Raw genomic sequence first — 57115 nt, 5'->3', positions numbered from 1 at the left:
ACCCCACCTCCACCCCGAATCCGAACACTGAGGAACAACGGATGATCGCAACGCTCCTGGCCCTGCAGGCCACGGTCACCGAGGCACTGCCGGCCGACGTCAGCAACGCCGCGACACAGACCCTTGCCCAGGCCACCACCGGCGGCGGCATCAACTACCTCGAACTGATGGCCAAGGCCAGCCTGCCGGTGAAGATCATCGTGCTGCTGCTGCTGGTAGGCTCGTTCGTCAGCTGGGTGATCATTTTCCGCAAGGCCCGCGTGTTCAAGCAGGCCACCCGCGAAGCCGACGAGTTCGAGAACCGCTTCTGGTCCGGCGCCGACCTGGGCAAGCTGTACAGCTCGGCCACCGATCGCAGCCGCAACGTCGGCGGCCTGGAGGCGATCTTCGAAGCCGGTTTCCGCGAGTACACCCGCCTGCGCGACAAACGCCGGCTGGACGGCCGTGCGCAGCTGGAAGGCGCGCAGCGTGCCATGCGCACCACCTACACCCGCGAAGTGGACCAGCTCGAGCGCAACCTGGAACTGCTGGCCAACATCGGCTCGACCGCCCCGTACGTGGGCCTGGTCGGTACCGTGTTCGGCATCATGGTGACCATGCACGACATGATCAGCAGTGGCGCGCAGGCCGGCATCGCCGCCGTTGCGCCGGGCATCTCCGAAGCGCTCTTTGCCACCGCCATCGGCCTGTTCGTGGCGATTCCGGCGGTGTGGGCCTACAACCGCTTCACCACCCGCGTGGAGCGCATGTCGGTGCGGTTCGAGACCTTCGCCGAAGAGTTCAGCTCCATCCTGCAGCGCCAGAGCGCTGGCGACGAGTAAGCGCCTGACCCGGGAGTCCAAGCCATGTCCGCTGCCATCGGTCGCCGCAAGCGCCGCAAGCTGAAATCGGAAATCAACGTCGTTCCCTACATCGACGTCATGCTGGTGCTGCTGATCATCTTCATGGTCACCGCGCCGCTGCTCACCCTGAGCTTCGACGTCGACCTGCCGCAGTCCAACGCCAAGGCGCTGGAAAGCAAGCAGGACCCGGTGATCGTCTCGGTGCGCCAGGACGGCCAGCTCAGCCTGAAGCTGCCCGACGCCAAGGAACCGGCCGCGGTGTCGGCCGAGGAACTGGAAGGCCGCCTGGCCGGCATCGCCGCCCAGGACAAGGGCGTGCGCGTGATCGTCGCCGCTGACCGTGCCGTGGCCTATGAAAAGGTCATCGCCGCGATGGATGTGATCAAGCGCGCCAAGGTAGACAAGGTAGGCCTGGCCACCGATGCACGCTGACGCCCTGCCACCTCCGCATCAGCGCGAACCCGGCTGGGGCCTGCCCCTGGCGCTGGCGGTGCTGGTGCATCTGCTGGTCGCGCTGATCTTCATCGGCGCCTGGCTGTGGTCGCCCGAGCGCAACACCGATGCCGCTGCCGGCGACCCGTCGGTCGAGGCCAGCCTGGCGCTGTCCGCGTCCGAAGCGTCCGCCGCGCGCCAGGCGCTGCGCCAGTCGGAGAAGCTGGAAGACCTGCCGCCGCCGGTCGCCGAACCGATCCCGGTGCCGGAAGACACCGTGCCGCCCCCGCAGCCGATTCCCGAGCCGCGCCCGCAGGACGCGCCGACACCGCAGCAGCAACAGGCGCAGGAGCGTGTCGCGCAGCCGGATACCAAGGACCAGGAAGCAGCCAACGCGCTGGCCATCTCGCAGGAGAAGGCCAAGCAGGAGCAGGAAGCCAAGCGCCGCCAGGAGCAGATCGACCTGACCGAACGCAAGCGCCAGGAAGAAGCGGAGCAGAAGCTGCGCCTGGCCAAGCAGCAGGAAGAAGACGCCAAGAAGAAGCTGGCCGACCAGGCGCGTCAGGCTGCGGACAAGGCCGAGGCCGAGAAGCAGAAGAAGATCGCCGAGATCCGTGCGAAGCGTGAGCAGGCCGAGAAGGAAGCCAAGCTGGCCGAGCAGAAACTGCGCCAGGTGGCTGCCGCGCGCAATGCCGCCGGTACGGCCGCTGCCGGTGCCAGTGGTGCGTCCCAGCCGGCGGCCGGTGGCGGTGGCAACAGCGATGACCTGACCGCCAAGTACGCTGCGGCCATCCAGGCCAAGGTGCGCGACACCTGGACGCGTCCGGACAGCGTGCCCCTGGGGCAGAAGTGCCAGGTGACGATCACCCAGATTCCGGGTGGCCAGGTGCTGCAGGCCAAGGTTGGCGCCAACTGCCCCTATGACGAGGCCGGCAAGCGCTCGATCGAGGCCGCCGTGCTCAATGCCCAGCCGCTGCCGTACCGGGGCTTCGAGTCGGTGTTCAACCGCACGCTCAACCTGACCTTCACTGCGCAGGATTGATCGAGCGGGGCAGGGCGGCCGTCCGGTCGCCGCTGGCCCCGGCCACCGTCAAGGTGGCCGCGACGTTAACGGTGCGTGAGAGCACGGGCTGGAACTGACCCGGAATTCACGTACCCTTGGTTCATGATTGCGAAGCGGTTCACTTCCGCTTTGCTATCCCTCGTTCCGGTTTCCCCCTATTGAGCGCTCCATGAAAAAGATGCCTCGCTGGCTTGCCGTGTTTGCGGCCCTGTTGCTGCCTTTCGCTGCCGTCGCGCAGCAGAAGGGGCTGGATATCGACATCATCGGCGGCAATGCCTCCGCGCTGCCGATCACCATCGTGCCGATGCCCTACCAGGGTTCGGCGGCTGCGCCGCAGACCGACGTCGCCGGCGTGGTCCGCGCCGACCTCGAGCGCTCCGGCCAGTTCCGCACGCTGCCGGAAGCGCAGATCGTCGAAAAGCCGGTCCGCGGCGGTGACATCCAGTTCGCCACCTGGCGCGCGCTGAAGCAGAACTACATCGTGGTCGGCCGCGTGCTCGACGCCGGTGCCGGCGCCTACCGCGTCGAGTACGAACTGTTCGACGTGCCCAAGGGCGAGCGCCTGCTGGGCCTGGCGATGACCGCGCGCGGCAATGCCATGCGCGACGTCGCCCACCAGATGGCCGATGCCATCTACGAGAAGATCACCGGTGTGCGCGGCGCCTTCTGGACCCGCATCGCCTACGTGACCGCCAGCGGCAAGGGCGACGCCATGCGCTACGCGCTGATGGTGGCCGACTCCGATGGCTACAACCCGCAGACCATCGTGCGTTCGGCCGAGCCGCTGCTGTCGCCGTCGTGGAGCCCGGATGGCGGCAAGCTGGCCTACGTCAGCTTCGAGCGTGGCAACTCGGCGATCTACATCCAGAACATCGCCACCGGCGCACGCGAGCTGGTCACCAGCTTCCGCGGCATCAACAGCGCCCCGGCGTTCTCGCCGGACGGCCGCAAGCTGGCCCTGACCCTGTCGCGTTCGGGTAATCCGGAAATCTACGTGATGGACCTGGGCAGCAAGCAGCTGACCCAGCTGACCAACCACTTCGCCATCGACACCGAGCCGACCTGGGCACCGGACGGCAGCGCGGTGTACTTCACCTCCGACCGCGGCGGCCGTCCGCAGGTCTACAAGGTCGGTGCGGGCGGCGGCAGCGCCGAGCGCGTGACCTTCCAGGGCAACTACAACGCCAAGCCCACCGTGTCCTACGATGGCAAGAAGATTGCCGTCGCCCAGGGCTCGGGCAACAGCTACAAGATCGCGATGATGGACAGCTCGCTGGGTTCGCCCCGCTGGAGCACGCTGTCCCCGGGTTCGCTGGATGAATCTCCGAGCTTTGCGCCCAACGCAAGCATGGTGTTGTACGCCGCCCGCGAAGGTGGCCGTGGTGTGTTGTATGCCGTTTCGGCCGATGCGCGGGTTCGCCAGCGCCTGGTTCTGGCCGATGGTGATGTGCGCGAACCGGCATGGTCCCCATACCGTACCCAGCGCTAAAAGAGTGTTAATATTTTCGCTGTCTTGAACCCCTCATCGGCCTAGGAGCCACAAAGGTATCGCCATGAACAAGTCCACCCGCGTTCTGCTTGTTTCCCTGCTGTCTGTGGCCGTCCTGGCCGGTTGCTCGAAGAAGGTGAAGGAAGAGCCGGCAGCCCCGGTTGACACCGGCACCTCGACCACCACCCCGACCGGCCCGTCGACCTCCGGCCTGTACGGCCCGGGCGACCTGGACACCGACGCTTGCCTGCGCCAGCGCGTTGTCTACTTCGACCTGGACAAGGAAGACGTGAAGCCGGAATTCCAGGCCATCATGGCGTGCCACGCCAAGTACCTGCGTGACCGTCCGTCCTCGCGCATCACCCTGCAGGGCCACACCGACGAGCGCGGTTCGCGCGCGTACAACCAGGCCCTGGGCGAGCGTCGTGGCAACGGCGTCAACTCGGCCCTGCAGGCCAACGGTGGCTCGGCTTCGCAGCTGACCGTCGTGTCCTACGGTGAAGAGCGTCCGGTCTGCACCGAGTCGAACGAGTCCTGCTGGTCGCAGAACCGTCGCGTCGAAATCGTCTACACCGCGCAGTAATCCATGCGCATTGGCATCAAACTGATGCTGGTCGTTGCGGCAGCCCTCGTGGCTGCCGCACCGGCGCATGCACAGCGACAGAGTCTGGCCGACCGTGTCGGCGCGCTCGAGCAGCAGATGTACAACAACAGTGCCAACCAGGACCTGTTGAACCAGATCAATCAGCTGCGGCAGCAGGTCACCAGCCTGCAGGCCTCGATCGAGCAGTTGCAGCACGACAACGCCCAGCTCAAGCAGTCCGCCCAGGACCAGTACCTGGACCTGGACAGCCGCCTGAACCGGTTGGAAGGGGGCAACGCCGCCCCAGCCCTGCCGCCTGTTCCGGCGACTGCGCCGAAGGCCACTCCGGCCCCGGCAACCCCCGCAGCGGCGGCCACTTCCGAGCGGCCGCCTTCGGTCCATGGTGATGCCGGCAGCCTGGCCGCCACCGGCGACGAGCGCACCTCGTACAACGTGGCCTTCGAATCGCTGAAGGCCGGCAAGTACGACGATTCGGCGCAGCTGTTCCTGAGCTTCCTGCAGCTGTACCCGAACGGCGTCTATGCGCCGAACGCGCTGTACTGGCTGGGCGAGAGCTATTACGCGACCCGTAATTTCCCGATGGCCGAGACCCAGTTCCGTGAACTGCTCTCGCGCTATCCGACCCACGACAAGGCCGCTGGCGGCCTGCTCAAGGTCGGCCTCTCGCAGTATGGCGAGGGCAAGGTCGACCAGGCCCAGCAGACGCTGGAGACCGTCGTGGCGCAATACCCCGGCTCGGACGCCGCGCGCACCGCGCAGGACCGCCTGCAGTCGATCCGGCTGGGCAAGCAGATCCGCTGATCCGGCGTACAATACGTTCCCTGTAGAGCCGAGCCCCCGCTCGGCTGTTTGCGTTTCCGGCTGCCGTAACGCCGGCCGGGCTGCGTTCTCCCGGCTGGGCCATGCCGCCCGGTCGCTGCTGTAGAGCCGGGCCATGCTCGGCTGCTTTCGTTACCGGCCACGGTAGCCCCCCGCCACGTGCCCCACCAAGACGTACCCGCCATGACCGCCGTTATCCCGTCCAATGTCGTCGCCACCCCCAGCGACATCGTGCAGTCGCCGCTGCCACGCCTGAAGATCACCGAGATCTTCACCTCGCTGCAGGGCGAAGCCGATACCGCCGGCTGGCCGACCGTGTTCGTGCGCCTGACCGGCTGCCCACTGCGTTGCCAGTATTGCGACACCGCCTATGCCTTCCACGGCGGCACCTGGTGGGACATCGACGACATCGTGGCCGAGGTGCTGGCCCAGGGCGTGCGCCATGTCTGCGTGACCGGTGGCGAGCCGCTGGCGCAGAAGCGCTGCCTGGTGCTGCTGCAGAAGCTGTGCGATGCCGGCATGGACGTCTCGCTGGAAACCTCCGGCGCGCTGGACGTCAGTGCAGTGGATCCGCGCGTATCGCGCGTGGTCGACATCAAGACCCCGGGTTCGGCCGAAGTGGCGCGCAACCGCTGGGACAACCTGCCGCTGCTGACCGCGCGCGACCAGATCAAGTTCGTCATCTGCAGCCGCGAGGATTACGACTGGGCCAAGGCTCTGCTGGCCGAGCACGAGCTGGTCAAGCGTTGCACCGTGTTCTTCTCGCCCAGCAAGGGCGAGATCACCGCGCGCCAGCTGGCCGACTGGATCGTAGAAGACCGGCTGCCGGTGCGCTTCCAGATGCAGTTGCATAAAATCCTGTGGAACGACGAGCCGGGCCGATGAGCCCGGGCAGCGTTCCCTGATGTAGCTCCGGCGCGGGACAGCGTGCTGGCTTTCCCCTCCCAACCGGATGTTTTACCCATGAAGAAGGCAGTCGTGCTTCTCTCCGGCGGCATGGATTCAGCCGCCGTCATCGCCATGGCCCAGGAACAGGGCTTCGCCGTGCATGCCCTGAGCGTGCGCTATGGCCAGCGCCATACCTCCGAACTGGATGCCGCCGCGCGCGTGGCCAAGGCCCAGGGCGTGGTCGCGCACAAGACCGTGGACGTGGACCTGCGCAGCATCGGCGGCTCGGCGCTGACCGACGACATCGACGTGCCCGAGGCCGGCGGTACCGGCATCCCGGTCACCTACGTGCCGGCGCGCAACACCATCATGCTGTCGCTGGCCCTGGGCTGGGCCGAAGTGCTCGGCGCCAACGATATCTTCTGCGGCGTCAACGCCGTGGACTACTCCGGCTACCCGGACTGCCGCCCCGAGTTCGTGGCCGCGTTCCAGGCACTGGCCAACCTGGCCACCAAGTCGGGCGTGGAAGGTGCGGGCATCCAGGTGCACGCGCCGCTGCAGTTCCTCAGCAAGGGCCAGATCGTCAGCGAAGGCGTGCGCCTGGGCGTGGACTTCGGCCTGACCGTTTCCTGCTACAACGCCGACGCCAACGGCGCCGCCTGCGGCCACTGTGACGCCTGCCGCCTGCGCGCGCAGGGCTTCGCCGAAGCCGGCGTGGCCGACCCGACGCTGTACGCCTGAGATGATGGGGGCGATGCCCCCAATGGTGGGTGCCAACCTTGGTTGGCACGCTCCCTCGGTGGGTGCGAACCGTTGGTTCGCACTCCCTGACCCGCCGGGCACAGCCCAGAGTTACCGCTGCCGCAACCACCCCGACGCTTCAATAAACGCCCGCACCGCCCCCGCATCGGCGTAGTCCAACTCGATCATCCGCGCGATCGCCGCCTTCTCATCCGCCTGCTGCTGCATGTACTCCTGCGCGATGCGATACCCGGCGTAATAGCCCACATCACTCACCCCGAACGGGTTGCGGGCGCTGTTGTACAGCCAGTTATCCAGGGTATCGCCGTCCATCTCGGCGATGAAGCGCGTGCGGATGGCCGCTTCATGCGCTGCACTGTAGCCATAGAAGAGCAGTGCCGGCCGGCGCCCGCTGATGCGTTCGGCCACGTACTCCGCCACACCTTCGCGCACCGCGTACTGGGCCAGGCTGCCCGTGGTCTCGCGCTGCTGGGTATGCACGTACTCGTGCAGGTTGTTCTGCGCGTTGTTCGCCCCCGGGCGGCTGTCGTAGAAGATCCGCAGGCGGCTGCGCATCGGCTCTGGAAGCTCGCTCACATCCACGCGCTCATTACCCAGCGCCAACTCCGCACCAATCAGCACCTTGTCGCCCAACGTGGTGCCGCCGGTGCGCAACACACCGACCGCGTAGGTGATGGTGGCCGGGCGCAGGGCAGGGTAGAGCGCTCGGAACGCGGCGTCGGGCTCGGCGCGCACCGCGTCAAAGGTGGCCCAGAAGCGGGCGATATCGTCGGTGACGACCTGGGACGGAGCAGCCAAGGCTGCGCAGGGCAGCAGGGCGGCAAGCAGGCTGACGATCAGGCGCATCCATGGCTCCGGGGAAGGATCACAGCTGGGATGCGACGGTGGCCCCAAGGGTTTAAGCCCGCTGCCCGGATCGGGGTAATGCCGGCCGCTGGCCGGCAACCTCGGCACACCAGGGTTTCACGCGACCGGCCAAAGTAGGGTAGAATGCCCACCCCGCCGAAAGGCCGGGGCAGTGCCATGGGCCGTTAGCTCAGTCGGTAGAGCAGAAGACTTTTAATCTTTTGGTCGAAGGTTCGAATCCTTCACGGCCCACCATTGCACTCAATGATCTGCGTCATTCCCAAGGCACCGGCTTCCGGTGCTTTTTGCGTTGGGTGTCTGCATTTCACCCGCATCAACAGTATGCGCTGGCCGTTCCAGGCACCTGCGCGTGGTTGCCTGGTGGTGGCGCCGGACGCTGCGGTGAGGGAGACAGCGTGGTTCGCCGGTGTGGCTGGACTCGATCGCCATCATCATCTCGACAAGCCGTGTGGTCGGTTGCCGCGAGTGGCTCAACGGCAGGCCCTGGCAGCACAAGTCCAGAGCATGGGCCAACCCATCCGGTCTTTGCGGCCAACGCCATCGACGATGCGGGCGTGCTTCCAATGGCCTGCCCCTGTAGCAGCGGAATCCGTGGCTGTCCTGCATCAAGGAGGCCGAACCGGGTCAGCGCTCCATCACGCCCATCACCCAGATGTTGCCACTGAACAACGCGAGGCCAGTTGGACCTCCTCCGCCGTCGACCCGCACCGGTCCCGACACCACCTTGGTGTAGGTGAAGGCCATACGCTCGTTCGGAGTGGAGGCGAACGCCGCGCCATCGAGGAACGCCACACTGAAGCTGTTCCTCACCGCCAGGCGGACGGCGGGTACATAGGGCACCACCTTGCCGTCGCGTGTCCACGGGCTGAGCTGCAGGCCGGTGCCGGGCAGTTCATCTGCCCTGATCAGCAGCGTGGAGCCTACGAACTTCGGCGCTTCCACGTCCCGGGGCCCGGTGACGAGGCTGTCGACCTGGTGATGCCAGCCGTTGTCCCACCACACCTGTCCAGTGACCGACTGGGTAATCGACAGGCGGATGACCACGGCGTCGGGGTCGACCGACGAGCCAACCGACACCCCCAGCTGCGATGCCATCGTTTCGTCTGGCGCGGTGATGAAGGACACCACCCGGCCGAAGGCGGGGGAGAACTGCAGGATCAGGTCGGTACCCTTCGCCACGACGGTGGGGGCAAACCCTACCGGCTTGTGCCGGGCATCTTCCACGAAGGTCCACTTGCTGCGGTCGTGCGGATCCTGACGGATGGTGCCGGCGACGGTAACCAGCTCTGCGGCAGCCGGTGCGGAGAGGAAAAGGCAGAAAATCAGTACGATCAGGCGCACGCAAGGGCTCCGTGGCAATCGCACATTGTAGACAGCGCGGACCGGCTTGGAGCAGTTCAAGGCAGATGGCCGAACGGGATCGAGGCGAATGAACTGCAGGCCCTCCTGCTACTTCCCGATGTAGCTTGCGACCAGCCTGGTAGATGCGCCGTTTCTGAATTCAACCCCAGCCCGGTCTATCGTGTACCGCGCGCCAGGCAGCTCACTCTGGAACGATGCCACTCTTTCGGCTCCCTGCTCAGATCGACTGACAAACACGTAGGGAAGCTTCGAAGCGGAAGCCCGGCAATCGGCGGCCTTGTTGGTCGTCTTGAGCTGGATGCTGTCCTGCCCAGCGGTGCTCACCAGTTGGCCACAGATCACAGCCTGCGATGGCCCCAGAACCAGCAGTGCTTCACGGCCAACGCGGGCCATGAACGTATCCGTTGACTCTCCCTTGTCTGCAGTAGCGGTCCAAAGGTTCATCGTCATGCCACGTCTGCTGGCGTACTCGACGCCCCCACTCAGATGGACCCATCGGTAGGCCTCCGCTGCGGGAACTGGAGGTCCCTGCTTCTGCACCGGCGGCTGAGCGAGCACCGGTAGTGCCAGCAGGGAAAGCGCAACCGGCAGTGCGAGCGTGCATCTACCGTGGCTTGGCATTCTTGGCCCTCGCCGCCTCGCGTTCCGCCGCCACCTGCGCGGCAACGGCTGCTGCGTTCGCAGCGGCGTTCGCAGCCCGCTCCGCCGCGGCACGATCCGCATCGAACCGCGCCTGTCGTTGGGTGCTGTAGGTGCGCTCCAGTTCCAGCGAAGCATTGAAACTGTCGGGATGCTTCACGGCACAGGCCTCCTGCACCAGTTGCACGGCACGATCAGACAGCCCGGGCTGGATGTTGCCGAGCAGGCAGTCGGCGTACGGTACGGGCGCGGCCGGGCCGGCGGCCAGCGCGGCGATGAGCAGGGCATTCAACATGCAAACCTCCTTGTAGGTTTCGAAGGGACTGGCGATCCGTCCGGCCCAAGTATGAACCGGTCCGGGGTGCAACGGCGGCTACGCCAGGCGGATATCCCGGCACACCAGTTCCGCCAGCCCGCGGCAGGCGAAGAACAACCCATCGATTACCCCTTCATCCAGATGGCGGTCGGGCGTGGCCATCGACCGGCAGCGTTCGGCGGCGTGCAGCATTTCCGCCACGGTCAGCATGCCGACGGCGGCACGCTCGGCGCGTGCCATCGCCTGATCACGGCCGGGCGGCAGATCGGTTTCCGGCCAGGGCAGGCCGTCGGCGCCGTCGCCATCGCGGATGCGCTTGAGGCACCCCCAGAACGTGCTGAGATCCGGCGCGGGGCTGTCATCGTCATTGACGCTGTCGAGGGTGCAGTAGGGCGCTTGGGGCGGACGTCGGGTCATCTCGGATTCCTCGGCTCTTGGGCAGTAGCACCACCGTGCAGGACGGGTGGCGGACGGTGCATGGCTGCAAGCCCGGAGACATCACGCAGTAACCGGCGGGTCCGAAAACCCCCACGCACCGCCCGCCATGAAGGCCGACGGATCACCCGCCGGCACGGTCCGGAGACGGTGCCGACGGGTGAGCGCAAACAACAGCGTGAATGTCATTACGGGCTTGCAGGCCCGGTGCCACCCGTTGTCGGTGGCGCTGCATATTGGTTACGCCCGCGCGCGGATTTCAATATGAAATGTGGGGAAAAATTTCTGCCAACCGCAGCGCGACACTGTTGTCACAGAGGTTCCGAATGCAGCGAGCGACAGGACGCGACGTATCCGTTCTTGTGGCCTGGGGAATCGCGTTGTGGAATGGCGCAAACCGCACCGGATAACGCATTTGCTGTGAACCGGCGCGTGTAAAGCTGGCTGCACTTCCATGCTCCGTAGCAGTGGCGCGAGCGCGTCACGCGGCAAAATTACGGTGCGAACGCGACATATCCGTGCAGGCTCCCTGTAGAGCCGAGCCATGCTCGGCCGCGGTTCGCGTGGGGTGCTGAGCCGAGCGTGGGCTCGGCTCTACAGTGATCCATCCACGCAGGGCGTGGATCTACGCATCTGGCACGGGTGTTGAGCGTGCCGAAGCCGCCGATCCCTCTGGCGGAGCGCTATGCTCGGCCATCTTTCCCAGGATGGGCCGCCCATGCGCCTGATCGTGCTGTCGCTGTTGTTGTCCGCCGTCTCCGCCACGCCGCTGATGGCCGCCGAACCGGCGCCGTCCGCACAGGCCGCCGCCGCAACCCCGTTGGTCATTGGCGAGACCTTCACCGTACAGTCGAAGGCGCTGGGCGAAACGCGCCGCATCAACGTCTACCGCCCGCAGCCGTGGGGCCTGGACCCGAAGACGCCGCTGCCGGTGCTCTACATGCCCGACGGCGGTATCGGCGAGGACTTCCTGCATGTGGCCGGGCTGGTGCAGGTACTGAGCGGCAACGGCAGCATGCGTCCGTTCCTGCTGGTCGGCATCGAGAACACCGAACGCCGCCGCGACATGACCGGCCCCAGCAAGGATCCGCAGGACCAGAAGATCGCGCCGCGCATCGGTGGCTCGGCGGCTTACCGCACGTTCCTGCGCGATGAACTGATGCCGCAGGTGCGCCAGCGCTACCCGACCACCGACGAGCGCGCGCTGATCGGCGAGTCGCTGGCTGGCCTGTTCGTGGTCGAGACGCTGCTGCAGGAACCGACGCTGTTCAACAGCTACATCGCGCTGGACCCCAGCCTGTGGTGGAACCGGGGAACGATGCTGGCGGGTGCAGCCAAGCAGCTGCCGGCAGTGACGCGTGCGCAGCCGCGCGTGTTCCTGGCCAGCAGCGGGCAGCCGGAGCTGGCAGCCTCTGCCGCGCAGCTGGCAACGCTGCTGGAGCAGCCCTCGCCGTCGCCGCTGGTGAAGTACCTGCCACTGCCGGAGGAAACCCACGCCACGATCTATCATCCGGCCGCATTGCAGGCGCTGCGCACGCTGTTCCCGGCACCGCCGCCGGTCTCGCCCTGACCGCACTGGCACCGCGTCGCACGCCATGCAAGGATGCGGCAGCGGCGCCATCCGGTACGCCGCCCGCAATGGGAGCTTGTGGATGCAGCGTGTGCGTGGATGGAGTGTGGCGGCCTGCCTGGCCGTGAGTGGCTGTGCGATGTCGGTGGCACCGCCGGCAACGCAGAGTGAAGCGAAGGAAAGCGCGGCCACCGCTGCGCCGGGTGTGGTGCTGCCGGATACCGAAGCGCTGCGCGTGCACGATCCGGTCGGCCGCGATTATCCGGTCTGGGTGGCGTTGCCGGCCGATTACGCCGCGCATCCGGAGAAGCACTACCCGGTGCTGTACGTGACCGACGCGCTGTACAGCTTCCCGCTGGTGCGCAGCGTGCGCAACATGGTGGGGCAGAAGGGCGTCAACATCGAGGATTTCATCCTGGTCGGGCTGCCGCCGCAGGAAGGCCTGACCTCGAAGCAGAGCCGCTCGCGGGACTACACGCCCAGCGATCCGGCGCGCACCGATCCGCGTGACTACAGTGATGACGTCAGCTATGGCGGTGCCGCGCATTACCGCGATTTCCTCGCCGAGCGCGTGCTGCCGATGATCGATGCGCGCTACCGTACCGATCCGGCACGGCGCGCCTATGCGGGCCATTCCTACGGCGGCCTGTTCGGCGCTTACGTGCTGACCACGCGCCCGGACATGTTCCGTACCTATATCCTGTCCAGCCCGTCGCTGTGGTTCGACAACCACCTTGTGCCGCGCCTGCAGGCCGAGGCCAAGGCGCCGACTCAGCCGACCACGGTGGTGCTGTCGGTGGGCAGCTTTGAAACGGTCAAGCCGGAACCGCGTTATTTCACCCGCAACGATATGCTGCGCCATAACGCCGAATTCGCAGAGCAGCTGCGCAACAGCGGGCGATCGTTGAAGGTGGAGAACATGGTGATCGATGACGAAGATCACTTCACGGTCTACCCGGACATGATCACCCGCGCACTGCTGAAGGTGTTCCCGGGTACCGGGCCGTACAGCAGCGGTTGATCGGCGGTTGCAGCCACGCCGATGAGACGCGGATTCAGTAGATTCACGCCATGCGTGGATGAATGCCTCAGGCCGCCTGTGCGTCCGGTCCGGTCAGCACGCCCACATCGGCGTGCCTGAAGCACAGGCGGATAGCATCCAGCAGTTCGCTCATGTTGTAGGGCTTGGGCAGGAAATGGATGCCGTCGCGCAGCTGTGGCAGCACGCGGTGCTGATCCATGCCCGAAGTGACCAGGATCGGCAGGTACGGATAAAGGTCGCGCACCTGGTTGGCGGCTTCAATTCCGCTCACGCGGCCCAGGTTGACGTCGGTGAACAGCAGGTCGAAACGCTCACCGGCGGCCAGCAGGCCCAACGCGGCTTCGGCCGAGCTGACGCCCACCACGTGGCAGGCCTGGCTTTCCAGCGCCAGCCGGCTCAGTTCGCGGGTTTCCTCCGCGTCCTCGATCAGCAGGACGCGGGGTTCAACGTGGCGCTTGGACAGCAACATGACGCGACAACTCCGGACAGCAACAGTGAAAAGGCGCGCAAGTATGCGCAAGCCGGTAGTGATACCGGCGTGCACGGCAGGCTAAGTGGGCGTTACAGGCGCGTCGGGCGCCGACGACGCCTGTGCCAGGCCAGTGCGGCCACCGCCAGCAGGGCCGTGCCGATGCGCAGGCTGGTGGCCTGCCAGCCCAATGCGATGGCGTCGTCGAGGCTGAACACATTCCAGGCCAGGTTCATCGAAACGTGCAGCACCAGTCCGCACCACAGGATGTCGCCGTCGAGGTGGTCGAGCCAAGCGAAGATGAAGCCACCGAAGGCGATCACCGCACCGATGAACAGCGCGGTGCCACCGCCCTCGAAACCGCCGAAGCCGAGCCAGTGCACCCAGCCGAACAGCAACGCCTGCGGCAGTGCGAGCAGGGGCCAGGGTCCGCGCACGATCTTCACCAGCAGGATGAAACCCAGGCCGCGGAACAGCACCTCTTCGGCCACGGGGAACAGTACCGCGAGCATCGCTGCGTCCAGGACGGTCAGCGCCGCGTTCGGTGTGCCCAGCAGGGCCAGGCCGAGCCAGCAGGGCAGGCTGGCCAGCAGCACGCACAGGGGTCCGCTCCAGCCGTTGCCATACAGCCCGAGACTGGCGAACAGGCCCATGCCGCGGGGGCGCAGCAGCGCGGCCAGCAACAGCGCTACAAGCACGGCCAGTGCATTGTCGAGCAGGCTGCCGCCATACGGGATGGGCAGCGCAGGAATCGGCGCACCGATGGACGCGGCGATATCGCGCAGGTTCAGGCCAAGGCCAACGCCCAGCAGCACCAGCAACAGGCGCACCGGGTTGGGCAGGCGGGACAGCATGGTCATGCGCGCACTCCCTGCGGGACAAGGCCGCAGTGTCGGGCCGGCCGCTTCCGCCGGCACGCGCCGGAAGTCCCTGTGCCATCGGTCATGTGTTGCCGCACAGTCATCGCGGGGCAGGTACAGTCGATGCCAGACCGAGAGGAGCAATGCCCATGCTGTGCCCCGTATGCACGACCCAGACCCTGCAGATGGCCGAACGCCATGGCATCGAGATCGATTACTGCCCGGGTTGCCGTGGCGTGTGGCTGGACCGTGGCGAGCTGGACAAGATCATCGAGCGCGCCGGAGCGGCGGCGCCGCCACCTGCGCCTGTGCAGCAGCAGCCGGCGTCCACGCCGCCGCCGGTGATGCACCGTGACACGCGCCATCTCGGCCAGCGCTACGAAGACAATCGTGGCCAGCAGCATGGGCACGGCTACAAGAAAAAGAAGAAGGACAGCTTCCTGTCCGAACTGTTCGATTTCTGAGCAGTTCGCTCTTTGTAGAGTCGAGCTTGCTCGACTGCTCCGCTCTTCGTAGAGTCGAGCTTGCTCGACTGGCTGTTCCGACAGTAGTCGAGCAAGCTCGACTCTACAGGGCCGTGATCACGGCCGGCGCAGGATGAACTCGCGGTCGTGGGTCTCGCCGACGATAAATTCATACTCGCCCACCTTGCTGCAGCCATAGCGTGCGTAGAAGCGCTGCGCGCCGAAGTTCTCTTCCCACACGCCCACCCACAGGGTGCGGCGCTGGGGGTGGTCCAGCCACGCCATGAACGAGTCCATCAGGCGCGCGCCATGACCGCCGTTCTGGTAGTCGGCCAGGATGTAGAAACGCTTCAGTTCAATGTCGCCCTCGCGTGCCTCGGCATGCGGCAGGGTGTTGGCACCCGCTGCCAGATAGCCGACCACGTTGTCGCCATCCATCAGCAGCCAGACCGCACTGCGTGGGTCGGACAGCTCGGCGCGCTGCGGTTCGCTGCTGTAGTGCGCCTGCAGGAAATCGCGCAGTTCCTGCGGCGGGTACGAGTCACCCCAGGTCTCGTTGTAGGTGGTGATGGCGATGGCCGACAGCGCTTCGACATCGGACAGGGTGGCGCGGCGGATCTGCAACGACATGGTGGGGCCTGCATTGGAACGTGGCGCAGTGTAGCCGGCCCCGGCGCCTGCCGGGGCTGGCGGTTGCTCACACTCCGCTGCTCAGAACCACATGCGCACGCCGGCCACCCAGCGCGTGTCGCGCGCGTGGTCACCGGCGTAATCGGCGGTGTCGCCAAACGTGCGTTCGTGGCTGATGCCGATGTACGGCGCGAAGCGGCGGTTGAACTCGTAGCGCAGGCGCAGGCCGGCTTCCACCTTGTTCAGGCCGCGGCCGATGCCGTACTCCGGTTCGTCCTTGGCCGCCACGGTGGCTTCCAGCAACGGCTGCAGGATCAGGCGATTGGTCAGCAGCACGTCGTACTCGACTTCGGCCTTGGCCAGTACCTGGCCGCCGGAACCCATGTACAGCGTGGCCGAGCTTTCGAACTTGTAAGGGGCCAGGCCCTGGATGCCGAGCGCGGCCCAGGTACGCGAATCGGCCGGCCGGAAGTCCTGGCGCACGCCGATCAGCACGTCCCACCAGGGCGACACACTGCGGCCGTATAGGGCTTCCAGCGATGACGACTCGGTGCGGCCACGGCTGCGTTCGCCATCGGTGCGCAGCCACAGGCGGTTGATGTTGCCGCCGATCCAACCGGTCGCCTCCCAGGCCTGGCCGTTGCTGCTCTTGCCATCCCAGTGTTCAAGACGGTCGATCAGCAGCAGGCTGTTGATCTCCGGCGCATGTTCCATCGCGCCATGTGCGATCGGCGGGAAGGCGGCGGCGCGGTCGGCGTCGGTCGGGACCGGGATCGGCTCGCGTGGCTCGGTCGGTGCAGGCGATCCGTGGCCCATCGCGGCGTGGTCCATCGAGGAATGATCCATCGAGGAATGATCCATCGAGGAATGATCCATCGAGGAATGATCCATCGTCGCCGGCTGCGTCGTACCGTGATCCATCTTCGAGTGATCTATCTTCGAATGATCGACCTGCTCGGCTGGCGTTGTCGTGGCTTTCGCAGGCGCGTCCATCGCGGCCATGTCATGGCCGGCATGCGACTGCGCGAACACCGGAAGTGCAGTCGCCAGGCCCAGGGCCAGCAGGCTGGGGGAAAGCAGTGTGCGGCTCATTCTTCGATCCTCACTTCGCGCATCATGCCTGCTTCCATGTGGTACAGCAGGTGGCAGTGGTAAGCCCAGCGACCGAGTGCGTCGGCGCGCACGCGATAGCTGCGGCGGGTGCCCGGCGGCATGTCGATGGTGTGCTTGCGCACCTGGAATTGGCCCTGTGCGTCTTCCAGGTCGCTCCACACGCCGTGCAGGTGGATCGGGTGCTGCATCATGGTGTCGTTGACCAGCACGATGCGCATGCGTTCGCCGTAGTTCAGCCGCAGCGGCTCGGCGCTGGCGAACGGGATGCCATCGAACGACCAGGAGAATTTCTCCATGTGGCCGGTCAGGTGCAGCTCGATCTCGCGGCCCGGTTCACGCCCATCCGGGTCCTCGAACAGGCTGCGCATCGCTCCGTAGGTCAACACCTGGCGGCCGTTGTCGCGCAGGCCGATACCCGGGTCGTCCAGTTTGGGTTCGGTGGCTGAGCTCTGCATGTCCACCAGCGGGTTGTTGCGTTCGCTGGCCGGGTGCTTCGGTGCCTTGCTGGCGGCATCGCTGCCACCGCCATGTGCGCCGTGGCCCATGCTGGCACCGCAGCCGCCTTCCATGCTTTTCATCGCGGCCATGTCGTGGCCAGCGTGGCCGCCCATGTCATGCCCTGCCATGTCGTGCCCCATGTCGGACATCGTCAGCAACGGGCGCGGGTCGCGCGCCGGAATCGGTGCCTGCAGGCCATGGCGCACCGCCAGCGTGCCGGCGGCAAAGCCGGTGCGGCCCATGTCCTGGCAGAAAAGGGTGAACGCATCCTGGCCAGTGGGCTCCACCAGTACGTCATAGGTCTCGGCCGGTGCGATGCGGAACTCGTCGATGCTGACCGGATGGATGTACTGGCCGTCGGCGGCGACCACGGTCATCTTCAGCCCGGGGATGCGCACGTCGAAGTAGGTCATCGAGGCGCCGTTGATGAAGCGCAGCAGTACCTTCTCGCCGCTGCGGAACAGCCCGGTCCAGTTGCCGGCCGGCGCGGTACCGTTCATCAGGTAGGTGTAGGTGTGCGCGTTGATGTCGGAGATGTCGGTCGGGGTCATTCGCATCCGCCCCCACATGCCACGGTCGGACAGTGCGGCCGACCAGCCGTCGCGTTTCACGTCGCGCAGGAAGTCCGGCAGCGTGCGCTTGTAGTAGTTGTCGTGCTCGGCGAGCTTCTTCATGCGCCGGAACAACGCACCCGGGTCCATGTCGGTCCAGTCCGACAGCAGGATCACGTGCTCGCGGTCGTGGTGGTACGGTGCCGGCTCGGCCGGGTCGATGATCAGCGCGCCGTACAGGCCGGCCTGCTCCTGGAACATCGAGTGGCTGTGGTACCAGTAGGTGCCCGACTGTTTGAGGTCGAAATGATAGTGGTAGGTCTCGCCGGGACCGATGCCGTTGAAGCTCAGGCCGGGCACGCCGTCCATGTTGGCCGGCAGCAGGATGCCGTGCCAGTGGATCGAGGTCGGGTGGCGCTGCAGCGTGTTGCGCACGAACAGGTCCACGCTCTGGCCTTCGCGCCAGCGCAGGATCGGTGCCGGCAGCGATCCGTTGACGGTGATCGCCGGGCGGGTGCGGCCGGTGAAGTTGGCCAGCGATTCGCCGATGGACAGCTCGACGCGGGTGTCGCTGAGCACGGCGGGGGCGCCGGCCAGGCGCGGCGTGGACGTGGCGGCGGCGAGCGCGCGCTGCGGCACGCCGACGGCGGCAATGCCGGCGACGACGCCACCGGCGGCCAGGCCCTGCACGAACAGGCGGCGCGACGGCATGGGCACAGCGCCCGGGCCGGGGGGAATGCGGGTATTCATGGTGGTGACTCCAGACACGGATAGATGCCGGCAAACAGCCGGCTCTGGTGCGCAGCGCGCACGGTACGCGTGGAATCAGCCGATGGGAGGACGCGAGATCGGCGGCAGTGGCGGCGCCGGGCGGCCATTGGCCGGCATCGGTTGCGGTGCCAGCGACAATGCCGGGCCGGCCAGGTACGGCAGGGGTTGCACCACCAGCAACGGGTGCTGCGCGCAGCTGCGCACGCAGTCCTTGATCTGGCAATGGGCGTCGTGGGCGGGGGCCTTGGCCTGCGGAGCCTGTTCGGCCTGCATGCCGGCGTGGTGGTGGCAGTCGGCCTCGCCGTCTTCGGCGGCCACGGCATGGGCCATCCGGCCCATTTCCTCGTGACCACTGGCCATGGCCGCGTTCAGCCCGTTGAGCAACAGGCTGAGCATGAGCACGACACGGAGCAGGGTCGAGGCCAGGGACATGGACGCCAATTTAGCCGCAAGCGGGCGCGGATGCACTTCCGGCTGAACAGCCGGTTCAAGGTTGGAGCAGCACCAGGGTGGGATTTGTAGCGTCGAGCTTGCTCGACTGCTCCTGGCGTGGAATCAACAGCAGTCGAGCAAGCTCGACTCTACAAACGGGATCGCCATTACCCTTCCTCGCGCACGATCTCCACCAGGCGCGGGCCGTAGCGGCTGAGCTTGGTGCCGCCGATGCCGCCGACCCGGGCCAGTTCATCCAGGCTGGTCGGGCGCTGCTCGGCGATGTTGCGCAGGGTGCTGTCGTGGAAGATCACGAAGGCCGGCACGTTCTGTTCACGCGCCAGTTCGGCGCGCAGGCCGCGCAGGGCGTTGAACAGGGCAAGGTCCTGCGGCAGCACCGACAGGCCGGTGCGCTGCGCGCTGCGTTCGCGGCCGCTGCTGGTGCTGGCGGCATCGCGGCGCATGCTGATCTGGCGGCGGCCGGTCAGTACGGCGCGGCTGGCATCGGTCAGGCGCAGGCCGCCGTGGCCTTCGCTGTCCACTTCCAGCAGGCTGGCGGCCACCAACTGGCGGAACACGCTGCGCCAGGTGCGCGCATCCAGGTCGCGGCCGATCGCATAGGTGCTCAGCTTGTCGTGGCCCTGCTGCTTGACCTTCTCGTTCTCGCTGCCGCGCAGGATGTCGATCAGGTGGCCGACACCAAAGCGCTGGCCGCTGCGGTAGACGCAGCTCAACGCCTTCTGCGCGGGGACGGTGGCATCCCAGGCGGCCGGCGGGGTCAGGCAGTTGTCGCAGTTGCCGCAGGGCTGCGGGTAGGTCTCGCCGAAACCGGCCAGCAGCACCTGGCGGCGGCACTGCATGGATTCACAGTAGCCCAGCAGGTGGTCAAGCTTGGAGCGCTCCAGTTGCTTGCGCTCCTCGCTGGCCTCGGACTGCTCGATCATCTGCTTGAGCAGCACCACGTCGCCCAGGCCATAGCACAGCCAGGCCTCGGCGGCCTCGCCATCGCGGCCGGCGCGGCCGGTTTCCTGGTAATAGCCTTCCATCGACTTGGGCAGGTCGGTATGCGCCACGAAGCGCACGTCCGGCTTGTCGATGCCCATGCCGAAAGCGATGGTCGCGCACATCACGATGCCGTCTTCGCGCAGGAAGCGGCGCTGGTTGTTGGCACGCACCTCCGGCGGCAGGCCGGCGTGGTAGGGCAGCGCATTGAAGCCCTGGCCGCAGAGGAATTCGGCGGTCTCTTCAACCTTGCGCCGTGACATGCAGTAGACGATGCCGGCCTCGCTGCGATGGCCGCGCAGGAAATCGGTCAGCTGCTTGCGGGCGTTGTCCTTCTGCACCACGGTGTAGCGGATGTTGGGGCGGTCGAACGAGCTGACGAAGTGGCGGGCCTCGGCCAGGTCCAGGCGCTCGGCGATCTCGCGCTGGGTGGGCGGGTCGGCGGTGGCGGTCAGCGCGATGCGCGGAATGTCCGGCCAGCGCTCGTGCAGGACGGTGAGCTGGCGGTATTCGGGGCGGAAATCGTGGCCCCACTGCGACACGCAGTGCGCTTCGTCGATGGCGAACAGCGCGATGTGGCTGCGCGACAGCAGCGACAGGAAGCGGCCGGTCAGCAGGCGCTCGGGCGCGACATAGAGCATGTCCAGCTCGCCGGCCAGCAGTTCGCGCTCGACGCGACCGGCGGTTTCGGCGTCCAGGGTCGAATTCAGGTACTCGGCGCGCACGCCCAGCTGGCGCAGGGCCTCGACCTGGTCCTGCATCAGCGCGATGAGCGGCGAGATGACGATGCCGCAACCGTCACGCAGCAGGGCCGGCACCTGGTAGCACAGCGACTTGCCGCCGCCGGTGGGCATCAGCACCAGGGCATCGTGACCGGCAGCCACGTGCTCCACGATGTCCTGCTGCGGACCACGGAAATCGTCGTAACCAAAGACGCGTTGGAGCAGGTCGTGCGCGGGACGGGAAGCCATCCGGGTAGTTTACCCCGGCGGGGGGGGCTCGGCAGGGCTGCGCCCTGCACCTGCTCCAGGCCAGATCAACGTCAAAGGCAACAGCTGGCTCTGGGGTGTCTGCTGGTTGGGCGGGGCGGTGTGGGCTTGCAGGACACGCCGTAAACCCGTCCCTGGGGGCTCGATGGCGCCATCCATGGCGCCAACGGTCCTGCAAGCCCACACCGCCCCACGCCCGACAGTTCCCCGCGCCTGTTGGTAGGTGTCGACCTTGGTCGACACATCTTTCAGATATCGACAAACGAAATGGGGTCAGAGCCGTTTTCCTGCGGAAAACGGCTCTGACCCCAGGCTTTGCCGACAGATCGCGGAGAACTGTCGAAGGCGGGGTGGGTCCGGTGGCAGGGGTGTCCGCGGCATGGATGCCGCGGCCAAGCCCCCATGGACGGGTTTATGGCGTCCCCTGCCACCGGACCCACCCCGCCTACCCATAGGAAGCCAGCTTTTGCTGTTGCTGTTGCCGGCCAGCGGCCGGCACTACCGCGGGTGCAGGGCGCAGCCCTGCCGAGCCCCCCAAACCCTTACTGGAGCAGGGAACGCAGCATCCAGGCGTACTTCTCGTGGGTCTGCAGGCGCTGGGTCATCAGATCCTCGGTCGGGGCATCGTCACCCTTGGCCGCCACGTCCAGCACTTCACGTGCCGTACGGCAGACCGCTTCGTTGGCGACCACCAACTGGCGTACCATTTCACGCCAGTCCGCACTGTCGGTCAGGCCCGGTTCCTCGGCGATCGAGGTCAGCGCAGCAAATTCCCGGTAGGAGCCCGGGGCATTGAAGCCCAGCGCGCGGATGCGCTCGGCCACGTCGTCCAGTGCCGCCCACTGCTCGGTGTACTGCGTCTCGAACATGGTGTGCAGCGAGTTGAACATCGACCCGGTCACGTTCCAGTGGAAGTTGTGCGTCTTCAGGTAGAGCGTGAACGCATCGGCCTGGAAGCGCGACAGACCGTCGGCGATCTTCTTGCGGTCGCCCTGGGTGATCCCGATATCGATGTTCGGTGCCGACGGTGCCGCCGCTGCAAGCTTCTGCTTGCCGGTCTTGGCCTTGGTCGTGCTCTTGGTCTTCGCCATGGGGTTCCTCCTTGTGGAATCGTTGGCCTTCACAATAAACCGGTCGTGATGACTGGTCGCTTTCAAAGTTTTGAACGAACCGATTGATGAACTCTATCGATAAAAATCCATCGCCCCGCCTGCGCCAGCAGCGTGCCGCCATCGACGGCGCCATGAGCCGCGACCGGGGCCGTCTGCTGGGAATGCTCTCGCGTTGCCAGGCCAAGCCACAGGATGCGGCGTTGGCCGCCACCTTCGAGCAGGCCTTGCAGGCATCGGTGCAGCGCCGGCAGATGCGGGCGCAACAGCAGCCATCCATTACTCTGGACCCGCAGCTGCCGATTGCGCGTGAAGCCGACGCGATCATCGAGCTGATCCGCGACCACCAGGTGGTGGTGATTGCCGGCGAAACCGGTTCGGGCAAGACCACCCAGCTGCCGAAACTGTGCCTGGCCGCGGGCCGTGGCCAGGCCGGCATGATCGGTTGCACCCAGCCGCGGCGGATTGCCGCACGTGCGGTGGCCAGCCGCGTGGCGCAGGAACTGCAGAGCGAACTGGGCCAGCTGGTCGGCTACCAGGTGCGCTTCAACGACAAGGTCAGCGAAGACAGCCGCATCAAGTTCATGACCGACGGCATCCTGCTGGCGGAGATCGCCAGTGACCGCTGGCTGTCGAACTACGACACGATCATCGTTGACGAAGCGCACGAACGCAGCCTCAACATCGACTTCCTGCTGGGCTACCTGAAGCAACTGCTGCGCAAGCGCCCGGACCTGAAGCTGATCGTCACCTCGGCCACCATCGACACCGGACGATTCGCCGAGCATTTCGACAATGCGCCGGTGATCAGCGTCGAGGGCCGCACCTTCCCGGTGGAAGTGCGTTACCGCGCGCTGGAAGGCGAGGGCGAAGAGCAGGGCGAGCGCACCGTCAACGATGCCATCGTGTCGGCCATCGACGAGATCACCCGCCTGGATGCGCGCGGCGACGTGCTGATCTTCCTGCCGGGCGAACGTGAGATCCGCGACGCGCACCAGTCGCTGGAGCGCCGCAAGTACCGCAATACCGAAGTGCTGCCGCTGTACGCGCGGCTGTCCAACCAGGACCAGGACCGGGTGTTCAACCCCGGCCCGAACCGGCGCATCGTGCTGGCCACGAATGTGGCCGAAACCTCGCTGACGGTGCCGCGCATCCGCTACGTGGTCGACCCCGGTTTCGCCCGCGTCAAGCGTTACAGCCCACGCAACAAGCTGGACCGCCTGCACATCGAGCCGATCTCGCAGGCCAGCGCCAACCAGCGTAAGGGTCGCTGCGGCCGTATCGCCGAAGGCATCTGCTATCGCCTGTATGCCGAGGCTGATTTCCAGGCGCGGCCGGAGTTCACCGATCCGGAAATCCGCCGCTCCAGCCTGGCCGGGGTGATCCTGCGCATGCTGCAGCTGGGCCTGGGCCGCATCGAGGACTTCCCGTTCCTGGAGGCGCCGGATGAACGTGCGGTGGCCGATGGCTGGCAGCAGCTGACCGAACTGGGCGCGATCGATGCCGAGCGGCGCATGACTACCATCGGCAAGCAGATGGCACGCCTGCCGGTGGACGTGAAGCTGGCGCGCATGCTGGTGGCCGCGCAGGCCGCCGGCTGCCTGCGGCCGATGCTGGTGATCGCCTCGTTCCTGGGCATCCAGGACCCGCGCGAGCGCCCGCCCGAAGCCCGTGGCGCGGCCGACAGCGCGCATGCGCAGTTCGCCGATGGCCGCTCCGAATTCGTCGGCGTGCTGCGCCTGTGGGATGCCTACCGGCAGGCCCACGAAGACCTGACCCAATCCAAGCTGCGCGACTGGTGCGGCCGCCATTTCCTCGGCTTCCTGCGCATGCGCGAGTGGCGCGAGCTGCACCGCCAGCTGCGGCTGCTCTGTGAGGAACTGGGCTGGAAGGAAGAGGCTGCCGATGCGTCGATGGCACCGTTGCTGGCCGGCAGCAGCACGCCGGCGCCGGCGCGTGACGACGCGGCGGCGGTGAAGGCCACCCGTGGCCAGCTGCACCGCGCCGCGCGCCTGGCCCGCGAAGGCAAGTCCGAAACCGCGCCGGCACCCGTGGCCGTGCGCGCACAGAGGGAACAGGCGCCGGCCGGCGGTGGTTTCAGCGAGCGCGTGCGCGCGGCCGCCTACCAGACCCTGCACCGCGCACTGGTGGCGGGCCTGCCGACGCAGATCGGCCACCGCACCGAGAAGGGCGATTTCCAGGCCCCACGCCAGCGCCGGTTCCTGCCGTTCCCGGGCTCGGCGCTGTCCAAGCGGCCGCCGCCGTGGCTGCTGGCGGCCAACCTGCTGGACACGCAGAAGGTGTGGGGCATGACCCTGGCCGCAATCGAGCCGGACTGGGTGATCGCCGAACTGCCGCACCTGCTGCTGCGCAAGCACTTCGATCCGCACTGGTCGCGCGCGCAGGGCCAGGTGCTGGCGTCCGAGCAGATCAGCCTGTTCGGCCTGGTGCTGGCGCCGAAGAAGCCGGTGCACTACGGCCGCATCGAGCCGGGCGAGGCGCACGACATCTTCGTGCGGCAGGCGCTGGTGACCGGCGAGATCAACACCCGTGCCAGCTTCGTGGCCGACAACCAGAAGGTGCTGGAGGTCGCGCGCGAGGAAGAGGCCAAGCTGCGCCGCGCCGGCATCGTTGCCGACGAGGACTGGCAGGCGCGCTGGTACCTGGACCGGGTGCCGCCGCAGATCCATTCGGCGGCGGGTCTGGATACCTGGTGGAAGGGACTGGCGCCGGAGCAGCGCAAGACGCTGCACTGGTCGCTGGTCGACCTGCTGCCCGGCGAAGGCAGTGAACAGGAGCGCTACCCGAAGTACCTGGCGCTGGGCCAGGCGCGGTTGCCGCTGCATTACCGCTTCGAACCGGGCGCCGACGATGACGGCGTGACCCTGGACGTACCGCTGCACCTGCTCAACGCGCTGGATCCGGTGCAGCTGGGCTGGCTGGCGCCGGGCTTCGTGGTGGACAAGGCCTCGGCGCTGATCCGCAGCCTGCCCAAGGCGATGCGCCGCAACTATGTGCCGGCGCCGGACTTCGGCCGCGCGTTCTTCGAGGCGTTCCCGCAGCCCAGCGCCGATGCCATCACCGGTGAGCTGGCACGCTTCCTGTCACGCGCGACCGGTGCCACGGTGACCGCGCTCGATTTCGAGCCCGGTGCGATCGAACCGCACCTGCACATGAACCTGCGCCTGCGCGACGAGCACGGCAAGGTGCTGGCCACGTCGCGTGACCTCGATGCGCTGCGCGCGAAATTCGGTGGTCGTGCCGGCGATGCCTTCGCGGCGCGTGCCGGGCGCGAGATGGCGGCCGATGGCCTGCGTACGTTCCCGGCGACGCCGATTCCGCTGCAGGTTCCCGGCGAAGCGGGTGTGCCGGCCTATCCGGCATTGCTCGATGAAGGCGACAGCGTGGCGCTGCGCATCTTCGCCGACCGACAGCAGGCGCAGGAAGCCCATCCGCTGGGCGTGCGCCGCCTGCTGGAGATCGCCCTGGCCGAGAAGGTCAAGCAGGCACGCAAGCAGCTGCCGGTGGGCGCCAAGACCGGCCTGCTGTATGCCGCGATCGAATCGCAGGAACGCCTGCGCGGCGATCTGGTCGATGCAGCGATGAACGCGGTGCTGGCTGACGGCCTGGAGGACATCCGCGATGCGGCAGCCTTCGAGCAGCGTCGCGACCACGCGGCCAAGGCGCTGTTCGGCGAGGCGATGTCGCGGCTGAAACTGGCCGAGTCCATCCTGGCGCTGGTGGCCGAGCTGAAGCCGATGCTGGAGGCGCCATTGATGGGCTGGGCGCGCGGCAACCTGGATGACATGGAAGCGCAGCTGGTGGGCCTGATCCACCCTGGCTTCCTGCGCGACACGCCGGCCGACGCGCTGGCGCAGTATCCGCGCTACCTGAAGGCGATGATCCTGCGCACCGAGCGGGCCAAGCGCGATCCACCGCGCGACCAGGCACGCATGCTGGAGCTGCATCCGTTCCTGGACGCACTGCGCGATGCTGAGGCACAGGGCCTGCGTGAACGCCCGCAATGGCAGGCACTGCGCTGGGACCTGGAGGAACTGCGGGTGTCACTGTTCGCGCAGGAGCTGGGCGCGCGCACCGGCATCTCGGCGAAGAAGCTGGCGCAGCGGGTAACCGCACTGCGCCAGGCGTGAGTCCGATCCTGTAGAGCCGAGCCGGTGCTCGGCTCTACCTCCAGGACGCGCCGTTACTTGGTGCGGCGGACCTTGGGCTGGGTGTTCACACCGTCAACCTTCATGTACCAGACGCCCATCACCCCGGGCTTGATGCTCACCTGGGGTGACGACTTGCGCACGCCGGCCAGGGTCGTGGCATCGGTCTGTTCCCATTCCTGGCCGTTGTCCAGCACGTAGATGCGGCCCTTGCCGAAGCCACGGAACTCGCCCTGCAGCACGCCGGTGATTGGCTCGTTGCTGCCGAAATCGAAGAAGCCCCGGTTCTTCACGATCACTTCCTGGCGTCCTTCCTCGCGTGCCTCCTCGCGGACGGCGGCCACGGCCTGGGTGGTGGCCGCCTCGACCTTGCCCTGCAGCCAGCGGTTGAGCGTGGCCAGTTCCGCCGCATCCAGCTTGTCCAGCCCGGCGGCCTTGAACTCGGCGGGCGACATCTGCTGCTGCAGGTCGCCTTCCACCACGCGCTGGGCCAGCGCAGGCGCCGATACGGCCAGCAACAGCGCGGCGCAAGCGAGCACTCGTGGACGGAAGTGTGGAACGATCGAGGGCATGGCGGGACTCTCCTGGGTTTGCCCGCGAGTGTAGCGGCATGTCCTCATGCCAGGCGATGGTGGCCGCGGCGATTGTCCCTGAACGGCGCCGGCGCTAGTGTAGGGGCCTCTGTCTTGCCTGCTCGATGCTGTGAACCGCGCTTCCGTCCCCGGCCTGGATGCCTTGTTGAACCGTCCCTCGGCAGCGGTGCTGCCCGCTCCGCTGCGCCAGGCCCTGCGCGGGCACTGGGATGCCCCGGAGTGCGACCACCAGATGCGCGCCAGCTGGTCGGTGCTGGGTGACACCCTTGATGCGCTGTCGATGCTTTCAGCCGACGAAGGCGCAGTGGTCGCGGCCCTGCTGTTCGACCTTCCCGGGTTGCGTGCCCACCTGGACGCGTTGCCGCTGGGCAACCACAAGGCAGCGGTGATCGGCCTGCTCGACGGCCAGGACGCTGCTGACCCGGTATGGGCGCTGCATGCCGGTCGCGAGGCCGGGCGCAACAGTGAAGGGCTGCGCCGCCTGCTGCTGGCGATCATCCGCGACCTGCGCGTGGTGCCGATCCTGCTGGCCCGGCAACTGGCGCGGATGCGCGCGGCCGACAAGCTGGATGACGAACAGCGCCGCGCGCTGGCCCAGCTCACCCGCGACATCCATGCACCGCTGGCCAACCGGCTGGGCATCTGGCAGCTGAAGTGGGAGCTGGAGGACCTGGCCTTCCGCCACCTGGAACCGGAAACCTACCGGCGCATCGCCCGTGAGGTGGACGAGACCCGCATCGCGCGCGAGCGCTACGTCGAGAACGTCAAGAAGGTGCTGTCGCGCGAACTGGTCGCGCAGGGCATCAAGGCCGAGGTCAGTGGCCGCCCGAAGCACATCTACAGCATCTGGCGGAAGATGCAGAAGAAGCGGCTGGCGTTCGACCAGCTGTACGACATCCGCGCGGTGCGGGTGATGGTCGACGATGTCGCCGCCTGCTATGCCGCGCTGGGCGTGGTGCATGCACTGTGGGCGCCGGTGCCGAGCGAATTCGATGATTACATCGCCCGTCCCAAGGCCAACGACTACCGCTCGCTGCATACCGCCGTGGTCGGCCCGGAAGGGCGCACCATCGAAGTGCAGATCCGCACCCACGAGATGCATTCGCAGGCCGAACTGGGCGTGGCCGCGCACTGGAAGTACAAGGAAGGCGGCAAGGGCGCGGAGAAGGCCTTCGACCGCAAGATCACCTGGATGCGGCAGCTGCTGGAGCAGGCGCAGGACGGGCAGGGCAACGAACTGGCCGGGGCGCTCGACGCCGAGCTGACCGAGGACCGGGTCTATGCGCTGAGCCCGAAGGACGAGGTGCTGGACCTGCCGCAGGGTGCAACGCCGCTCGATTTCGCCTACCAGGTGCACACCATGGTCGGGCACCGTTGCCGTGGCGCCAAGGTCAATGGCCGCATCGTGCCGCTGACCTACCGCCTGCGCAGCGGCGACCGCGTCGAGATCCTGACCGGCAAGGAGGCCGACCCGCGCCGTGACTGGCTGATGCCGGCCAACGGCTTCCTGGCCAGCAACCGCTCCCGCGAGAAGGTGCGCAGCTGGTTCCACAAGCTGGACCGTGCGCGCAACGTGCAGGCCGGTCGCGAACTGCTCGATCGCGAGCTGAAGCGGCTGGGCCTGCAGCATTCGGATCTGGCAGTGGCGGCGAAGAAATTCCACGCCGACAGTGTCGATGACCTCTACATCCAGGTGGCGCTGGGCGATACCGGGCCGAACCAGGTCAGCCGCGCCCTGCTGGAAGCCGAGCGCGCGGCCAGCCAGCCAGCAGCCGCGCCGGCGTTGCCGCGCCCGACCGCGCGCCGGGAGAACCTGGGCAAGTCCAAGTTCACCGTGCAGGGCGTGGGCAATCTGCTGGTGCAGCTGGCACGCTGCTGCCAGCCGGTGGCGGGCGAGCCGATCGTCGGCTACCTGACCCGTAGCCGTGGTGTCACCGTGCATCGGGCAGACTGCGCGGCGCTGGCCCGCCTGGCTGCCACCAGCCCGCAGCGGATCCTGCCGGTGGAATGGGGCCAGGCCGGTGGCGGCTACGAAGTGGACGTGGTGGTCACGGCGGTCGATCGCCGCTGGCTGCTGAAGGACATCACCAACCTGATCGCCCAGGAAGACGCCTACGTGCTCGACATCCACAGTGACAATGTGCGCAACAGTGGCCGTGCCCATCTGCGCCTGCGGTTGAAGGTGAGCGACTACGGCCAGCTGTCGACCCTGCTGGGCAAGCTGGACGCGCTGCCGGGCGTGAGCGAGGCACGTCGCCTCGGCTGAGCTTCACGCTGCCCCGGCTACCCTGCACGCATGGAACGCGAGCCTCCGCATCGCCCGCATGGCGCTGAACATCCTGCGCTGGACCGCGTCCGCCGCGAAGGCCGCTGGTGGTGGCTGCAGGCACGCCACGCGCGCCGGGTCTGGCGCTGGGCGCTGGTCGCGGCGCTGGCCGTGTTCGTGCTGCTGGTGCTGCTGCGCAAGCCGCTGGCCGACTGGTTCTGGGATGAACCGCAGATCGAACAATTGCTGGCCGAGGGTGATCGCGCACTCGCCGCGGGCCGGTTGAGCACGGCCGATGGCAGTGGCGCACGCGAGCGCTACCAGGCGGTGCTGGCACTGGACGGTGATCGCCCGCAGGCGCGCGAAGGCCTGGCCCGAACCGCTGCGGCGGCACTGCAGCAGGCACGCGACAGGCTGCAGAACAACGATCTCGACGGCAGCGCGCAGGCACTGGCGTTGGCCCGCGAGCTGCAGGTGCCGCAGAGCGAAGCCGAAGCGGTTGCCCGCCAGCTGCAGGCGCGCCGCAACACGGGGGCCGGCATCGGCGCGCTGCTGGCACAAGCGCGCAATGCCTTTGCGGCCGGGCGGCTTGATGATGGCGACAGCAGTGCATTGCCGCTGTTCCAGCGCATCCTGGCAGTGCAGCCGGACAATCTGCCGGCGCTGGAAGGGCGCGAGGATGCCCTGAGCGATCTGTTGCAGCAGGCACGCACGCTGGCCGGGCGAGGGGAGCTGGCCGAGGCGGCTGCGATCGTGCAGCGCGCCCGCCAGTTCGATGCCGGCCATGCCGACCTGCCGGCCAGCCAGGAGGCGCTGGCACGTGCCGTGGACCTGCGCCTGCGGCAGGCGCAACGCGCGTTGCAGCGCCAGCAACTGGAAAATGCGGCGAAGGGCTTCCTGGCCGTGCTGGCCGTGGCGCCGGAGGATCCCACGGCCCAGCGTGGCCGCGAGCAGGTGCTGCAGGCCGTGCTGGCGCGCAGCCAGAGCCAGGCCGACGATTTCCAGTTCGACGCAGCACAGCGTGATGCAGCGCTGGCCGAGGCGCTGGGCGCGTCGGCCGCGGCGCGCCAGCAGCTGGCGCAGCGCCTGCAACGTGCGCAGCAGGCACAGCGGTCGCTGCAACAGCCGGCGGCCAGCAACGCGCAACGCGAACGGCAGTTGCGCGAGCTGCTGCGCAGGATCGAGCGCGCCGAGCGCGCCGGGCAGTGGATCAGTCCACCGGGACACAGCGCGTTCGACGCGCTGCGTGAAGCGCAGGCCCTGGCGCCGCGCGATTCCCGGGTGAAAGCGGCCGCCGCGCGCCTGCTGCCCGCCAGCCGTGCCTGCTTCGATGACAACCTGCGGCAGAACCGGGTGCAGGCCGCCGGCGCCTGCCTGCAGGCCTGGCAGACCCTGTCGCCCACTGCGAACGGCCTGTCTGCTGCCCGTCAGCGCCTGGCACAGCGCTGGCTTGCGATCGGCAGCGAACGCCTGGGCAATGGTGATGTCGCCTTCGCCGAACGCGCCCTGCAGCAGGCCGCCGAGCTCGGTGCGGGCGCGTCCAGCAGCGAGTATCAACAGCTGCGGCAGCGCCTTCGCGATATCGGTGTGCCCTCGCCCTGAGCCCGCCGTTGCCGGCGGGGTCGTTATAGTAGCCAGCCCCCGCTGCCCGCCCATGGAGTGCCGATGACCGTCCTTGTTTCCGGAGCCACCAGCCAGATCGGCCGGTTCCTGTTGCCGCGCCTGCTGCAGGTGCACGGCCAGGTGCAGGCGGTGAGCCGGCGGCCGCAACCGGCGCAGGACGGAGTGCACTGGCTGTGCGGGGATCTGGCCAGCGCGCTGGACAGCGTGCCGTCTGCCGAATGGCAGGCGATTGCCAGTTTCGGGCCGCTGGAAGGGTTGGCGCAGTGGTTGTCGCGGCAGGCCCGGGCGCCGGCACCTCGGGTCATCGCCACCAGCTCGATGAGCGTGCTGAGCAAGCAGGATTCGGACCAGGCCGACGAGCAGGACGTGGTGGCGATGCTGCAGCGGGGCGAACAGGGCCTCATCGAGCAGGCCGAGCGCCTGGGCATGGCGTGGACGATCCTGCGGCCGACCCTGATCTATGGCGCCGGCATCGACCGCAGCATCACCCCGATCGTGCAGCGCGCGCTGCGCCTGCGCCTGTTCCCGATTCCGCGGGCCGACGGCCTGCGCCAACCCGTGCATGCCGACGATATCGCCCGCGCGGTGGTGGCCTGCATCACCACCGGTGCGGCGTCGGCGCGGGTGCTGGAGATCGGCGGCGGTGAACGCCTGCCGTATCACGCGATGTTCCGCCGCGTGCACGCCAGCCTGGCGCAACCGACCTTGCCGCTGCCACTGCCGGGCTGTGCATTGCGTGGCCTGGCGGCGGTGCTGCCGCGCGCGCGCGGCCCGGTATCACGCCTGCAGCAGGACCTGGTTGCCGACAATGGTCCGCTGCAGGCGCTGCTGGGTATACACCCGCGGCCGTTCAGGCCGGAGGCGGACATGTGGCAGCCGATGAGTGCCGCACAGGCGCTGCAGCGGATCGCAGCGCATCCCGGCAACCACTGACGGTGCAGATCCGCCCACTGGCGGAGGCTCTGCTACCATCCTCGGCCTTGTTCCCCGCGAGTACGTTCCATGCCTGACGCGCCATCCGGATCGGCCCCCGCCGAGCGCATTGGCGTCGCGCTGTGCACCTACAACGGTGCGCGCTACCTGCAGGCGCAGCTGGACAGCATCCTCGACCAGGATCTTCCGGTGAGCGAAGTGGTGATCGGCGACGATGGTTCCAGCGACCAGACGTTGCCGTTGCTGAAGGCCTTTGAGGTGCGCGCGCGGGCGCTGGGCATCCGGGTCGAGATCGTCCGGCACCCACGCAACCTCGGTTATGTCCGCAACTTCGCCGACGCGCTGCAGCGCTGCCAGGCCGACATCCTGTTCCTGAGCGATCAGGACGATGTCTGGCATCCGGGAAGGGTGCGCCGCTACGTGCAGCGCTTCCGCGCTGATCCGGGCCTGTTGCTGGTGCACAGCGATGCACGGCTGGTGGATGCGCAGGGCGCGCCGCTGGGCCAGCGGCTGCTGGAGGTGCTGGTGGTGCATCCGGCCGAAGTCGAACTGGAACGCTCGGGCCGTGCGATCGATGCCATTCTGCTGCGCAACTTCGTCACCGGCGCGACCTGTGCGCTGCGTTGTTCGCTGCTGGAGGGGGCGCTGCCGGTGCCGCCGGGCTGGAGCCACGACGAATGGCTGGCGGTGCACGCGTCGCTGCGTGGAGGGCTGGACATGCTGGCCGAGCCCACCATCGATTACCGGCAGCATGGCAACAACCAGATTGGCGCCAGCCGCCGCGGTTTCCTGCAGCGGCTGCGGCATCTCGATCTGTTCGACGGGAAGGCGCGGCAGCGTACCGCGGGGCGCCTGCTGGCCCTGGACGCGCTGCTGGTGCAGCGCGGCGTCCGCGTTGCACCTGAACGCTTCCAGGGTCTTTCCGCGCTGGCCTGGCGCATGGCCTGGTCGCGTCTGCAACTGTATCGCCGGGCGGGCGTGCAGGCGCGCTGGATCGCTCACGACGCGCCGCGGCTGTTCGCACGCTTGGCCAATGTGTGCCTGGCCGGGGCAGGCTGGCGCGGCGTCCGCGCGGCGTTGGTGGGGGCGGCCGCGGGCTGGCGGGAGCCTCGCGCTGCTTGAACTGCAGTGAAACCGCAGGTCATCGCCCGCCAGCCACCACGGCGCCTGCGTTAGACTCGCCAGACCCTATCTGCCCCCAGCCCCAGTGCCCCGACGCTACGATTCCGACGACAACGACGATTTCGACGACGACCAGCAGGACGACAGCCCGCTGTGGCGGCGTCGCCTGATCACCTGGAGCATGGCTGCGGTCGCGTTGGGATTGGGTTTCCTGATTCCCTACACGCTGTACCTGAACCAGCAGGTGACCCAGCGTTTCGGTGAACTGCGCTGGCAGATCCCGACGCGGGTGTATGCGCGCCCGCTGGTGCTCACGCCCGGCAAGGCGATGGATGCGGCCACCCTGAAGACCGAGCTGGCTGCTTCGGCCTACCGCGACGACGGGCAGGGCAAGGAGCCGGCCACCTATGCGGTGAACGGTGGGCGCTTCGTTATCTCCAGCCGCGGCTATAACGACGTCGACGGCCGGGTCGCCCCGCGCCGGGTGGAGCTGTCGCTGGCCGATGGCGGCGTGGCCTCGCTGCGCGATGCCGACAACCGCAAGGCGCTGAAGGCCGCGCGGCTGGATCCGGCGCGCATCGCCACCCTGTACGGCCAGAAGCAGGAAGAACGCCGCCTGATCCGCATGGGCGAGGCGCCGGACCTGCTGGTGACCGGCCTGCAGGCGGTGGAGGACAAGGATTTCAACCGTCACCACGGTATCGATCTGTCCGGCATCGCGCGCGCGGTATGGGTGACCATCCGCTCCGGTGGCCAGAGCCGCCAGGGCGCGTCCACGCTGACCCAGCAGCTGGCCCGCAGCGGCCTGCTCGGCATCGGCAAGGAACAGACGGTCACCCGCAAGTTCAACGAAGTGCTGTACGCGCTGATCATGGAAGCGCGTTACGACAAGCGCACCATCTTCGAGGCCTACCTCAACCAGGTGTACCTGGGCCAGCGCGGCAGCCAGGCCATCCACGGCATGTCCTCCGGCGCCGAGTTCTGGTTCGGCCGCGACCTGTCGTCGCTGGAAACCGAGCAGATCGCGCTGCTGATCGGCCTGGTCAAGGGCCCGTCCTTCTACGACCCGCGGCGCAACCCGGAACGCGCGCTGGATCGCCGCAACTTCGTGCTGGGCAAGCTGCACGAAGCCACGCTGATCGACGACGCCGAGTACCAGCGTGCGTTGAAGGCGCCGCTGGGCGTGCCGAAGACGCCGGGCCTGGTGGCGGCCAACCGTTTCCCGGCCTACGTCGACCTGGTCCGTCGCCAGCTGGGCCATGACTATCCGGAATCGGCGCTGCAGGGCGCCGGCCTGAGCGTGATGACCGGCATGTCGCCGTCCGCGCAGGCCTACGCCGAAGGCGCGGTGACCCGCACCATCAAGTCGCTGGAAAGCAAGCGACGCCCCGAACTGCAGGCCGGCATGGTGCTGACCGACGTGCACAACGGTGATGTGCTGGCGGTGATCGGCAGCCGCGAGGTTTCCGAGGTCGGCTTCAACCGCGCGATCGAGGCGCAGCGTCCGGTGGGTTCGCTGCTCAAGCCGTTCGTGTACCTGCTGGCGCTGGCACAGCCGGACCGCTACTCGCTGGCCAGCTGGGTGGACGATTCCCCGGTGACCGTGCAGCTCGGCCGCGGCCGCAACTGGAACCCCGGCAACGCGGACAACCGCAGCCACGGTACGGTGCGCCTGATCGATGCGCTGGCCCATTCCTACAACCAGGCCACCGTGCGCGTCGGCATGCAGGTCGGTCCCGAGCGCGTGACCCAGCTGATTCACGTACTGGCCGGCATCAAGGCCGAGGCGAATCCGGCGGTGATCCTCGGCTCGACCGACCAGAGCCCGTACGCGATGGCGCAGCTGTACCAGTTCCTCGCGTCCGGCGGCGAGATCCAGCCGTTGCACGCGGTGCGTGGCGTGCTCGATCCGCAGGGCAAGCTGCTCAAGCGCTATGACAAGACGCCGGCGCCGGCACAAGAGGGCGACTCGATCGCCGCCAACCTGATCAGCGTCGGGCTGCAGCAGGTGGTCGCCAGTGGTACCGCGCAGCGCCTCAACGCCGACGGCCTGGGCCGGCTGCAGCCGGCCGGCAAGACCGGTACCACCAATGATGGCCGTGACAGCTGGTACGCCGGTTACACCGGCGATCATCTGGCGGTGATCTGGATCGGCAATGACCAGAACGAACAGGCGGGCCTGTACGGCGCTACCGGTGCAATGAGGGTGTGGTCCGGCATTTTCCAGCGCCTGCCAAGTGCGCCGCTGCGCGTCAGCAACAAGGGCCTGGACTGGCAGTTGGTGGCGCCCACCGGCATCAACAGTACCGATGAAGGCTGCCCTGGCGCGCGTCGCTTCCCGTTCGTGGTGGGCTACGCGCCGGCCTATGCACCGTGCGCGCCGGCAGTATCGCCGGACGGGCAGGGTGGAACCGAGGGCGAAGGCGGTGGCTGGCGCAGCTGGTTCGGCCTGGACCGCAAGCCGGACGCCCCTGCGGAACCCGCCGCGGCCCCCGCGGCTGCTACTCCTCCTCCAAGCCGATGATGCCGATGAACTTGCGATCCCTGCTGCAGCCCCTGGCCCTGACCGGCCTCAGCCTGGCCTTGGCCGCGTGCGTGAGCAGCGCACCGCCGGTGGCCAAGCCGCCGGTTGATACCACCACGCCGGCGCAGCGCCTGGCCGCCGTGGACGCAGCCGCCGGCCCGGACGACAAGGAGCTGTCGGTGCAGCCGCTGCGCGATTCGCAGGTTGAAGATCTGCGGGTGACCGCGCAGGCGCAGCGACAGGCCAATGATCTGGCCGCCGCGGCCAGCAGCCTGGACCATGCGCTGGAGATCGTGGCGGGTGACCCGGCGGTGCTGCAGGAACGTGCCGAGCTGGCGCTGCTGCAGGGCCAGTGGGCGCAGGCGGAGACATTCGCACGCAAGGCGATCGATCTGGGTTCGAAGACGGGGCCGCTGTGCCGCCGGCACTGGGCGACGATCGAGCAGTCGCGCCTGGCGCGCGGCGAGAAGGAAAATGCGGTGTCGGCGCATGCGCAGCTGGAAGGCTGCACCGTGCCGGGGATCAAGCGGTACTGAGCTGTTCCCCTCCATCGGGCGCTGCCCCCTCTGCGGCGCACGCTCGCACTGATGGAGGGTTGTGAGGGGCCGGGTGGGTAGGGCGTGCAGGACACGCCGTAAACCCATCCATGGGGGCTCGATGGCGCCATCCATGGCGCCAACGGTCCTGCACACCCCACCCACCCGGCCCGCCATACATCGCGCGGGCCGCAGGCAAGAACAAAATCAAAATCAAAAGCGGGTCGCGCGCTCGCTGCCATTTCCTTTCTTCTTTCCCCGTTACTCCCACCGCTTCTGAACCACCAGTCGAGCAAGCTCGACTCTACGAAGTGCGTCCCTCCGTCACGGGGAAACTGTCGAAGGCGGGGGACTGCGGGTTTGCGGGGTGTCCGCGGCATGGATGCCGCGGCCAAGCCCCCAGGGATGGGTTTACGGCGTCCCCGCAAACCCGCAGTCCCCTGCCAGCCCTCAGTACAACCCAGAGCCATGAACAAACGCTGTTGCCGTTGCCGCTGCTGGTGCTCTGGCCTGAAACGGGTGCCGGGCAGCGCCCGGCCGGGTATCCTTTCCTTCTGATGTCCGACCTTGTCCATGCCAGCCGCGAAGCCCTCAGCGACGGCGGCGCGCTCGCCTCGCACCTGGACGCCTTCGTCCCGCGTCCGGCGCAGTTGCGCCTGACCGAAGCCATCGCCGATGCGCTGCAGCAGCGCGATCTGCTGCTGGCCGAGGCCGGTACCGGCACCGGCAAGACCTTCGCCTACCTGGTGCCGGTACTGCTGTCCGGGCTGCGTACCATCATCTCCACCGGTACCCGCGCGCTGCAGGACCAGCTCTACCACCGCGATCTTCCTCGCGTGCGCCAGGCGCTCGGCGTCGGCCTGCGCAGCGCGCTGCTGAAGGGGCGTGCGAACTACCTGTGCCGCTATCGCCTGCAGCAGGCGCGTGGCGAGCCACGATTCTCCAGCCCGGAACAGGCGGCGCAGTTCCAGCGCATCCTGGCCTGGTCCGGTCGCTCCGAGTTCGGTGACATCGCCGAGCTCGACGGGTTGGCCGACGACTCACCACTGCTGCCGATGGTCACCTCCACCGTCGACAACTGCCTGGGCACCGACTGCCCGTTCTGGGACGACTGCTTCGTGGTGCGTGCGCGGCAACGTGCGCAGGCGGCCGACGTGGTGGTGGTCAACCATCACCTGCTGCTGGCGGACCTGGCATTGAAACAGGATGGCTTCGGCGAACTGCTGCCGGGGGCGCAGGCGTTCGTCATCGACGAGGCGCATCAGTTGCCCGAGTTGGCCGCGCAGTTCTTCGGCGAGGGGTTCGGCATGCGCCCGTGGCAGGAGCTCGGCCGCGACTGCCTGGCCGAAGCGCGAGGCGTGGGCGGTGCGCAGTCGGCCCTGCAGGAGCCGGTCGACCAGTTGCAGCAGGCGCTGCTGGCGTTGCGTACAGCGATGGAGGGCCTGCCATCGCGCGGCACGCAGTGGCGCGCACTGGCAATGCCACAGGTGCGCGACGGCTTCGATACGGTGATGGCGGGGCTGGTGACGCTGGAGCAGGCACTGCAACCACTGCGCGAAGCTGCCGCTGGCCTGGATGCCTGCCATGCGCGGGCGCGCGAAGCGGTCTCGCGGCTCAGCCGCTGGCTGGGCGATGATGAGCCCAGCCTGGATTTCGACACCGACCCTGCGGACGTGGCGGGTGCTGCCGATGTGCTCTGGTACGAGCTCACCCCGCGTGGTTTCCGCTGCCAGCGCACGCCCATGGATGTGTCCGGGCCGCTGCGCGAGCACCGTGAACGCAGCCGGGCGGCATGGATCTTCACCTCCGCTACGCTGACCGTAGGCGGTGGCTTTGATCACATCGCCACGCGGCTGGGCCTGGACGATCCGCACACCCTGGTCCAGCCGAGTCCGTTCAACTGGCCCGAGCAGGCGTTGTGCTACCTGCCCGAAGGCCTGCCCGATCCGGCCGCGCGTGGCTTCGGCACCGCGTTGATCCAGACCCTGCGGCCGGTGCTGCAGGCGTCGCAGGGCAGGGCATTCCTGCTGTTTGCGTCGCATCGTGCCCTGCGCGAAGCCGCCGAGGCGCTGCGCGACGGGCCGTGGCCGTTGTTCGTGCAGGGCGAGGCGCCCCGCGCGACGTTGCTGCAGCGCTTCCGCGAATCGGGCAATGGCGTGCTGCTCGGCTCGGCCAGTTTCCGCGAGGGCGTGGACGTGGTCGGCGAAGCGTTGAGCGTGGTGATGATCGACAAGCTGCCCTTCGCCGCTCCGGACGACCCGGTGTACGAGGCACGGCTGGAGGCGATCCGCAGCCAGGGCGGCAACCCGTTCCGCGACGAGCAGCTGCCGCAGGCGGTGATCGCGTTGAAGCAGGGTGTCGGCCGCCTGATCCGCAGCGAGAGCGACCGCGGGGTGCTGGTGCTGTGCGACCCGCGCCTGCTTAATCGCGGCTATGGCCGGGTCTTCCTCGATTCGCTGCCGCCGTTCCGCCGTACCCGCAGCCTGGCCGATGTGCAGGCCTTCTTTACGCCACAATGGGCACCCGTGGCCGATGATGCCGTTCCGGCCACCGCTGCGGCGGGCCCGGATCTGGCGCCCGGCGCCACGTTCCCCCTGTTCTGACCTGATCCGATGAAACTGCTCGCCTTTGAAACCGCCACCGAAGCCTGTTCCGTTGCCCTGCATGTCGATGGGCAGGTGCTGGAACGTTTCGAGATCGCCCCGCGCCGGCATGCCGAGCTGAGCCTGCCGTGGGCGGAGGCGCTGCTGGCCGAAGCCGGCATCAGCCGCCGCCAGCTGGATGGCATCGCGCTCAGCCGCGGCCCCGGTGCGTTCACTGGCGTGCGCCTGGCCATCGCCATTGCCCAGGGCATCGCGCTGGCGCTGGACCGCCCGCTGCTGCCGGTGTCGACGCTGCAGGTGCTGGCGCTGCGGGCGCCGGCAGAAGAAACGCAGATCCTGTCGGCGATCGATGCGCGGATGGGCGAACTGTATGTCGCACGCTTCGAACGCGTGGACGGCCTGCCGGTTGCATGCGATGCCGAGCGCGTGTGCGCACCGGCTGCGGTGGCGTTGCCGGAAGGGCTGTCGGCCTACGGCGTCGGTACCGGGTTCGGCGCGACCGAAGGCGCTCTGGTGGCGCAACTGGGGGCAGGCCTGCGCGGTTTCGATGCCACTGCACTGCCGCGTGCGTCGGATGTGCTGGCGCTGGCGGTACCGGCCTTCGCGCGCGGTGAGGCCATTGCACCGGAGAAGGTCGAACCGGCGTACCTGCGCGACAACGTGGCGCTGACCCTGGTCGAGCAGCAGGCCGCGCGCGAGGCGAAGGCGAAGGCCAACGGCTGAGCCCCTCGTGGCGGGGTTGGTTGATCGCGTAAATCAAAAGCCGCGCTTGGCCGGGCGGGGTGGGTTCGCGGGGGACGCCGTGAACCCGTCCCTGGGGGCTTAGCCGCGCCATCCATGGCGCGGATACCCCCGCGAACCCACCCCGCCCAGCCTTTGACAGTTTCCGTGTGCGTCCGCCACGGAAAATCAAAAAAGAAAATCAAAATCAAAAGCCGATCGCTTCGCTCGCATCCACGCGTGGCGTGGATGTGTGTCGACCAAGGTCGACACCCACCAACAGCGATGAGGCGCCGCGATCTGTCGGAGGTGGGGCGGTGTGGGCTTGCAGGACCGTTGGCGCCATGGATGGCGCCATCGAGCCCCCAGGGATGGGTTCACGGCGTGTCCTGCAAGCCCACACCGCCCCGCCAAGCCCAACATCCCGACCGCTGCTGTTGACGTTGACGTTGACGTTGACTTTGCTTCGCAGCGGGTCCCGGGCCGCAGGCCCGGGCAGCAAAACCCTATCGATCGTCGTGCAGGGTGCCACCGGGCAGGAATACCCACGTGCGGGTGACCTGCAGGATGTCGATCGCATCGTCTGTCTTCGGCAACGGCGGGAACGGCTGCGCCAGCTTCACCACCCGCAGCGCCGCCTCATCCAGCAAGGGCGTGCCGCTCGAACGCAGGATCCGGCTGCTTTCCACGCTGCCATCGCGGCGCACGCCCACGCTGATCACCACCTGGCCACCGAGGCGGCGCTGCCGGGCCTCGTCCGGATAGTTCAGGTTGCCCACCCGCTCGGCACGGTCGACCCACGCACGCAGGTAATTGGCATAGGCATATTCCCGCGTGCTGGCCGACACGAACTTGCGGTTCGGGCGCTTGGCGTACTGCGCCGAACGCAGATGCACCTCGGCCGCCAGTCGCGCCATTTCCACGTCGCGCTGCTCGCGTGCGCTCAGCGGCGCATCGGGTTCGGGCTGCTCCGGCGTGGGCCGCGCCTGCGCCTGCGCCACGGTGTCCTGGCCATTGCGGCTGCTGACCACGCGTGCCTGCGGCGGCGGAGCCGGCGCGGCCGATTGCTGCTGCTGCGGCACCGGGCTCACCCCGGCCTGCGCCTGCGGCACGATGCCGGCCTGGTTGTCGCGCGGGCGCTGTGCACGGTCGTGCTCACCACCGCCTTCCTGGCTGGCCGCGGCAAGGAAGTCGGCCTGCTTCGGGGTCAGCGCGGTGCGGGTCTGGCTGAAGATCACCTCCAGCGTCGGCACCAGCGGCGCATCGCCCTTCACCGCAAAGCCCACGCCCAGGATCAGCAGGGCGTGCACCACGACCGACAGCGCGATGGTCGCTCCCAGCCGCTGCGCTTCGCGCGGTGGCGGGGGCAGCACGGCAGGCGCGGCAGCCATCAACGCAGGCCGGCCTCGAGTGCGTCGAACAGGGTGCCGGCGATGTTCAGGCCGTACTGTGCGTCCAGCTCGCGCACGCAGGTCGGGCTGGTCACGTTGACCTCGGTCAGGTAATCGCCGATCACGTCCAGGCCGACGAAGCGCATGCCGCGGCGCTTCATTTCCGGTCCGACCTGGGCGGCGATCCAACGGTCGCGCTCGCTCAGCGGGCGGCCTTCGCCACGGCCGCCGGCGGCCAGGTTGCCGCGGAATTCGTCACCCTGCGGAATGCGCGCCAGGCAGTAGTCGACCGGCTCGCCATCGACCAGCAGGATGCGCTTGTCACCGGCCGTGATGTCGGGAATGAACTTCTGGGCCAGCGCCAGCTTGCGGCCGCCGTCGGTCAGCGTTTCCAGGATCACGTTCAGGTTCGGATCGCCCTGGCCGCTGCGGAAGATCGAGCGTCCGCCCATGCCGTCCAGCGGCTTCATCACGGCCTGGCCGTGTTCCAGTGCGAACGCCTTCAGTGCCTTGGCATCGCGGCTGACCAGGGTCGGCGGGCAGCACTGCGGGAACAGCAGGGCGGCCAGCTTCTCGTTGTAGTCGCGCAGGCCCTGCGGGTTGTTGACCACGCAGGCGCCGGCGGCGGCGGCCACGTCCAGCACCTGGGTGTCGTAGATGTACTCGGCGTCGACCGGCGGGTCCTTGCGCATCAGCACGATCTGGTCGGGGCCGAACTCGGTACGGCTGAACGTGCCCAGCTCATACCAGCCGGACGGGTCGTCGCGCACCTGCAGCGGCGCGGTCTGGGCCACCGCAACGCCGCCTTCCAGGGCCAGGCCGCCCGGGCGCACGTAGTGCAGGGCATGGCCGCGGCGCTGGGCTTCCAGCAGCATGGCGAAAGTGGTGTCCTTGGCGATCTTGATGTGGGCGATGGGGTCCATCACCACGATGACGTTCAACGGCATGGGCGCACCTGTCAGGCAAGGCGTTGATGGTAGCGGCAACGCCGGCCGCGCGCCTCCCTGCCGTACTGCAACGCAGCGTCCGCCCGGCGGCAGCGCAATCATTGCGAACCCCGTCACGTTCAGCCGGCCGCCACCCCCTGCGCCGTGGGCCGGCCTTGAAGCGGGCGCGGAAAGTGCGATATAGATACGCTTTCGTAGCGGCCCCCGCCAGAGAACGGGCCGTGCGCTTGGGGATAGGCAATGACTGAAAACACGACTGCGGGCGGGGAACTCGCAGGACTCCGGGTGATGGTCATCGATGATTCGAAGACCATCCGCAGGACTGCGGAAACGCTGCTCAAGCGCGAAGGCTGCGAGGTGGTCACCGCCACCGACGGCTTCGAAGCGCTTGCCAAGATCGCAGACCAGCAACCGCAGATCATCTTCGTCGACATCATGATGCCGCGCCTGGACGGGTACCAGACGTGTGCGCTGATCAAGGGCAACCAGCTGTTCAAGGCGACCCCGGTGATCATGCTGTCGTCCAAGGATGGCCTGTTCGACAAGGCGCGGGGACGCATCGTCGGCTCGGAGCAGTACCTGACCAAGCCATTCACGCGTGAAGAACTGCTGGGTGCCATCCGCACATACGTCAACGCCTGACCAGGGGGGAAAGGCACAATGGCTCGTATCGTTCTGATCGAGGATTCACCGACCGACCGCGCGGTGTTCACCCAGTGGCTGCGCCGTGCCGGCCATGAGGTGCTGGAAGCGGACAACGCCGAGGATGGACTGCAGCTGGTCCGCGACCAGGTGCCGCAGCTGGTGCTGATGGACGTGGTGCTGCCCGGCATGAGCGGCTTCCAGGCGACCCGGGCCATGGCCCGCGACGCGGCGATCAAGCATATCCCGGTGATCATCGTCAGCACCAAGGCGATGGAAACCGACAAGGCATGGGGCCTGCGCCAGGGCGCGGCCGACTACATCGTCAAGCCGCCGCGCGAGGATGAACTGATCGCGCGGATCAACGAACTGGTGGCCTGATGCGCTCGCCCTTCGACATCCTTGAAGCCTACGAACGGCGCAGTCTGGCCCACGCGGTGCAGCTGCCCGAACGGCAGTTCGCGCTGGACCTGTGGCGTGGCGTCGGTTACCGCGTCGGCCAGCGCCGGCTGGTATCCGATTTCCGCGAAGTGGTGGAAATCGTGCCGATGCCGCCGGTGACCCCGGTGCCATGTGCACAGCCGTGGCTGCTGGGCGTGGGCAACCTGCGCGGCAACCTGTTTCCGGTGGTCGACCTGAAGTACTTCCTGGAAGGCACGCGTACCGTGCAGCAGGAAGGCCAGCGCGTGCTGATCATGCGCCAGGCCGGTGGCGACGTCGCGCTGACCATCGATGAACTGTTCGGCCAGCGCAGCTTCGAACTGGACCAGCAGATCGCGGCCGGCACGCTGGCCGAAGGGCGCTACGGCCATTTCGTCGACCGCGCCTTCCATGCCGACGGCCACGACTGGGGCGTGTTCTCGCTCTCGCTGCTGTCGCGCACCCCTGAATTCCGGCAAGCCGCGGCCTGAGGCCGGGCATCGCCCCCTGCATTGAAGATCGAGGTTGAACGATGAGTACTGCTTCGGACGCCACCAAATCCGGCAAGCTGCGGCTGGGCGGCAGCAACCTCTGGCTGTTCCTGCTGCTGGCATCGATGATCCTGTTCGGCGTCAACACCGGCGTCGCCACCTGGCAGGGCAGCCGCCTGGCGGATGCCGGTTCCAAGGCGGCCGACCTGCAGGTGCTGTCACAGCAGCTGGCCAACCAGGGCCGTGACGCCGTCGGCGGCAACGCGCAGGCGTTCACCGCCTTCAAGGCGACCCGCAATGCGATCGAGCAGAACGTGTCGACCCTGCAGGGGCGCTACGGCAAGGAGCCCGGCGTGTCCGGTGCCATTGCCACGCTGGGCGAGACCTGGGCGCCGTTGGGCAAGCAGGCCGGGCAGCTGGTTGCCAGCGAACCGGCGGTGCTGGCCCTGGCCGGCAACGCCAACAACTTCACCGGCGCGGTGCCGGGCCTGCAGGCCCAGCTGAACGAGCTGGTGCGCGCGATGTCGGCCTCCGGCGCTCCGTCGGCGCAGGTGTACAGCGCGCTGCAGCAGGTGGTGGTGGCCGGCTCGATGGCCCGCCGCGTGACCGAAATGCGTGCCGGTGGCAGCGCCGCGGCCACCGCCGGTGACGCGCTGGCCCGCGACATCACCGTGTTCTCGCAGGTGCTCGACGGTCTGCGCAACGGCAACGACGAACTGGGCATCACCGCCGTACGCGGTGCCGCCGCCATCGCCGCGCTGGAACAATCGCAGCAGAAGTGGGAGGCGATGAAGCAGGACGCCGACGCGATCCTGGCCAGCTCGCGCCAGCTGTTCGCCGCGCAGTCGGCCGCCACCGCGCTGGGCCAGGGCTCGGCGCACATGCTGGATGACAGCCGCAAGCTGTTCGAAGCGTTCTCCTCGTTCGGCTCGGTGTCCGATACCCGCCTGTTCCCGAATTTCTGGATCGGCGTGGTGTCCGGCGCGCTGTCGCTGATCGCGATCATCGGCTTCGTTTCCACCAACGTGCGCAGCCGCTCGCGCGAGCAGGAACTGCGCTACCAGACCCAGGTGGAGTTCAACAGCCGCAACCAGCAGGCGATCATGCGGCTGCTAGATGAAATCTCCTCGCTCGGCGAGGGCGACCTGACGGTGAAGGCCTCGGTGACCGAGGACATGACCGGCGCCATCGCCGACGCAATCAATTACGCGGTCGACGAACTGCGCCACCTGGTGACCACCATCAACGACACCTCGGCCAAGGTCGCGCTGTCCACCCAGGAAACCCAGGCGACCGCCATGCAGCTGGCAGAGGCGGCGGGCCACCAGGCCAACCAGATCACCTCGGCCTCGGACCGCATCGGCGAAATCGCGGCGAGCATCGAGCAGGTGTCGCGCAACTCGGCCGAATCGGCCGACGTGGCACAGCGCTCGGTGGTGATCGCCGCCGAGGGTGCCGGCGTGGTGCGCGAGACCATCCAGGGCATGGACCAGATCCGCGACCAGATCCAGGAAACCTCCAAGCGCATCAAGCGCCTGGGCGAGTCGTCGCAGGAAATCGGCTCGATCGTGGAACTGATCAACGACATTTCCGAGCAGACCAACATCCTGGCGTTGAACGCCGCCGTGCAGGCCGCCTCGGCGGGCGAGGCCGGTCGCGGTTTCGCGGTCGTGGCCGACGAAGTGCAGCGCCTGGCAGAACGTACCTCGGGTGCGACCCGACGCATCGAAAACCTGGTGCAGGCGATCCAGGCCGACACCAACGAAGCGGTCACCTCGATGGAGCAGACCACCGCCGAAGTGGTGTCCGGTGCGCGCCTGGCCGAGGATGCGGGCACAGCGCTGACCGAGATCGAGCGCGTGTCCAATGCACTGAACACCCTCATCAAGAACATCTCCATCGCCGCCCAGCAGCAGTCCGCGGCGGCCTCGGACATCACCCGCACCATGGGCGTGATCCGGCAGATCACCGGCCAGACCTCGCAGGGTGCCGGGCAGACCGCCGAATCGATCGGCCACCTGGCGCAGCTGGCGGCCGACCTGCGTCGTTCGGTCGCCGACTTCAAGCTGCCGGCGTGACGCGGGCAGGGCGGCGAGCAAGGAACCCCTCGATGAAGCATTTCCATTTCCCACGCCAGAATTCGCGCGGCCCCCGCGCGGCGGCGACCGGAGCGCGTCCATGAGCAGTCTGCGCGATGCGATGAGCCACGCGGCGCTGGGCTGGGTCAAGCCCGAGCTGGACGAGACCCTGCGCCAGGTGCGCAACGAGGTCGAGTACTACGCGGAAGACCCCAGCGATGCCAGCCGCATGCGCATCTGCGCCGGCTTCCTGCACCAGGTGCAGGGCACCCTGCGCATGGTCGAGCTGTACGCCCCGGCAATGGTGGCCGAAGAGCTTGAACAGCTGGCCAATGCCATTGGTGCTGGCCGCGTCGCTGATCGTGACGAGGCCTGCGCGACCCTGATGCGCGGCAGCGTGCTGCTGCCCGATTACCTGGAACGCCTGCAGAACGGCCACCGCGACATTCCGATCGTGCTGATGCCGCTGCTCAACGAGATCCGCGCGGCGCGTGGCGAGGACGGCGTGCACGACAGCGTGCTGCTGGCGTTCGCACCGGACAGCGTCACCGCCACCGAGGCTGAGCTGGACCATGCCCGTGGCAGCCTGAGTGGGCGCAACCGCGAACTGCTGGATACCGTCGGCAGCGCGGTGAAGGAAGAACTGCTGCGCATCAAGGATGCGCTGGACCTGCACCTGCGTACCGGCGGTGCACCGGAGCAGCTGCAGACCCAGGCCAACGAACTGGGCGCGGTGGCCGATACCCTGGGCATGATGGGCCTGGGCGTGGCCCGTGGTGTGGTCGTGCAGCAGCGCGACGCGCTGCGCGGCGTGGTCGACGGCCGCCAGCAGATCGACGAGAACCTGCTGCTGGATATTGCCGGCGCGCTGCTTTACGTGGATGCCTCGCTGGACGACCAGGTGGCCCATCTGGGCGCCGGCGGCAGTGGCGAGGACGACCCGAGCGCGGTCGAGAACCGGCGCACGGTGGAAGTGCTGGCGCACGAAGCGATCGCCAACTTCGCGGCGGCGCGCGAACACTTCGTCGCCTTCATCGAAACCAGCTGGAACCATGCCGAGCTGCAGGATGTACCGCGCCTGCTGGGCGATGTGGCCGGTGCACTGCGCATGCTCGATCTGGGCACCGCTGCCGACTACCTGCGCGGTGTGCAGCAGTACATCGAAGCCGAGTTGATCGGGCGCCAGCGCGTGCCCAGCGGTCGTCAGCTGGACACCCTGGCCGACGCCATGGCTAGCCTGGAGTACTACCTGGAAGCCCTGCGCGACCGTCGTCCGGGTCGTGAGGACATCCTCGACATCACCCGCAGCAGCCTCGAGGCGCTGCGCTACTGGCCGCTGCCGGACCGCAACGCGGGCGAGCCGGCACCGTTCGCGGCACAGCCGGTCGAACGTGAGCCGGTTGCGCTGCAGGCCGAGGCCCTGCAGCCGGAGCGCATCGAGATTCCGGTGCAACCGGCCGCGCCTGCGGCAGGCACCGTGCCGGTGCCGCTGCCGGACTTCACTTTCGATCCGCCACCGGTCGCACCCGCGGCAGAGGTTGTCGACAACCGCCTGATGTTCGGTGCGCTGGGCTCCACCGCGATCGACGCCGCTACCGCGCCGCTGTCGCTGCAGGACGACGCGGAGACGGCGCTGGTCTTCGCCGCTTCCAGTGCGCCCGCCCCCGACGTCCCGCAATGGGATCTTGCGCCGTTCCATCCGGATGCCGACCCGCTCGCATCTGCCGATGATGAGCGCAGCCCGACCTTTGCCAGCTTTGATCCGGTCAGCTTCGAACAGGACGATGCAGGGCAGGGCGCTGCGGCACAGTGGACGCTTTCGGAGGCCGTGCCGTCGGCACGGGCGGATGCGGTCGCTGTCGACGCCGACGAGGACGCAGATGCGACGGCAGGAATCGACGCCGATGCGTATGCCGCGCCGGTGTTCGATCCGGTGGCCGCCGAGCACGACGCTGTGGCGGCGCACGACGACGTGGTGTTCCGCTTCGACGCCGACGCGTTGGACAACGCCGATGATGTGCTGTCGCTGCATGCGATGGAGACGCTGTCGCTGGACGACGATGCCGGGCTGCACCCGTCGCTGGAAATCGTCGACGCCAGCCCGGCAACGGTGGCGGACGAGGCTCCGGCGGTTGCCGGACTGGACGCCGCGCCTGCGGATGCACCCGCGGTGTCGGTGATCGACATCGACACCATCGCACCAATCGATTTCAGCGAAGCCGACGCGCAGTTCTTCGCCGAGCTGAGTGCGGCCGCCGCGGACTTCAATCCGCAGGCCGTGGCTGCCCCGACCGTTGCCGAAGCGCCCGTTGCGGCGGATGCCGAGGCCGGCTTCGAAGCAGGCTTCGACGATGACGCCGAGAACATCGACGAGGACATCCGCGAGGTGTTTCTGGAAGAGTTCGACGACGAACTGGCCAATCTCGGCACCTTGCTGCCGGCATGGCGCATGCAGCCGGACAACATGGACCGGCTGCGGCCGATCCGCCGCATCTTCCACACCCTCAAGGGCAGTGGCCGCCTGGTCGGTGCACGCACCCTGGGCGAGTTCGCGTGGAAGATCGAGGGCATGCTCAACCGCGTGCTCGATGGCAGCCGCCCGGCCTCGCCGGCGGTGCTTGCCATGGTCGACAACGCGCATGCCGCGCTGCCGCAGCTGAACGCCGCGCTGCGCCACGGCCAGCGCATCAGCGTGGACCTGCAGGCCATGCAGGCCATTGCCGATCGTGTCGGCGCCGGTGAAGAGACCTACTACGTGCCGCTGCCGGTTGCAGCTGCACCGCTGGCACCCGTGCTCGAGACCGAGGCCGAAGGCGAGGACGAGATCAGCCGCATTCTCGAAGCCGAAGCGATTGCATCGGTACACACTGATGCTGAGGCGGCACCCGAGGCTGTGGGCACGCCCGCCAACATCGACAGCGTGCTGCGCGAGATCCTCGAAGCCGAAGTGGAAGTGCACCAGGCGACTCTGCAGGACTGGTTGCGTTCGGCGCAGCAGGCGCCGCAGCCGGTCAGCGACGCGCTGCTGCGCGCGGTGCACACCATGAATGGCGCCTTCGCGATGACCGAAGTGCCGGAAATCACCGCCGTCACCGGCGGCGCCGAGTCCTACATCAAGCGTGCACTGGCCGCCGATGTGGTGCCGGGTGACGAAGGCGTGGCCGCGCTGGACGCGACCGCGCAGGCGATCACCGCGACCATGGAAGCCTTGCAGGCCGAGCAGCCGCGGATTGCACCGCAGGAAGCACTGGTGCAGCGCCTGCAGGCGCTGGCCGGCGAACTGCCGGAAGCGCGCTGGCCGATGGTCGGGCTGGAAGACGAAGACGACGATCTGGCGCTGGAGGCCGAAGCAGCGTCTGAGGCCGCAGCCGATACGCAGGCTGCCGAGGTAGCGGATGCTGCCGCAGCCGAGGCTGACGAGCCGGAGCTGGAACCGCGTGCTGCCGAAGTGCAGACAGCGGAGAGCACGGACGCGATCGGCGCGGGCCTGGAGACCGCCGAGCTGACCGGCAGCGATGATCTGTCGCGCTACTTCGATGCCGGATGGCCGGCGGTGCCGGCTGAGGGCGACGCAGCCAGTGTGGATATCGGGTCGATTGAATCGATCCAGCCGGTCGAGCATGCGCCGCTTGCAGCAGTGGCCGAAGCGGACGCCGCACCGACGCCGGACGCCGAAGCCGACCTGACGGCTGCAGACGATCTGTCGCCGTACCTCGACGCCAGCGCGCTGCCGGTGGATGACCGCGACGCCGATGAACTGCCTGTGGTCGCAGAAGCTGTCGCAATCGACCTGAATACGCAGTCGTCCGCCGACGGACTGGACAGCGAAGGCCGCTTCATCGACGAAGCTGCTGCACTGCCACTCGACAGCGGGCTGTCGAGCCTGCAGGATGAAATGGCTGTGCCGGGTTTTGCAGAACCGGTCACGCTGGCAGCCGCGCTCGAGGCCGGCCTGCACGTGATCGACGAAGAGCAGACCCTGGACGACGACGGGCAGTGGCCCGTGCTCGGCCTCCAGGCCAGCGAACTCGCGCCAGGCGAGGCAGACGCCTTTGCCGAGGATGCGGACGTCGGCGGGGAGGCGGCGGTCGGTGAAGGAGAGAGCGCCGACCAGCCGTCCCCGGCGACGGTGGATGGGCAGCCCCCAGTGGATGCCGAAGCGCCGGTGCGCTTCTTCGAACTCGAAGACGCACCGGGCCAGGCCGCCGTGCCTACCGACGTCGAGCCGGTCGAGATCGATCTCGCGCCCAGTGCACCGGCCCATGTTGAAGCAGTTGCCGGGGAAGAAGGCACGGACAGCGCCGAGGCACTCGACTTCAGCGTGTATGACCGCGAGCTGGTCGACATCTTCGTCGAGGAAGGCAAGGACCTGCTGGATCATTGCGATGGCCTGATCAGCGAACTGCGCGATGCGCCGCAGGACCGCGAGGTGCTGGCCGGCCTGCAGCGCGACCTGCATACCCTGAAGGGTGGCGCACGCATGGCCGGCATCAATGCCATCGGCGACCTTGGCCACAGCATCGAATCGTTGCTGGAAGCGGTGGCCGCCGGCCGCACCGAGATCGAGCGCCGTGACGTGCAGCTGTTGGAACGTGGCTTCGATCGCCTGCACCAGCTGCTCACCCGTACCGGTGCCCATCGCGTGGTCGAGCCGGCGCAGGACCTGGTCGACGCCTTCGACGTCCGCACCACCACCGATATCGCCGCCGCCGCGGCCGTCCACGCGGCCAGCGTGGGCCAGAGCGTACCCGCGCCGGCCGACAGCCCGTCGACCGCCATGGTCGACGCTCCGTTGTCGGCACCGCTGCCGATCGAAGGCATGGTCGAAGAAGACCCGCTGGCGCGACCGCAGCAGGAACAGGTGCGCGTACGTGCCGATCTGCTCGACCGCCTGGTCAACCACGCCGGTGAAGTGGCGATCTACCGTTCGCGGCTTGAACAGCAGCTCGGTGCCTTCCGCGGCGCCATGGGCGAACTGGAGCGCACCAATGCGCGACTGCGCGACCAGCTGCGCCGCCTCGATCTGGAAACCGAGGCGCAGATCGTTGCCCGCTACCAGCGCGAGCAGGACCAGGCCGACCAGAAGTTCGATCCGCTGGAGCTGGACCGCTTCTCCACGCTGCAGCAGCTGAGCCGCGCACTGAACGAATCGGCGGCCGACCTTGGCGGCCTGCAGGGCGTGCTCGATGACCTGTCGCGCCAGTACGACTCGCTGCTCCAGCAGCAGTCGCGCGTCAGTTCGGAACTGCAGGATGGCCTGATGCGCGCGCGCATGGTGCCGTTCGATGGCCTGGTGCCGCGCCTGCGCCGGGTGGTCCGCCAGTCGGGCCTGGACACCGGCAAGCAGGTTCACCTGACCCTGGAAGGCACCCACGGCGAACTGGACCGCAACGTCCTCGACCGCATGGTCGCGCCGCTGGAGCACATGCTGCGCAACTCCGTGGCCCATGGCCTGGAAGCACCGGAACAGCGCCGCGCCGCCGGCAAGCCGGAGGAAGGCGAGATTGCCATCCGCCTGCACCGCGAAGGTTCGGAAATCGTGCTGGAAGTGGCCGATGACGGCGCCGGCCTGGACCGCGAAGCGATCCGCCGCCGCGCCATCGACCGTGGCCTGCTGGCCGCCGATGCGCAGCCGAACGAGCAGGAACTGGACAACCTGATCTTCGCTTCCGGCTTCACCACCGCCGACCAGGTCAGCCAGCTGGCGGGCCGTGGCGTGGGCATGGACGTGGTGCGCAACGAGGTGCGCCAGCTCGGTGGCTCGGTCGACATCCAGTCGGTACGCGGCCAGGGCGTGCGCTTCACCCTGCGCCTGCCGCAGACGCTGGCCGTCACCCAGGCCGTGTTCGTGCAGATCGGCGAAACCACCTTCGCGGTGCCGGTCGCCTCGGTCAGTGGTATCGGCCGCCTGTCGCGCGAGCGCTTTGAAGCGGCCGACAGCAGCTACCGCTACAGCGGCGAAGACTACCCGCTGTACGACCTTGGCACCCTGGTCGGCCAGGCCCCGGCGCGTGCCGACGGCCAGGACCAGGTGCCGCTGCTGCTGGTCCGCGCCGGCGACCTGCGTGCCGCCGTGGCGATCGACCAGGTGCTGGGCAACCGTGAAATCGTGGTCAAGCCGGTCGGCCTGCAGATTGCTTCGGTGCCAGGTATCTACGGTGCCACCATCACTGGCGATGGCCGCGTGGTGGTGATCCTCGACGTTGCACCGCTGGTGCGTCGTTTTCTGGCCAACCCGACGCTGCCGGTACTGGCCAACGCACCGCGCCAGGAGCGCCAGGTGCCGCTGGTGATGGTGGTCGACGACTCGCTGACCATGCGCAAGGTCACCGGCCGCATCCTCGAACGCCACAACTTCGAGGTCAGCGTTGCCCGCGACGGCGTGGAAGCGCTGGAGCGCCTGGAAGAGCGCGTGCCCGACCTGATGCTGCTGGACATCGAGATGCCGCGCATGGATGGCTACGAGCTCGCCACCGCCATGCGTGCCGACCCGCGCTACAGGGAGGTGCCGATCGTGATGATCACCTCGCGCAGCGGCGACAAGCACCGCCAGCGCGCCTTCGAGATCGGTGTCCAGCGCTACCTGGGCAAGCCTTACCAGGAACTGGACCTGATGCGTAACGTGTACGACCTGCTGGGGATCGCCCGTGTCCGTGAGTGAAGCCCATCCGGCCCCGGCCGTCGCCCTGCTTGCCCGCCCGGGTGCGGCGCGTGAGCGCCTGCGCGAGGCACTGTCGCACGCCGATGTGCAGCTGGTGCTGGAAGACGACCCGAACGGCCTGGAGCCGCAGCTGCTGCAGGATGCCCGTCCGCAGATCGTGGTGATCGCCCTGGAGGCGGCCATCGAGGATGCGCTGGAGCGCCTTGAGCCCGTGCTGTCCGCGCCGGGCCTGACCCTGGTATTCGACGAGGCCGAACTGGCGGCGCGCCGGGATGGCTGGGACGCGCAGCGCTGGGGCCGGCATCTGGCGGCCAAGCTGCATGGTCACCAGCAGGTGCTGCCGCCCGGCGCCGAGGAAGAACCCAGCCTGCAGCTGGAGCCGGGCCATCCGGCACCGGCACCGGCGCCGCAGGAAGAAGCCCTGCAACCGCACCTGGAGCAGGCGCTGAGCTGGGCCGACGGTGTGCCGGCTGACACCCTGTACTCGCCGCCGGCGCACCTGCACGAACCGGTCGCCCTGGAACAGGCATTGGCTGCGTTGCAGCCGGTGCTGCCCGAGCCGCTGCAGGCATCGCCGCTGCCGTCGCCTCCGGTGGCCGCACCTGTGGCCGCGGCCGCACCGCCGATGTCGTTCGACCACACGGCGTGGTCGCTGGTCGATGACGTGGCGGATGCACCGGCCGCCGCTGCGCACAGCGCTGCGGTGGAAGCGCCGTTGCCTTCTTTCGATACCGATCACCTGAGCCTGGTCGACCTGGATGCTGCGGCACCGGCCGGCGCGCGCGCCGGTTCGCTGCTGGTGCTGGCGGGTATCGGCGGGCCGGATGCCCTGCGCCGCCTGCTCGGTGCGCTGCCGCCTGCGCTGAGCGTGCCGGTGCTGGTGCACATGCGCCTGGATGGCGGTCGTTACGGCAACCTGGTCAAGCAGATGGCGCGCGTGTCGCCGTTGCCGGTGCAGCTGGCCGAAGCCGGCCAGCGCGCCGTACCCGGTGAAGTGCACGTGCTGGCCGACGACATCGGTGTACAGGCGGCCAGCGACGGCCTGCATTTCCTCAGCGATGCCGCCGGTATCTCGATCGCAGCGTTGCCGGCCGAATACACCGCGCTGGTGCTGCTCAGCGGCGCCGATCTGTCCCACGTCGGGCCGGCGCTGGACCTCGCCGCTGCCGGGGCCTGGGTGGCCGGGCAGGTAGGCGAGGGCTGCTATGACCCGGCGGCGGCCACCGCTGTCGTTGCCGCCGGCATGGTTGCCGGTGAACCGCAGGAACTGGCGCAGGCCATCGCCGCGCGCTGGGGTGAGCAGGATGACAACGGAGAGGCACCATGAGCTACGCCAGCAATGATGAAATCCGCGGCGTCCTGATCCAGGCCGGCAGCGAACGCGTGCTGCTGCCCAACGCTACGGTGGCGGAAATGATGTCGCGCGTGCCGGTGCAGCCGGTCGCCGACGCGCCGCGCTGGCTGGTCGGGGAAATCGGCTGGCATGGCTGGCAGGTGCCACTGGTATCGTTCGCGCGGCTTTCCGGACTCGGCGAGGAGGCCGTGGGGGGCCACAACAAGGTGGTGGTGCTGAAGGCCCTGTCGGGTAACGCCCAGCGTCCCTATTACGCGCTGCTGACGCAGAACTTCCCGCAGCTGATCTCGGTGCCGCGTGACGGCCTGCTGGCTGACGCCTCCGAGGAAACCCTGCCGCAGATCGTGCACATGCGCGTGTTGCTGGGGGAGCAGAGCGCGCTGCTGCCGAACCTGGACGCGCTGGAAGCCGCGTTGGATTCGCTGGCTGCCTGATCGGACATCCGCCGGGCACTTTGAATTCCCGGTAGTGCCGGCCGCTGGCCGGCAACCGCATGATCCCGTGGGTGCCGGCCAGCGGCCGGCACTACCAGCAAACGAGCCTTACCCCAGGTCTCCCAGCCGTGCCTGCAGCGCCGCGATCGCGGCTAGGCCGGCGGTTTCCGTGCGCAGGATGCGCGGGCCCAGCTGCAATCCCTGGAACCCGGCCGCCGCCAACTGGTCGCGGTCGCGCGGCGACCAACCGCCTTCCGGGCCGATGGCAATCACGATGCCGCCGGCGGGTGCGGCGTCCAGCGTCGACAGCCGATGCGCGCCCTGCGGGTCCAGTGTCAGCCGCAACGTATCGGCAGGCAGTGCCGCCGCAGCCTGCGCCAGTGACAGCGGCGGACCCACCGGTGGAATACGCGCACGCCCCGACTGGCCGCACGCCGAGGTCACCACGTTGTTCCAGTGCGCTACGCGCTTCTCGGCGCGTGCGGCGTCGAGCTTCACCTCGGTGCGCTCGGCGTTGACCGGAATGATCGCCGCGACGCCCAGTTCGGTGGCCTTCTGCAGGATAAGGTCCATCTTCTCGCCACGGGCGATGCCCTGCAGCAGGGTGATCGCCAACGGTGATTCGTTGTCCACCCTGTCCACTGCGTCGATGCGGACCTGAACCTCGCGCTTGCCGGCCACGGTGAGGGTGGCGCTGTAGTCATGGCCGTCGCCGTTGAACAACACGCAGGTATCGCCTTCGCGCAGGCGCATCACCCGCACCAGATGGTTGGCGGTCTCTTCCGGCAGGGCCAGGGTCTGGCCGCTGTGCAGCGCCAGGTCGATGGGGCAGCGGGTCACGCGCATGCAATCGCCTCGTCAATCGCTGCCAGCGTGGTATGTGCCAGCAGCTCCAGTTGTTCGTCGTCCACGCAATAGGGTGGCATCCAGTACAGCACGTCGCCCAGCGGGCGCAGCACCACGCCACGCTTCAGCGCGGCCTTGTAGGCGTGCAGCCCCAGCCGCAGGCCCGGGTCGAACGGCGTCTGCCTGTTGCCGCCACGCGACAGCTCGAACGCCACCACCATGCCGGCCTGGCGCACATCGGCCACATGCGGGTGATCGGCAAACGGTGCCGCCAGCGTGCCCATCACCGAAGCAATCCCGCGATTGCGGGCGATCACATCGTCGTCGCGGAAGATGTCCAGCGTTGCCAGGGCGGCCGCGCAGGCCAGCGGATTGCCGGTGTAGCTGTGCGAATGCAGGAACGCACGCTCGCGCGAGTCATCAAGGAAGGCGTCGTACAGCGCCTGTGTCGCCAGCACCGCGGCCAGTGGCAGGAAGCCGCCGGTCAGGCCCTTGGACAGGCACATCAGGTCCGGCATCACCCCGGCCTGTTCGCAGGCGAACAGCGTGCCGGTGCGGCCGAAGCCGGTGGCGATCTCGTCGGCAATCATGAACGCACCGTGTGCGTCGCACAGTTCGCGCACGCGCTGCAGGTAGGACGGGTCATGCATGCGCATGCCGCCCGCGCACTGCAGGCGTGGCTCCAGGATCACCGCGCAGATCTCGCCCGGGTGCTGGTCGAACAGCGTGGCCAGCCCGTCGGCGGCCTGGCGCGCACGGTCGGCGGGGCTCTGGCCCGGCTCGGCCAGGTAGGCATCGGGCGAGGGCGCGAACAGGCCTTCGGCCAGCAGCGGCGCATAGACACGGCGGTACAGCGGAATGTCACCCAGCGCCAGGGCGCCCAGGGTCTCGCCGTGGTAGCCGTTCTCCAGCGAGATGAAGCGGGTGCGGCGGGACTCACCGCGGTTCTGGAAGTACTGGAAGGCCATTTTCAGCGCCACTTCCACGCCGGCTGAACCGTTGTCGGCGTAGAACACCTTGGCCAGCGGCTCGCGGCCGGGTTGGCGCGGCGCCAGTGCCAGCAGGCGCTCGGCCAGGATGATGGCCGGCTCGTGGCCGAATCCGGCCAGCATCACCTGTTCCAGTTGCCCGGCCTGGGCAGCGATGGCGCCGCCGATGCGCGGCTCGGCGTGGCCGAACAGGTTGGTCCACCAGCTGCCGACCGCGTCCAGGTATCGATTGCCGTCGTGGTCGATCAGCCAGGCACCTTCGCCGCGGGCGATCGGCACCAGCGGCAGGGTGTGCGGATGCTCGCGCATCTGCGTGCACGGGTGCCACAGCACCTGCAGGTCGCGCTGCCGCCATTGGCGGGCCAGCGGGGAGGGGGTTGGGTCTGCTAGCATTTCGGGCTCATGAACATGTTGCTGCCTGCACATTCTATCGGCCCCGGCGCAGGCGCCGGCCGCCGCGGAGACTCCGCATGAACGATGACCGTGCCGGCCGTCGCTTGCCGATCATCCATCGGATCACCGATGAAGAGAACGGTCCCTTCCAGCGCCAGCATCTGGACCTGGAATTCTCCAACGGCGAGCACCGCCGCTTCGAGCGCCTGGTCAGCCGTGGCCATGGCGCGGTGGTGGTGGTGCCGATGCTCGACGAGGAGACCGTGCTGCTGGTACGTGAATACGCGGCCGGCATGCATCGCTATGAGCTGGGCCTGGTCAAGGGCCGGATCGACGCCGGCGAGACGCCCGAGCAGGCGGCCGACCGTGAGCTGAAGGAAGAGGCTGGCTACGGTGCGCGCCGGGTCGACGTGCTGCGCGCGATGACCCTGGCCCCGACCTACATGAGCCATCAGTCGTGGCTGGTGGTGGCACGCGATCTTTACCCGGAGAAGCTCCCCGGCGATGAGCCGGAAGAGCTGGAGGTCGTGCCGTGGAAGCTGGCCGAGCTGGACCAGCTGATGCTGCGCGAGGACTTCTCCGAGGGTCGCTCGCTGGCAGCGCTGTTCATCGCCCGCCAGTGGCTGCAGGGAGCGCGATGATCAAGCTGACCACGGACCTGCGCGAGACGGCCATCGCCATCGCCCAGGAAGCCGGACAGGCCATCATGCAGGTGTATGCCGGTGGCTTCGACGTGCGGATCAAGGATGACAACAGCCCGGTCACCGCGGCTGACCTGGCCGCCAACCAGGTGATCGAACAGGGCCTGCAGCAGCTGACCCCGGAGCTTCCGGTCCTGTCCGAGGAATCGGCGCAGGTGCCATGGGAGCAGCGTCGCCACTGGGGCGCGTACTGGCTGGTCGACCCGCTGGACGGCACCCGCGAGTTCGTCAAGCGCAACGGCGAGTTCAGCGTCAACATCGCCTTGATCTACCAGGGCGCGCCCGCCTTCGGCGTGGTACTGGCCCCGGTCACCGGCATCGTCTGGCATGCCATGCGTGGCGAGCTGGCCTACCGGCGCCAGGGCCTGCACGACACCGTGCTGCGCACGCGTACGCCGGCCACCGCGCCGCTGCGGGTCGCCGCCAGCCGCTCGCACCGCTCACCGCAGACCGAGGCACTGCTGGCCCGCATGGGCCGCATCGAGACCATTGCCCAGGGCTCGTCGCTGAAGTTCTGCCGGATCGCCGAAGGCGGCCTGGACGTCTACCCGCGGCTCGGCCCGACCTCCGAATGGGATACCGCCGCCGGCCAGTGCGTGCTGCACGCCGCGGGCGGCGCGGTACTGTCGGCAGCGACCGGCAAGCCCTTCCGCTACAACCG

Annotated in this window: 48 protein-coding genes and 1 tRNA gene (2 of these 49 running past the window's edge); 31 read left to right on the top strand and 18 right to left on the bottom strand. The window is 68.1% G+C overall.

From position 1 onward, the window contains the following. The 9 genes from ybgC to queC form a co-directional block, all read left to right on the top strand. Positions 1-31, top strand: the 3' portion of a protein-coding gene (ybgC, locus tag K5L94_RS17280; RefSeq protein WP_006438800.1) for a tol-pal system-associated acyl-CoA thioesterase. The gene continues 401 nt to the left of window position 1, outside the view; 31 of the gene's 432 nt are visible here — the last part of the coding sequence; its start codon lies off the left edge, out of view; the stop codon is at positions 29-31. Positions 32-41: 10 nt separating this feature from the next. Beyond that, positions 42-821, top strand: coding sequence for a protein TolQ (tolQ, locus tag K5L94_RS17275; RefSeq protein ID WP_006438802.1), 780 nt, complete (start codon positions 42-44; stop codon positions 819-821). Between the two features lie 24 nt (positions 822-845). Then, complete coding sequence (gene tolR, locus K5L94_RS17270; protein WP_006438804.1) at positions 846-1274, top strand: protein TolR; 429 nt, start codon at positions 846-848, stop codon at positions 1272-1274. Beyond that, on the top strand, positions 1264-2316 hold the full coding sequence (gene tolA / locus K5L94_RS17265) for a cell envelope integrity protein TolA (RefSeq protein WP_053450576.1): 1053 nt from the start codon (positions 1264-1266) through the stop codon (positions 2314-2316). Before tolR ends, tolA begins: the two co-directional genes overlap by 11 nt. A 190-nt stretch (positions 2317-2506) precedes the next feature. Further along, the gene (tolB, locus tag K5L94_RS17260) at positions 2507-3826 is read left to right on the top strand and encodes a Tol-Pal system beta propeller repeat protein TolB (protein ID WP_006438808.1); all 1320 of its coding nucleotides are present in this window, start codon (positions 2507-2509) and stop codon (positions 3824-3826) included. Between the two features lie 64 nt (positions 3827-3890). Continuing rightward, positions 3891-4409, top strand: a complete 519-nt coding sequence (gene pal / locus K5L94_RS17255) for a peptidoglycan-associated lipoprotein Pal (RefSeq protein WP_005410748.1) — start codon at positions 3891-3893, stop codon at positions 4407-4409. A gap of 3 nt (positions 4410-4412) precedes the next feature. Then, entirely contained in the window at positions 4413-5231 is an 819-nt protein-coding gene (ybgF, locus tag K5L94_RS17250; protein ID WP_053450574.1) for a tol-pal system protein YbgF, read from the top strand. Positions 5232-5432: 201 nt separating this feature from the next. After that, positions 5433-6134: a 7-carboxy-7-deazaguanine synthase QueE gene (queE, locus tag K5L94_RS17245; RefSeq protein ID WP_274510932.1), complete on the top strand. Its 702-nt coding sequence runs from the start codon at positions 5433-5435 to the stop codon at positions 6132-6134. A gap of 78 nt (positions 6135-6212) precedes the next feature. Beyond that, entirely contained in the window at positions 6213-6878 is a 666-nt protein-coding gene (gene queC, locus K5L94_RS17240; protein WP_053450572.1) for a 7-cyano-7-deazaguanine synthase QueC, read from the top strand. 111 nt (positions 6879-6989) lie between these two features. On the opposite strand, the gene K5L94_RS17235 is transcribed toward queC, so the two are convergent. After that, entirely contained in the window at positions 6990-7745 is a 756-nt protein-coding gene (locus K5L94_RS17235; protein WP_274510931.1) for a DUF2268 domain-containing putative Zn-dependent protease, read from the bottom strand. 179 nt (positions 7746-7924) lie between these two features. Here K5L94_RS17235 and K5L94_RS17230 point away from each other — a divergent pair. Next, positions 7925-8000 (top strand) — tRNA-Lys (locus K5L94_RS17230). Between the two features lie 390 nt (positions 8001-8390). Here K5L94_RS17230 and K5L94_RS17225 read toward each other — a convergent pair. The 4 genes from K5L94_RS17225 to K5L94_RS17210 form a co-directional block, all read right to left on the bottom strand. After that, complete coding sequence (locus tag K5L94_RS17225; RefSeq protein ID WP_164087150.1) at positions 8391-9107, bottom strand: hypothetical protein; 717 nt, start codon at positions 9105-9107, stop codon at positions 8391-8393. Between the two features lie 108 nt (positions 9108-9215). Beyond that, positions 9216-9578 carry a hypothetical protein gene (locus tag K5L94_RS17220; protein WP_164087149.1) on the bottom strand — a complete coding sequence of 121 codons (363 nt, stop codon included), beginning with the start codon at positions 9576-9578 and terminating at the stop codon, positions 9216-9218. Positions 9579-9732: 154 nt separating this feature from the next. Further along, positions 9733-10062 (bottom strand): hypothetical protein, encoded by a 330-nt coding sequence (locus tag K5L94_RS17215; RefSeq protein WP_274510930.1) that lies wholly within the window; start codon positions 10060-10062, stop codon positions 9733-9735. A 78-nt stretch (positions 10063-10140) separates the two neighbouring features. Continuing rightward, positions 10141-10500 carry a hypothetical protein gene (locus tag K5L94_RS17210; protein ID WP_274510929.1) on the bottom strand — a complete coding sequence of 120 codons (360 nt, stop codon included), beginning with the start codon at positions 10498-10500 and terminating at the stop codon, positions 10141-10143. A gap of 736 nt (positions 10501-11236) precedes the next feature. Between K5L94_RS17210 and K5L94_RS17205 the strand changes: the two genes are divergently transcribed. Together K5L94_RS17205 and K5L94_RS17200 are read left to right on the top strand one after the other, a co-directional pair. After that, the gene (locus K5L94_RS17205) at positions 11237-12088 is read left to right on the top strand and encodes an alpha/beta hydrolase (protein ID WP_274510928.1); all 852 of its coding nucleotides are present in this window, start codon (positions 11237-11239) and stop codon (positions 12086-12088) included. An 82-nt stretch (positions 12089-12170) separates the two neighbouring features. Then, the gene (locus K5L94_RS17200) at positions 12171-13109 is read left to right on the top strand and encodes an alpha/beta hydrolase (protein ID WP_274510927.1); all 939 of its coding nucleotides are present in this window, start codon (positions 12171-12173) and stop codon (positions 13107-13109) included. Between the two features lie 67 nt (positions 13110-13176). On the opposite strand, the gene K5L94_RS17195 is transcribed toward K5L94_RS17200, so the two are convergent. Next, a complete protein-coding gene (locus tag K5L94_RS17195; RefSeq protein WP_006438906.1) occupies positions 13177-13599 on the bottom strand; it encodes a response regulator in 423 nt (140 codons plus the stop codon). Positions 13600-13691: 92 nt separating this feature from the next. Further along, the gene (locus K5L94_RS17190) at positions 13692-14459 is read right to left on the bottom strand and encodes a CPBP family glutamic-type intramembrane protease (RefSeq protein ID WP_274510926.1); all 768 of its coding nucleotides are present in this window, start codon (positions 14457-14459) and stop codon (positions 13692-13694) included. Between the two features lie 149 nt (positions 14460-14608). Here K5L94_RS17190 and K5L94_RS17185 point away from each other — a divergent pair, with 149 nt between their 5' ends. Beyond that, positions 14609-14923 carry a TFIIB-type zinc ribbon-containing protein gene (locus tag K5L94_RS17185; RefSeq protein WP_274510925.1) on the top strand — a complete coding sequence of 105 codons (315 nt, stop codon included), beginning with the start codon at positions 14609-14611 and terminating at the stop codon, positions 14921-14923. Positions 14924-15040: 117 nt separating this feature from the next. Here K5L94_RS17185 and K5L94_RS17180 read toward each other — a convergent pair whose 3' ends face one another. The 6 genes from K5L94_RS17180 to K5L94_RS17155 form a co-directional block, all read right to left on the bottom strand. Next, entirely contained in the window at positions 15041-15553 is a 513-nt protein-coding gene (locus K5L94_RS17180) for a GNAT family N-acetyltransferase (protein WP_274510924.1), read from the bottom strand. A gap of 81 nt (positions 15554-15634) precedes the next feature. Then, the gene (locus tag K5L94_RS17175; RefSeq protein WP_274510923.1) at positions 15635-16645 is read right to left on the bottom strand and encodes a copper resistance protein B; all 1011 of its coding nucleotides are present in this window, start codon (positions 16643-16645) and stop codon (positions 15635-15637) included. Continuing rightward, entirely contained in the window at positions 16642-18465 is a 1824-nt protein-coding gene (locus K5L94_RS17170; RefSeq protein WP_053450560.1) for a copper resistance system multicopper oxidase, read from the bottom strand. Before K5L94_RS17170 ends, K5L94_RS17175 begins: the two co-directional genes overlap by 4 nt. A gap of 75 nt (positions 18466-18540) precedes the next feature. Further along, positions 18541-18918 (bottom strand): CopL family metal-binding regulatory protein, encoded by a 378-nt coding sequence (locus tag K5L94_RS17165; protein WP_053450559.1) that lies wholly within the window; start codon positions 18916-18918, stop codon positions 18541-18543. 167 nt (positions 18919-19085) lie between these two features. Next, positions 19086-20891, bottom strand: coding sequence for a DNA helicase RecQ (recQ, locus tag K5L94_RS17160; protein WP_053450558.1), 1806 nt, complete (start codon positions 20889-20891; stop codon positions 19086-19088). A 560-nt stretch (positions 20892-21451) separates the two neighbouring features. After that, a complete protein-coding gene (locus K5L94_RS17155; RefSeq protein WP_006439098.1) occupies positions 21452-22000 on the bottom strand; it encodes a Dps family protein in 549 nt (182 codons plus the stop codon). An 86-nt stretch (positions 22001-22086) separates the two neighbouring features. On the opposite strand from K5L94_RS17155, the gene hrpA reads away from it, so the two are divergent. After that, positions 22087-26169: an ATP-dependent RNA helicase HrpA gene (gene hrpA, locus K5L94_RS17150; protein ID WP_274510922.1), complete on the top strand. Its 4083-nt coding sequence runs from the start codon at positions 22087-22089 to the stop codon at positions 26167-26169. 53 nt (positions 26170-26222) lie between these two features. Here hrpA and K5L94_RS17145 read toward each other — a convergent pair whose 3' ends face one another. Continuing rightward, positions 26223-26759: a hypothetical protein gene (locus K5L94_RS17145; RefSeq protein ID WP_053450556.1), complete on the bottom strand. Its 537-nt coding sequence runs from the start codon at positions 26757-26759 to the stop codon at positions 26223-26225. Positions 26760-26889: 130 nt separating this feature from the next. On the opposite strand from K5L94_RS17145, the gene K5L94_RS17140 reads away from it, so the two are divergent. The 8 genes from K5L94_RS17140 to tsaB all read left to right on the top strand — a co-directional run bounded on the left by K5L94_RS17140 (position 26890) and on the right by tsaB (position 39110). After that, complete coding sequence (locus tag K5L94_RS17140; RefSeq protein WP_274510921.1) at positions 26890-29046, top strand: bifunctional (p)ppGpp synthetase/guanosine-3',5'-bis(diphosphate) 3'-pyrophosphohydrolase; 2157 nt, start codon at positions 26890-26892, stop codon at positions 29044-29046. A gap of 30 nt (positions 29047-29076) precedes the next feature. After that, entirely contained in the window at positions 29077-30648 is a 1572-nt protein-coding gene (locus tag K5L94_RS17135) for an alpha-2-macroglobulin family protein (RefSeq protein WP_274510920.1), read from the top strand. 63 nt (positions 30649-30711) lie between these two features. Then, complete coding sequence (locus tag K5L94_RS17130; protein WP_271262062.1) at positions 30712-31602, top strand: SDR family oxidoreductase; 891 nt, start codon at positions 30712-30714, stop codon at positions 31600-31602. A 69-nt stretch (positions 31603-31671) separates the two neighbouring features. Beyond that, positions 31672-32724, top strand: a complete 1053-nt coding sequence (locus K5L94_RS17125) for a glycosyltransferase family 2 protein (RefSeq protein ID WP_274510919.1) — start codon at positions 31672-31674, stop codon at positions 32722-32724. Positions 32725-32809: 85 nt separating this feature from the next. Then, entirely contained in the window at positions 32810-35248 is a 2439-nt protein-coding gene (mrcB, locus tag K5L94_RS17120; protein ID WP_274510918.1) for a penicillin-binding protein 1B, read from the top strand. Next, the gene (locus K5L94_RS17115) at positions 35245-35784 is read left to right on the top strand and encodes a hypothetical protein (RefSeq protein WP_180879318.1); all 540 of its coding nucleotides are present in this window, start codon (positions 35245-35247) and stop codon (positions 35782-35784) included. Before mrcB ends, K5L94_RS17115 begins: the two co-directional genes overlap by 4 nt. A gap of 557 nt (positions 35785-36341) precedes the next feature. Continuing rightward, a complete protein-coding gene (gene yoaA / locus K5L94_RS17110) occupies positions 36342-38387 on the top strand; it encodes a DNA repair helicase YoaA (protein WP_053451369.1) in 2046 nt (681 codons plus the stop codon). Positions 38388-38396: 9 nt separating this feature from the next. Continuing rightward, positions 38397-39110, top strand: coding sequence for a tRNA (adenosine(37)-N6)-threonylcarbamoyltransferase complex dimerization subunit type 1 TsaB (gene tsaB / locus K5L94_RS17105; RefSeq protein WP_164088090.1), 714 nt, complete (start codon positions 38397-38399; stop codon positions 39108-39110). 503 nt (positions 39111-39613) lie between these two features. Here tsaB and K5L94_RS17100 read toward each other — a convergent pair. Further along, positions 39614-40498, bottom strand: a complete 885-nt coding sequence (locus K5L94_RS17100) for an energy transducer TonB family protein (protein ID WP_053450548.1) — start codon at positions 40496-40498, stop codon at positions 39614-39616. Next, positions 40498-41445 (bottom strand): glutathione synthase, encoded by a 948-nt coding sequence (gene gshB / locus K5L94_RS17095; RefSeq protein ID WP_274510917.1) that lies wholly within the window; start codon positions 41443-41445, stop codon positions 40498-40500. The genes K5L94_RS17100 and gshB overlap by 1 nt, the downstream gene beginning before the upstream one ends. Positions 41446-41685: 240 nt before the next feature. Between gshB and pilG the strand changes: the two genes are divergently transcribed. From pilG to K5L94_RS17060, 7 genes are all read left to right on the top strand, one after another. Further along, on the top strand, positions 41686-42087 hold the full coding sequence (gene pilG / locus K5L94_RS17090) for a twitching motility response regulator PilG (protein WP_005418455.1): 402 nt from the start codon (positions 41686-41688) through the stop codon (positions 42085-42087). 18 nt (positions 42088-42105) lie between these two features. Further along, on the top strand, positions 42106-42468 hold the full coding sequence (locus tag K5L94_RS17085; protein WP_005410717.1) for a response regulator: 363 nt from the start codon (positions 42106-42108) through the stop codon (positions 42466-42468). Further along, positions 42468-42998: a chemotaxis protein CheW gene (locus tag K5L94_RS17080; protein WP_006464979.1), complete on the top strand. Its 531-nt coding sequence runs from the start codon at positions 42468-42470 to the stop codon at positions 42996-42998. Before K5L94_RS17085 ends, K5L94_RS17080 begins: the two co-directional genes overlap by 1 nt. A gap of 41 nt (positions 42999-43039) precedes the next feature. Continuing rightward, positions 43040-45076 carry a methyl-accepting chemotaxis protein gene (locus K5L94_RS17075; protein ID WP_008266837.1) on the top strand — a complete coding sequence of 679 codons (2037 nt, stop codon included), beginning with the start codon at positions 43040-43042 and terminating at the stop codon, positions 45074-45076. 100 nt (positions 45077-45176) lie between these two features. Beyond that, entirely contained in the window at positions 45177-51737 is a 6561-nt protein-coding gene (locus K5L94_RS17070) for an Hpt domain-containing protein (RefSeq protein ID WP_274510916.1), read from the top strand. After that, positions 51724-53064, top strand: coding sequence for a chemotaxis protein CheB (locus K5L94_RS17065; RefSeq protein ID WP_274510915.1), 1341 nt, complete (start codon positions 51724-51726; stop codon positions 53062-53064). Before K5L94_RS17070 ends, K5L94_RS17065 begins: the two co-directional genes overlap by 14 nt. Continuing rightward, complete coding sequence (locus K5L94_RS17060) at positions 53061-53525, top strand: chemotaxis protein CheW (protein WP_053511044.1); 465 nt, start codon at positions 53061-53063, stop codon at positions 53523-53525. The genes K5L94_RS17065 and K5L94_RS17060 overlap by 4 nt, the downstream gene beginning before the upstream one ends. 108 nt (positions 53526-53633) lie before the next feature. Here the strand turns inward: K5L94_RS17060 and K5L94_RS17055 are convergent, their stop codons facing one another. Both K5L94_RS17055 and bioA read right to left on the bottom strand, forming a co-directional pair. Continuing rightward, positions 53634-54371: a 16S rRNA (uracil(1498)-N(3))-methyltransferase gene (locus K5L94_RS17055; protein WP_053450544.1), complete on the bottom strand. Its 738-nt coding sequence runs from the start codon at positions 54369-54371 to the stop codon at positions 53634-53636. After that, entirely contained in the window at positions 54362-55753 is a 1392-nt protein-coding gene (bioA, locus tag K5L94_RS17050; protein WP_274510914.1) for an adenosylmethionine--8-amino-7-oxononanoate transaminase, read from the bottom strand. The genes K5L94_RS17055 and bioA overlap by 10 nt, the downstream gene beginning before the upstream one ends. Positions 55754-55830: 77 nt before the next feature. Between bioA and nudE the strand changes: the two genes are divergently transcribed. Next, the gene (nudE, locus tag K5L94_RS17045) at positions 55831-56394 is read left to right on the top strand and encodes an ADP compounds hydrolase NudE (protein ID WP_006464605.1); all 564 of its coding nucleotides are present in this window, start codon (positions 55831-55833) and stop codon (positions 56392-56394) included. After that, positions 56391-57115 carry the 5' portion of a 3'(2'),5'-bisphosphate nucleotidase CysQ gene (gene cysQ, locus K5L94_RS17040; RefSeq protein WP_053450542.1) on the top strand. 79 nt of this gene lie beyond the right edge of the window, so 725 of the gene's 804 nt are visible here — the first part of the coding sequence; it begins with the start codon at positions 56391-56393; the stop codon falls past the right edge of the window. Before nudE ends, cysQ begins: the two co-directional genes overlap by 4 nt.

The organism is Stenotrophomonas forensis (genome assembly GCF_028752115.1).
GTDB classification, from domain to species: domain Bacteria; phylum Pseudomonadota; class Gammaproteobacteria; order Xanthomonadales; family Xanthomonadaceae; genus Stenotrophomonas; species Stenotrophomonas forensis.
This window is presented reverse-complemented; position numbering and strand designations above follow the sequence as displayed.

Coding starts and splice junctions, on each gene's coding strand:
- tolQ (WP_006438802.1), top strand. CDS start 42: ATGATCGCAACGCTCCTGGCCCTGCAGGCCACGGTCACCGAGGCACTG.
- tolR (WP_006438804.1), top strand. CDS start 846: ATGTCCGCTGCCATCGGTCGCCGCAAGCGCCGCAAGCTGAAATCGGAA.
- tolA (WP_053450576.1), top strand. CDS start 1,264: ATGCACGCTGACGCCCTGCCACCTCCGCATCAGCGCGAACCCGGCTGG.
- tolB (WP_006438808.1), top strand. CDS start 2,507: ATGAAAAAGATGCCTCGCTGGCTTGCCGTGTTTGCGGCCCTGTTGCTG.
- pal (WP_005410748.1), top strand. CDS start 3,891: ATGAACAAGTCCACCCGCGTTCTGCTTGTTTCCCTGCTGTCTGTGGCC.
- ybgF (WP_053450574.1), top strand. CDS start 4,413: ATGCGCATTGGCATCAAACTGATGCTGGTCGTTGCGGCAGCCCTCGTG.
- queE (WP_274510932.1), top strand. CDS start 5,433: ATGACCGCCGTTATCCCGTCCAATGTCGTCGCCACCCCCAGCGACATC.
- queC (WP_053450572.1), top strand. CDS start 6,213: ATGAAGAAGGCAGTCGTGCTTCTCTCCGGCGGCATGGATTCAGCCGCC.
- K5L94_RS17235 (WP_274510931.1), bottom strand. CDS start 7,745: ATGCGCCTGATCGTCAGCCTGCTTGCCGCCCTGCTGCCCTGCGCAGCC.
- K5L94_RS17220 (WP_164087149.1), bottom strand. CDS start 9,578: ATGACGATGAACCTTTGGACCGCTACTGCAGACAAGGGAGAGTCAACG.
- K5L94_RS17215 (WP_274510930.1), bottom strand. CDS start 10,062: ATGTTGAATGCCCTGCTCATCGCCGCGCTGGCCGCCGGCCCGGCCGCG.
- K5L94_RS17210 (WP_274510929.1), bottom strand. CDS start 10,500: ATGACCCGACGTCCGCCCCAAGCGCCCTACTGCACCCTCGACAGCGTC.
- K5L94_RS17205 (WP_274510928.1), top strand. CDS start 11,237: ATGCGCCTGATCGTGCTGTCGCTGTTGTTGTCCGCCGTCTCCGCCACG.
- K5L94_RS17200 (WP_274510927.1), top strand. CDS start 12,171: ATGCAGCGTGTGCGTGGATGGAGTGTGGCGGCCTGCCTGGCCGTGAGT.
- K5L94_RS17195 (WP_006438906.1), bottom strand. CDS start 13,599: ATGTTGCTGTCCAAGCGCCACGTTGAACCCCGCGTCCTGCTGATCGAG.
- K5L94_RS17190 (WP_274510926.1), bottom strand. CDS start 14,459: ATGACCATGCTGTCCCGCCTGCCCAACCCGGTGCGCCTGTTGCTGGTG.
- K5L94_RS17185 (WP_274510925.1), top strand. CDS start 14,609: ATGCTGTGCCCCGTATGCACGACCCAGACCCTGCAGATGGCCGAACGC.
- K5L94_RS17180 (WP_274510924.1), bottom strand. CDS start 15,553: ATGTCGTTGCAGATCCGCCGCGCCACCCTGTCCGATGTCGAAGCGCTG.
- K5L94_RS17175 (WP_274510923.1), bottom strand. CDS start 16,645: ATGAGCCGCACACTGCTTTCCCCCAGCCTGCTGGCCCTGGGCCTGGCG.
- K5L94_RS17170 (WP_053450560.1), bottom strand. CDS start 18,465: ATGAATACCCGCATTCCCCCCGGCCCGGGCGCTGTGCCCATGCCGTCG.
- K5L94_RS17165 (WP_053450559.1), bottom strand. CDS start 18,918: ATGTCCCTGGCCTCGACCCTGCTCCGTGTCGTGCTCATGCTCAGCCTG.
- recQ (WP_053450558.1), bottom strand. CDS start 20,891: ATGGCTTCCCGTCCCGCGCACGACCTGCTCCAACGCGTCTTTGGTTAC.
- K5L94_RS17155 (WP_006439098.1), bottom strand. CDS start 22,000: ATGGCGAAGACCAAGAGCACGACCAAGGCCAAGACCGGCAAGCAGAAG.
- hrpA (WP_274510922.1), top strand. CDS start 22,087: ATGAACTCTATCGATAAAAATCCATCGCCCCGCCTGCGCCAGCAGCGT.
- K5L94_RS17145 (WP_053450556.1), bottom strand. CDS start 26,759: ATGCCCTCGATCGTTCCACACTTCCGTCCACGAGTGCTCGCTTGCGCC.
- K5L94_RS17135 (WP_274510920.1), top strand. CDS start 29,077: ATGGAACGCGAGCCTCCGCATCGCCCGCATGGCGCTGAACATCCTGCG.
- K5L94_RS17130 (WP_271262062.1), top strand. CDS start 30,712: ATGACCGTCCTTGTTTCCGGAGCCACCAGCCAGATCGGCCGGTTCCTG.
- K5L94_RS17125 (WP_274510919.1), top strand. CDS start 31,672: ATGCCTGACGCGCCATCCGGATCGGCCCCCGCCGAGCGCATTGGCGTC.
- K5L94_RS17115 (WP_180879318.1), top strand. CDS start 35,245: ATGATGCCGATGAACTTGCGATCCCTGCTGCAGCCCCTGGCCCTGACC.
- yoaA (WP_053451369.1), top strand. CDS start 36,342: ATGTCCGACCTTGTCCATGCCAGCCGCGAAGCCCTCAGCGACGGCGGC.
- tsaB (WP_164088090.1), top strand. CDS start 38,397: ATGAAACTGCTCGCCTTTGAAACCGCCACCGAAGCCTGTTCCGTTGCC.
- K5L94_RS17100 (WP_053450548.1), bottom strand. CDS start 40,498: ATGGCTGCCGCGCCTGCCGTGCTGCCCCCGCCACCGCGCGAAGCGCAG.
- gshB (WP_274510917.1), bottom strand. CDS start 41,445: ATGCCGTTGAACGTCATCGTGGTGATGGACCCCATCGCCCACATCAAG.
- pilG (WP_005418455.1), top strand. CDS start 41,686: ATGACTGAAAACACGACTGCGGGCGGGGAACTCGCAGGACTCCGGGTG.
- K5L94_RS17085 (WP_005410717.1), top strand. CDS start 42,106: ATGGCTCGTATCGTTCTGATCGAGGATTCACCGACCGACCGCGCGGTG.
- K5L94_RS17080 (WP_006464979.1), top strand. CDS start 42,468: ATGCGCTCGCCCTTCGACATCCTTGAAGCCTACGAACGGCGCAGTCTG.
- K5L94_RS17075 (WP_008266837.1), top strand. CDS start 43,040: ATGAGTACTGCTTCGGACGCCACCAAATCCGGCAAGCTGCGGCTGGGC.
- K5L94_RS17070 (WP_274510916.1), top strand. CDS start 45,177: ATGAGCAGTCTGCGCGATGCGATGAGCCACGCGGCGCTGGGCTGGGTC.
- K5L94_RS17060 (WP_053511044.1), top strand. CDS start 53,061: ATGAGCTACGCCAGCAATGATGAAATCCGCGGCGTCCTGATCCAGGCC.
- K5L94_RS17055 (WP_053450544.1), bottom strand. CDS start 54,371: ATGCGCGTGACCCGCTGCCCCATCGACCTGGCGCTGCACAGCGGCCAG.
- bioA (WP_274510914.1), bottom strand. CDS start 55,753: ATGCTAGCAGACCCAACCCCCTCCCCGCTGGCCCGCCAATGGCGGCAG.
- nudE (WP_006464605.1), top strand. CDS start 55,831: ATGAACGATGACCGTGCCGGCCGTCGCTTGCCGATCATCCATCGGATC.